Origin of the sequence: Taklimakanibacter albus, from assembly GCF_016595235.1 — a bacterium.
GTDB lineage: Bacteria > Pseudomonadota > Alphaproteobacteria > Rhizobiales > Aestuariivirgaceae > Taklimakanibacter > Taklimakanibacter albus.
Genome location: NZ_JAENHL010000004.1, coordinates 90,343 through 145,706 on the forward strand (window position 1 = coordinate 90,343; position 55,364 = coordinate 145,706).

Genomic DNA, 55,364 nt, shown 5'->3' on the forward strand with positions numbered 1-55,364 from the left:
CGGCTTCAGGCAATCCGCTCACGTTTCACGTCAGGTGGCGTGGCTTCTTCAACCAGCATCTTAACCACCTCTTCCAGCTTCAGCGATTGCTGGGCCTGCGAGCCGAGGCGGCGGACATTGAGCGTGCCCTCTTCCATCTCGCGCTTGCCGGCGACCAGGATGACCGGGATCTTGGCCACCGAGTGCTCGCGCACCTTGTAGTTGATCTTCTCGTTGCGCAGATCCGTCTCGACCCGGAGTCCCGCGCGGGCGAGCTCCTGGCGGACCTTCTCGGCATAGGCGTCGGCATCCGACACGATGGTGGTGACTACCGCCTGGATCGGCGCCAGCCAGAGCGGGAAATGCCCGGCGAAGTTCTCGATCAGGATGCCGGTGAAGCGCTCCATCGAGCCGCAGATGGCGCGATGGACCATGACCGGCATCTTCTTCTGTCCGTCGGCATCGACATAAAAGGCGCCGAAACGCTCCGGCAGGTTGAAGTCGACCTGGGTGGTGCCGCACTGCCATTCCCGCCCGATCGCGTCGCGCAGCGTATATTCGAACTTGGGACCATAGAAGGTGCCCTCGCCCGGATTGATGCCGGTCTTGATACGCCCACCCGAGTCCTTCGAGATCCGGTCGAGGAGCCGGCTCAGCACCGCCTCGGCATGGTCCCACATAGCATCGGTGCCGACCCGCTTCTCCGGCCGGGTGGCGAGCTTCACGACGAATTCGGTGAAGCCGAAATCGGCATAGACCGACAGGATCAGGTCGTTGATCTTGAGACATTCCTCGGCGAGCTGCTCCTCGGTGCAGAAGACATGCGCATCGTCCTGGGTGAAGCCCCGGACGCGCATCAGCCCGTGCAGGGCGCCGGACGGTTCGTAACGATGCACGGCGCCAAATTCCGCAAGCCTTATAGGGAGATCGCGGTAGGACTTGAGACCATGTTTGAAGATCTGGATGTGGCCGGGACAGTTCATCGGCTTGAGCGCGAAGACGCGTTGGTCCTCGGTCTCGTCTCCCGCCGTCTGCACCTTGAACATGTTCTCGCGGTACCAACCCCAATGGCCGGAGGTCTCCCACAGGACCTTGTCGAGGACCTGGGGCGCATTGACCTCCTGGTAGTCGGCGCGGAGCCTGCGGCGCATATAGGCGATGAGCGCCTGGAACAGAGTCCAGCCCTTGGGATGCCAGAACACCACGCCCGGGCCCTCTTCCTGGAAATGGAACAGGTCCATCTCGCGCCCGAGCCGGCGGTGATCGCGCTTTTCGGCCTCTTCCAGCGCCGTCAGATAGGTCTGGAGGTCCTTGTCATTGGCCCAGGCGGTTCCGTAGATGCGGGTGAGCATCGGGTTCTTGGAATCGCCCCGCCAATAGGCGCCCGCCACTTTCATCAGCTTGAAGGCGCCGCCGATCTTGCCGGTCGAGGTCATATGCGGGCCGCGGCAGAGGTCTATCCAGCCGCCCTGATCATAGAATTTGATGTCCTGGTCGGCCGGAATGGCGTCGACCAGTTCGACCTTGAACAACTCGCCTCTTGACTTGAAAAATTCTTTCGCCGCTTCACGTGAAACGATTCGTTTACTAAATGGCTTGTCGCGGGCGATGATTTCCCGCATTTTTTTCTCGATCGCGGGAAAGTCTTCCGGGGTAAACGGCTCGTTGCGGAAAAAATCATAAAAGAAGCCGTTTTCGATCACCGGCCCGATCGTCACCTGGGTTCCGGGATGCAGCTCCTGGACGGCTTCCGCCAGCACATGGGCGGTGTCATGCCGGATCAGCTCGAGCGCCTCGGCATCGTCCCGGGTAATGATTCGCACCTTGGCGTCCCCGGTGATCGGGTCGGCGAGGTCGACCAGGACGCCGTCCTTCATGAGGGCGACGGCTTTTTTCTCGAGGGATTTGGAAATGGAGGCGGCGAGCTCGGCGCCGGAAAGTCCCGCTTCGACCTGGCGCACCGCGCCATCGGGAAAAGTCAGATTTATCATGGTCTTCTCCTGCTCACTCCTGCACACGCAGCAGGTAAGCTTTAGTGTTGCAACCGGCCGCTTATGGCAGCGCTTGCTTTTCCGGTCAATGCGGCCGGCGCGCCGTATACGGATGATCAGCGGTCGGAACAAATCAACTCGATAACCAGACGTTAACCTTAACAAGACATGATCCCTGACTGAACTGCAGCGCAACTCAGTGGGGAAACTAACCATGACTAAATTTCTGCTTCGCCTCTCTCTCTGCACCGCCGCCTTGGCCGCGGTGACCACCACCGTCGCCCATGCCGCCGACTACGAGCCGCCGCCGCCCGAAATGCGCGGCTCCTGGACCGGCCCGTATGTCGGCGCCTTCGTAATGGGCGTCGGCGTCGAAAGCCGCTATGACGCGACTTGCGATGATCCGGCGGACTGCCTTATCGATCCTGAAATGAGCGGCTTCACCTGGGGTGGCGGCCTGCTCGCCGGCTTCAACTACGACATCGGCAATGGCTTCCTGGTCGGCGTCGAAGGCGATTATGGCTGGGCCGGCAAGGTCGACAATGACGATCCGGGCGAAGCCACCGAGATGAAGATGAAGGACATCGCGACGCTGCGCGCCCGCGCCGGCTACATCTTCAACGACGACACCCTCTTCTACGCGACCGGTGGTGCGGCTTGGATCAAGACGACCTTCGGCGGCGAAGTCGGCGCCATTCCCGATCGTGAGTTCATCGACGACACCCAGTGGGTCAGCGGCTGGACGGTCGGCGGCGGCATCGAGCATGCCTTCTCCGAAAGCGTGCATGCCCGCCTCGAATATCTCTATCTCGATATGCAGGACCAGGAATACGATCTCGATGTCGGCACGGTCGACCTCGAATTCGACGGCGGCGTCCATTTGATCCGCGCCGGCCTGACCTTCAATTTCGGCAACTACTTCTGATCACTGCCGTTTGAGTGCCTCTGGTTAGTTGCTTAAAGCTGCCTGCAGTCCGAAGGCGCTGGAGTCCCCCTCCGGCGCCTTCACTGCTTGTGGCTTCGCCATGCCACATGCCGCCAGGCGCGCCAGTCGCGCGGAAAATCCTCAGGCACCGGATCGAAGCCATCGCCGCCCCAGGGATGGCAACGCGAGACGCGTGACAGTCCCAGCCAGAAACCGGCCCAGGCGCCATGCCGCCGGATGGCGTCCATCGTATAATCCGAGCAGGTCGGCAGATAACGGCAGCGCCGTCCCAGCACCACGGACACGCTGAGCTGATAGGCACGGATCAGTCCAAGCAGCAAAAATCCCACGGGCGTGGTCGCCTGTCGCTTTTCCGCCGCATCGCGCCGTTCACACATTCTGTCGCTTTCACCAGCCGGTTAAAGTCGGCCCACCCGTCACGGAGATAGGCATGTCCGCCGAGAAGCCCAATATTCTTTTCATCATGGCCGATCAATTGGGCGCGCGCAGCCTGAAGGCTTACGGCCACCCGCTCGTCCGGACACCCCATCTCGACCGGCTGGCGCAAGAAGGCGTCGTCTTCGAGAACGCCTACACGCCGAGCCCTCTCTGCGCCCCTGCCCGCGCTTCGGTAATGAACGGGCTGCTTCCTTCGCGCAGCGGCGTCTATGACAATGCCGCCGAGTTCCCCTCCGCCATTCCGACCTTCGCGCATTATCTGAGGATCGCCGGCTATCGCACTTGCTTGTCGGGAAAAATGCACTTCGTCGGTCCCGACCAGTTGCACGGCCTGGAAGAACGGCTCACCACCGACATCTACCCGGCCGATTTCGGCTGGACACCGGACTGGCGCCTGCGTCAGGAGCGCATCGACTGGTGGTATCACAATATGACCTCGGTGTTGCAGCCGGGCATCGCCGAAATCACCAACCAGCTCGAATTCGACGACGAGACCGCCTTCCTCGCCATCCGCAAGATCTACGACTATGCGCGCTACGAGCCGGAGACGCCCTTCTGCCTGATGGCCTCCTTCACCCATCCGCATGATCCTTACGCGGCGCGCGCAGAATTCTGGAACCTCTATCGCGACGACGAGATCGACCTGCCGGCGATCCCGGCCACGCCCAAGGACGCGCTCGACCCGCATAGCCGGCGCCTCTACGAGATGTCGGCTATGGACGATTATGCGGTGACGGAGAAAGACATCCGCGCCGCGCGCCACGGCTATTACGCCAACATATCCTATGTCGACGATCTGGTCGGCCAGTTGATCGCGGCGCTGGAGACAACGGGCAAGCTTGACGACACCGTCATCGTCTTCACCTCCGACCATGGCGATTTCCTCGGCGAGCGCGGCCTATGGTACAAGATGTCGTTCCTCGAGCCCGCGGCGCATGTGCCTTTCATCGTCTGGTCGCCGAAACGTTTCGCGCCGCGCCGGGTGCGGGAACCGATGACGCTGTGCGATATCCTGCCGACCTTTGCCGATCTCGCCCAAAGCGGGAATGCAAAGCTCGCGCGCAAGGTCGACGGCAGAAGCCTCTATCCCCTGCTCACCGGCGCGCCGGAGGATCCGCAGGCGACCGCCTGGGGCGAATATCTCGCCGAAGGCGCCATCGCGCCGCTTTATATGCTGAGACGGGCAAACTGGAAATTCATCCACACACCCGCCGATCCCGATCAGCTTTTCGACCTCGAAAACGATCCCGATGAGCGGATCAACCTCGCCGGGGATCCGCGCCATCAGGCAAAGGCGGAGTCGTTCCATCGCGAGGTCGAGCAGACCTTTGACATTCCGCGTATCACAGCTGAGGTGCTGACCAGCCAGCAGTCCCGTCTGATGATGTTCGAGGCCCTGCGGCACGGCGCGCATTTCCCCTGGGATTTCCAGCCGCTGCGCCAGGCCTCCGAGCAATATACGCGCAACCACATGTCGGTGACCGACCGCGATCTCAAGAGCCGCTATCCGGCAGCTCCCGATATCGAAGACAAGCGACGCTGATTTATGCCGGCACGGCGGCTTTCGCCTGTGCCTTCGCCTCGATCTGATCGAGCGCATCGACCACCGCGTCGAAGGTGAGAAGCGTGGAGGCGTGCCGGGCCTTGAAGTCGCGCACCGGGACCAGCGCTTCGAGATCCTGCCACTTTCCGGCGGGCGGGTCGCCGCCCTCCTTCAACATTGCATACATTCTACCGCGTAAGGCCCGGAGCTCCTCCGGGGTGGAGCCCACGACATGACGCGCCATGATCGAGGACGAGGCCTGGCCCAGCGCGCAGGCTTTGACCTCATGGCCAAAATCGCTGACCTTGCCGTCTTCGAGCTTCAAATCGATGGTGACCTTGGACCCGCACAGGCGCGACACCGCGGTTGCCGTTGCGTCCGGCGCATCGAGGCGTTGCAGCCGGGGAATATCGGCAGCGAATTCAAGGATCTTGCGATTGTAGATTTCGTTGATCATGCACACATTCTATTGCGTCGGAAAAGCGCCGCAAGGCGTCCTTCGGCAGGTTTGCCCCTGGAACCCGCCCATGATATGGGATCGGCCAAAACGGATGTCAAAGTGAGCCCCAATATGGATGCTGTCGTCAAGAAAATCGCGCGAGAATCGGCGGTCAAGCGCCCCTCCCAGGAGGAGGCCGAGGAAGCCGTTCGCACGCTGATCGCCTGGGCCGGTGACGACCCGACCCGCCAGGGCCTGATCGACACCCCCAAGCGGGTGGTCAAGGCCTATAAGGAATTCTTCAAGGGCTACAGCGAGGATCCCCTCCAGGCGCTGTCGCGGACCTTCGACGAAGACGAAGGGTATGACGATATCGTCATGCTGCGCGACATCGAGTTCAACTCGCATTGCGAGCACCATATCGTCCCCTTCATCGGCCGCGCCCATGTCGCTTATCTCCCCTCGGATTCCGTCGTCGGCATTTCCAAGCTGGCGCGCGTCGTCGAGATCTATGCCCGCCGGCTGCAGACCCAGGAGACCATGACGGCGCAAATCGTCAAGGCGATCGATCAGGCGCTCAAGCCACGCGGCACCGCCCTTCTCATCGAGGCGGTGCATCAGTGCATGTCGCTGCGCGGCGTCAACAAGCGCAACGTCTCGACCATCACCACCCAGTTCACCGGCGAGTTCAAGTCCACCCCGGCACTCCAGGCCCGTTTCATGGAACTGGTGCGGGCACCGTCGGGCGGCTTCTCCCTCTGATGTCGAAGGGTGACGAAGAATCGACCGTCTTCGCGCCGCGTTATGACGACAAGGGGCTGATCCCGGCCATCGTGACCGATGCCAAGGACGGCGCCGTGGTGATGCTCGCTTATATGAACGCCGAGGCGCTGCGCCTGACCCTCGAAACCGGCGAGGCGCATTATTGGAGCCGTTCGCGCGGCGAGTTGTGGCGCAAAGGCGCCACGTCGGGCGACACGCAAAAGGTCGTCGATCTCAGGCTCGATTGCGACCAGGACACGGTCCTCGTCTCCGTCGCCATGGCCGGGCGCGGCGTCGCCTGCCATACTGGACGGCATTCCTGCTTCTACCGTCGGGTGAAGCCGTCGTCACAAGGTTACGAACTCGAAATAATCTGAGATTTCCTGATCTTCCGTGCACGGTGTAAGCTGGCACCATGAACGGAAATGTCAGGCACGCGATCGGGCTGGCGCTCGGTGCGGGCGCAGCACGTGGCTGGGCCCATATCGGCGTCATCGAAAGGCTGGAGGAGAACGGCATCCACGCCTCCTGCATTGCCGGCTCGTCGATCGGCGCGCTGGCCGGCGGCATGCATGCGGTGGGCCGGCTGCAGGGCCTCAAGGAATTCGCGCTCGGTCTGACGCGCCGGCGTGTCCTCTCTCTGCTCGACATTTCCTGGCGCGGCTCCGGCCTCATCGCCGGCGAGAAGCTCGGCGGCCTGCTCGACGAGGCGGTCGGCAGCACGACCTTCGCCGATGCGAGGATCCCCTTCATCTGCATCGCCACCGAGCTCGGCACCGGCCATGAGCTGTGGCTGCGCTCGGGCGCGCTGGCACCGGCGATCAGGGCCTCTTATGCGCTCCCCGGCGTCTTCCGCCCGGTGCGGGTCAATGGCCATTGGCTGATCGATGGCGGCGTGGTCAATCCGGTGCCGGTCGCCGCCTGCCGGGCGCTCGGCGCCCGCATGGTGATCGCGGTCAATCTGGGCCCCGAGACCGCCGCCGGCATCGCCATCCAGAATCCGCCCGACATCGCGGCGAGCGACAAGGGCAACACGGCGCCGAGCCTTACCTCGGTGCTGGTCGCCGCCTTCAACATCACGCAGGACCGGCTGTCGCGCTCGCGCCTCGCCGGCGATCCGCCCGACATCTCGCTCAATCTGCGTGCCAATGGCGTGGGCCTGTTCGAGTTCGACAAGGCCGAGAAGGCGATCGCCGCCGGGCGCGAGGCCGTCGACCGCGCCATGCCCGAGATCGAACGCGCAATCTCAGTATTGTAATTCTACCAAGTCTGTTCGACCGCCTTCGGCTGCGGCCAGGGCTTGAAGCTGTGCAATGCTCTCGTCCGGACCTCTAACGCATTGGCCAGGGTCTCAGCCATGTTGAGCGCGTTCAGAAGCTCGGTCTGAGTGAAATAAGTGAGATAATCCCCTGCGAGCTCGGTCTTGCCGGCGCTGATCAGAGCCTCGGCCGCTTGGCCGACACTGTCATTGAGGCAGCGCAGTTTCCGTTCGACGCCCTCCCACACCGCGGTGACTTCCGGCAGATAGGTGTCGGGCTCCTGTAGCATCACATATAGCAGCCGCTTGAACACTTGCGCCGCCGAACGCGTCGCTTCGATCTGCTGCGGCACCAATGAAACCTTATCCGGCTTGCGCAGATCGATGAAATTGGCGGATTCGCCATCGGTCAGATAGCGATGCATCCGATATTCCTCAGGCACATCCCTGACGCCCATATGGACCGGCACGAAAGGCGCGGCGAGTGCGCCGATCTGCGTGTGCCACAGCACGCGGAGCGCGTCATGGCGCGGATGCCGGAGCGGCACGATCTGGCCGTAACCCGCCGTGTCGCCGGTGAGCTTCGGGGTGCGGATTGCCCAGGCGATGTCCTCGAAGGAGATCTTCTGCGGCCGCTTCGCCCGCACCTTCATCTCGTCTTCGATCCAGCTCACGCCGGCCCAGCGATAGAGCCCGTCGCCATAGATCGCATTGGCGTTGAAGACATCACTCTTATCGGGATCGAACCAGCCCTGGGCCACCGCGAAGGAGATGAGGTTGGGCGAATAGAGGAAATCCGGATGCCGCTCCTTGAAGGGGATATCGCCGATATAACCGGGCCGCGACGCGCGGATGCTGTCGGGGCCCAGGCGCTCGGCCGCCCACAGGCCTTGGCCGCCCGAGAACTGGATCACGACCCAGCCCTCTTCCGCATCGGCGATCAGATGTGAATTGCCGCCATAGGTCGAATGTCCATATCGCGCGATGAGATCGCCGATCAGCTCGACGCCTTCGCGCGCACTCTTCGCTCGTTCCAGCACGAGCCGCGCCAGATCGCTGTAATTGGGCCCGCTCTGGGTCTTGGGCGTCATGGCGTTGAGATCAGCCTTCGATGCCGACCACACATCGCGCACCGCGACGCCATATTCATTGAGGCCGCCATTGGTGAGCGGCGCCGGCACGCCGCGGAAATGGCTGTAGCTCACCCTGATATGACGCGCCGTCTCGGGCACTTGCGGAATCTGCGACAGCGCGCCCGGAAAATCCGACTCCGCCGTGACGCCGACCGTCACCATGGCGTCCGCCGCATGCGCGCGGCGCGGCACGATCTCGAGCCAGTGGCTCGACGGCTCATCGCCATAACCAGCCAGATAAGGCACGCCGTCCGACGTATGGTTCTTTCCGATATAGAGGGCGTAGCTCATGACTTCTCCTGATCGATATGCCGCCAGAAATGACAGGCGACCTCGTGGCCGTGACCGGCGGTTTCAAGCGTTGGGGCCTCGCTGCGGCAGCGTTCGCTCGCATGGACGCAGCGTGTATGGAAGCGGCAGCCGGCCGGCGGATTGCGCGGGCTTGGAATTTCACCCGGCACGAGGAGTCGCCCACGCTTCCGCTCCGGCGCATCGATTTGCGACGTGAGCGACAGCAGGCTCGCGCTATAGGGATGCGCCGGCCGGTCGAAGACGGCTTCCGTCGGACCGATCTCGACGATCTGGCCCAGATACATCACCGCGATGCGATGCGCCATATAGGCGATGAGATTGATGTTGTGGGTGATGATGAGGAAGGTGAGGCCGAGCTCCTGCTGGAGATCGCGCATCAGATTGAGGATCGCCGAGGCGGCGGAAACATCAAGGCCGGCGGTCGGCTCATCCGCGACGATGAAATCGGGCTTGAGCGCCAGCGCCCGGGCGATGCCCACGCGACGCGCCTGCCCGCCCGACAGCTGATGCGGGAATTTTGCGGCGAGATCGGCCGAGAGACCGACCATCGCCAGCAAGGCGTCGACGCTCTGCTGCTCCTCCGCAGCGATGCCATGAATGCGGTACGGTTCGGTCAGCAGCGCGGCCACACGCTGGCGCGGCGACAGGCTCGCCTGCGGATCCTGGAAGATCATCTGCACCCGGCGGCGGAAATCCCTCTCGGGGATCTGGCGCAGGTCCTTGCCCGCAAAGGTAATCCCGCCGCTGGTCGCCGCCTGCAATCTGAGCATCACCTCGCCCAATGTCGTCTTGCCGGAACCTGATTCACCGACGAGCCCGACAACCTCTCCGCGCCTGATGGTGAGATTGATGCCATCGATCGCCCGCACCGGCGGCCGCGCGACCGAGAGCAGACGCCCGACAAATCCCGTCGCCTCACCAAAATGCTTGCGCAGATCACGCACCTCGATGAGCGCTTCGCGTTCGGGCTCCTTGACCGACACCTTGAACGGTGGCGCCGCGACCGACTCAGGCGCCTGATCGCCGATCCGCCAGGCCTCGGCCTTCGCCGGATCGAACATGTGGCAGCGTACGCCACCGCCGGCTTGCGGAACGAGGCCCGGCTCTTCTTCGCTACAAATGCCGCGCGCCATCGTGCAGCGCTCGGCGAATTTGCACCCGGGCGGCAGTGCCGACAGGCTCGGCACGCGGCCTGGAATGGTGGCGAGTGCCGCGCCGCGCCGAGTGCGCGAGGGAATACAGTCGATGAGCGCGCGCGTATAGGGATGGGACGGATTGTCGAACAGTGCTGCAGCATCGTTCTCCTCGACGACGCGGCCGGCATACATGACGATGACGCGGTCGCAGAGCTCGGCCACCGTGCCCAGATCATGCGACACATAGACGATGGCCGTGCCGTGGTCCTCACGCAATTGCTTGAGGAGCTCGAGGATTTGCGCCTCGAGCGTTACATCGAGCGCCGAAGTCGGCTCGTCGGCGACGAGGATCGAAGGCTGGAGCAGCAACGCCGTCGCGATCGAGATACGCTGGCGCATGCCGCCGGAAAATTCATGCGGATAGCTCGCCATCCGTTCCGCCGCGTCGGGAATGCCGACGCTCGTCAGGGCTTTGACGGCCTCACCGTGGAAGTCGGCGAATTTCGCTCCCCTCGCCTGATGCGAGCGCCAGGCTTCCGCCATTTGCGAGCCGATCCGGAAGGTCGGGTTGAGGCTCTGCATCGGATCCTGGAAGATCATCGCGATGTCGCGGCCGCGCAGCCGCCGCAGCTCCTCCTCGCCGAGCCTCAGCATGTCGCGGCCCTTGAGCCAGGCTTCCCCCCGGTCGATCTCGGCATTGCCGGGCAACAGCCGCAGGAGTGAAGCCGACAACGTCGACTTTCCGCAACCAGACTCGCCCACCACGCCGACGATCTCGCCTGGCGTGACGGTGAGCCCGATATCGCGCAAGGCGGCGTAGACATCACCATCGAGATGATAGGAGACGTCGAGCCCCTTGATGTCGAGAAGCGGCTTGTCGCTCATCTGGCGCGCCTCATCAGGAAACGGCCCGTCCGCCGGCCCAATCCGGCGAGACGCGGATCGGCGATATCGCGGAAGGTTTCGCCCAGAAGCGTGAAGCCGGTGGTGACGAAGATGATCGCCATCAGCGGGCCGACCAGCGGCCAGGCCGAGATCGCGACATTCACGAAGCCTTCATTGAGGAGCACGCCCCAGTCAGGCGCCGGCGGCGGCACGCCGAGACCTAAGAAAGCAAGCCCCGCCTCGATGACGATGGCGCTCGGTATGTCCATGGCGACGACCACCAGCAGAGGCGGCAGCATATTGGGCAAAAGATGCAGGAACATGATGCGGCCGCGCCCAGCCCCGAGCGAGCGTTCGGCCTTGATATAGGGCTGGTGCCTGGTCGACAGCGCCAGGCCACGCGCCAGGCGCAGATAGTATGGAAAGAGTGACAGCGCGATCACCAGCGTGGTGTTGAGGACCGACTGGCCCACCAGCGTCAGGAGGGCGAGGCCCAGGATCACCGAAGGAAAGGACAGGAAAGTATCGGCGATGACCGTCAATACGCGATCGATGAGGCCACCCACATAACCCGCCACCAGCCCCAGAAGCAGCCCGGCGGCGAAGGCCGAGAGCACGGCCGGAAAGGCGATGGTGAGAGCGAGCCTGGTGCCGTGGATCACGCGCGAGAGGTTGTCGCGGCCGAGATGATCCGTACCGAGCCAATGATCGAATGAAGGAGCGGCGAAACGCTTGGCCATCGCGATGGCGGCAGGATCATAGGGCGCGATGAGTGGCGCCGTGACGGCGACCAGCAAGGTCAGCGCGACGATGGCGAAGCCGATCGAGCCGGCCGGCCGGGCGAGCATCCGTATCACGGTTTGGCGCAGCTCAGACACCGGTCTCGAACTCCTCGCTGAGGCGCACACGCGGATCGAGCACGCGGTAGGAGAGATCGGCCAGGATATTGGCGCAGATGAAGAACAGCGCGTAGGTGAAGACGACGCCGCGAATGACTGGCCAGTTGCGCTGATCGATCGCCGACAGCGCCAACGTGCCGAGGCCGGAACGACCGAAGATCGTCTCGGCAAAAACGGTGCCGGTGAGGCTATATCCGACCATGAGGCCGAAAAGTGCTACGATCGGCAGCACCGCATTGCGCAGCGCATAACGGTAGAAGATCACATTCTCGCGGAAACCGAAGGCGCGGGCGCTGCGGATATATTGCGTGCCCAGCACGTCGAGCATGGTGGCGCGCAGGATGCGTGGCAGATAGCCCCACCAGAACAGCGCCAGCGCTGTCGCCGGCAGGATGAGACGCGAGATATAATTGATGGGATCGGAGAATTGCCCTGCCCCCATCGCCGGCAGATAACGCAGCTTCACCGCGAAGATCAGCAGCAGGATGAGCGAGGTCACATAGACCGGCGCGCTGACGAAGACCATCGACAATGCGTGGGTGAGCCGGTCGAGCACGCCGCCGGGCCGGCGCGCCACCGCGATGCCGAGCGGAATGCCGCCTGCCACAGCGAGGATCATGCTGGCGAGCGCCAGCGCCAGCGTATCGGCTAGCGCCTCACCGATGAGTGTCGTCACCGGCACGCCACCGACGAAATCAGTGCCGAGGTCGCCACGCAGGAGCCCTGAGAAGAAATCCCAGAGCTGCATGGCGACCGGCTTGTCGAGCCCCATCTTGATGCGGATCTGCGCGATTAGCTCCGGCGTCGCATGGGCGCCGAGGACCGCGCGCGCCGGATCGCCCGGCACGAGATGCACCGCTGCGGCAAGCAGCAGCGCCGTCAGGAACAGGACGACGACGGCGCCGCCGAGCCGCTTGAGGAGATAGCCCGCCACGCTGAAGACCCCGCCGGCTCACACCTTCTTGAAATATTGCAGATAGGGATTGCCGTTCGGATCGAAGGCGGCCTCGACATTGGCCGCCGTGACCGCGCAAGCGACCTGGTGATTGACCCAGATATAGCCGAGTGACGCGTCCATCAGCTTCTGCATCTGGATGGCAATCTCGGTGCGCTTGGCCTCGTCGCGCTCCGCCGCCAGCTCCTCATGCAATTTGTCGTAATCGGCATTGCAGGCGAAGGCCCAGTTCCACTGGCCAAACTGGTCACAGGTGAACCATTCGAACTGATAGAAGGGATCGGGCGCGCCGCCGTAATTGCTCCAGGAGAGCTGGCCCACCGCCTTGTCCTTGATGTAGGTGTCGGGCGGCGTCAGCAGCACGTTCACCTTGATGCCGCCTTCGGCGAGATTGGCCTGGATCACTTGCATGACGGTGGCAGCGGTCGCCTGGCCGCCGGCGGGCGTCGACAGATCGAGCTCGAGCGCAGATGCGCCGGCCTCGGCCAACAACGCCTTCGCCTTCTCGACATCGCGCTCATAGACCGGTGCCTTCGGCCAGTAGCCGACACCCATCTGCGGCGCGATCAGCGCGTTGAGCCTGGTCGCCACATCGAGATCCTGCGCCTGGATGAGCGCCGGCACGTCGACGAGATAGCGGATGGCTTCGCGGACTTTCGGATTGGCAAGCTTCGGATGCAACACGTTGAGCTGCAGGAAATTGTAGCTCATCGGCTGCTGCAGCACATAGGCCTTTACCGTCTCGTTGTTCTGCAACCGCAAGGCGTCGAGCGGTGAGATATTGTAGGTGAAGTCGAAATCGCCGCTTTCGACACCGGCGGTGAGGGCCGCCCCAGTCGGCGCGCTGCTCGAATTGACGAGCGAGACTTTAATCTCGTCCCACGGATAGGATTTCGCGTCCTGGCCGGCAGCGCCGCCATAAGCGGCGAAGCGCTTCATGACCAGCTCCTTGTTCGGCGTGTAGCTCACCACTTCATACGGACCGGTGCCGACCGGCGCTTTGAGCCAGCCTTCCTTGCCGAGCGCCTCCATCGCCTTCTTCGAGACGATGAGCCCGCTCGTCGCATAAGGCAGCGTGAGGCGCAGCATCGGCGCGAAGGGTTTCTCGAAGACGATCACGCCGGTATATTTGCCGGTGACCTGGACTTCCTTATAGCTGCCGAAGTCGCCGCCATAGTAGGAGACATCGCCCTCCGCGGCATCGGGATAGAGCTTCACCTTGCCGGTGGCGCGATCGAAGGAATATTTCACATCCTCGGCAGTGAGCTCGCCAAATCCGCGATGGAACTGAATGCCTTCCTTCAGCTTGAAGCTGATCGTCGTGCCGTCGGCCGCGAGCTCGAGCGTCTCGGCGAGCCGGTTGACCGGCTTCCATTCACTGCCCGGCATATAGCTGGTGAGGCCCTCATAGACCGTGCTGAAGGGCGGGAACGGATAGTCATAGACATTGGTGAGCGTATCGAGCGTGCCGGGATCGAGCTGCGGGCCGAAGCGCAAGGTTGTGCCCTCGGCCCAGGCGACGCCGGCGCCCAGCGGACGAAGGGCGGCGAGCGCCGCGGCGGACAACAGCAGGTTTCTGCGTGTGATCATTGAAATCTCCCTAGATGGCTTGGCTTCTGGTCGAGCCAATTCAAGCCGTGACGGTGGTCGTGCGTTTGGCGATGAGGAAGATGTGGCAAAACTGGCGGAACGGCCATTTCGCTGGTTGTTATAAACCCTTCGCATTGTGACGCTTCTGATGCGTCACCAAGAGAAGATCAGACATCCACCCAGGCCCCCAGGACCTTCTCGCCGCGCGCCATCTTATTGCTGATGCGCTGCTCGATGTCGGGCCGGATCTCCTTGTCGTGCTCGGGGAACTGCCCGCAGCAGCTGAGCGCCTTGCGCACATCGATGCTGGGCGAGATGAATTCGAGCAGCACGCGCGAAGTCGCCGGTGTACGCCGGTTGAGATTGGAGGTCGCCGTCTGGATGCCGATCAGCTGATGGATGCGGCTCGCATGGCTCGGATAGAGGATCGTCTGGGTGACCGAGTTCTTGAGGATGACCTCTTCCTCGAAGACGAACAGCCGGTCGAGGATGAAGGTGACGAGGCCCAGATATTTGAAGATCGCCTCGGTCTGCTCGCTGCGATCGCGCCGGCGGATGATCTCGATGTTCTTCCAGTAGCAGATGCGGTTCTTGCGATAGATGCGTACCAGCGATTTAGTGACGTAGCCCGGAAAGGCGAAGGAATAATAATAGCGGAAGTAATAGCCGAGATAGCGGTCGGGGATCGTCTCCGATTGCGCCTCGAGGCGGCGCAGCGTCTGCGTCGCGGGCGTCAGTACCGGCGCCGCATGGGCGTTGCGTGGCTTGAGCTTGACGATCTCGGCGAAATTCGCATGCGGCAGCAGGATCTCGGAATCGAGCACGCCGAAATGATCGCAGATGAGTCTCAGATTGCTGCGCGAGGGAAAGACCGAGCCGGCGAGATATTTGTTGAATTGCTGCCGGTTGAGGCCGAGACGACGGCAGACTTCGGCGATCGACTTCTCATAGCTGCACAACAACGCCAAGTTGCAGCAGAAATCCTCCGCGTCCATGAAAGCAACTGTCTCCTCGCCTTCTCCTCCCTTGGGCGGGAAGAGATTATCCCGAGGAAGCGATATAGCTCTTCATCTCCTCGGCTTCACGCTCGATCGCCTCGATGCGGTGTTTCACCACATCGCCGATCGAGATCATGCCGCCGAGCTTGCCGGCCTCGACGACCGGCAGATGGCGCACGCGATGTTCGGTCATCAAGGACATGAGCTCCGCCTCGGTGTCGCGTGGCGCGCAGGTCTTGACCGACGAGGTCATGAACTCCTTCACCGATTTCTCCAGCGCCTGGGCTCCGCCGGAAGCGACAGCGCGCACGATATCGCGCTCCGAGACGATCCCGCCAATACGGCCTTGCGCATCGACGATCACCACGGCACCGATTTTCTTGGCGGAAAGTACCTGGGCCACTGCGAGCACCGTGTCACCGGGCCCGGCCGTCACGACGGCGCGGCCTTTGGCGTTGAGAATTTGCGCAACAGTCATGCACACACCTCCAACTTCGCTGACGGGAAGCTTAACATGATCTCAGCCGTGGCGCACCCCTCTCCGGCTGACGACGAAGTAAGCAATGAGGCCGGCAATGAAGCCGCCGAGATGCGCCTCCCAGGCGATGCGGGCGCCGTCGGCGAAAGTCGGCAGCCACTGCACGCTCGACAAGAGAGTCATGACCAGAAAGATCACCATGAAGATCATCGCGCGGCGGTCGCGCAGAAACTCGCCGAAACTCAAGGGGCCGGCTCTGCCGCCAAACATGATCGGAATGGCGGCCGCGAGCAGGCCCGAGACGGCGGCCGAAGCACCGACTGCGACGATGAACACACCCCAGAATAGCACGAGCATGGCGATCGCCCCGCCGAGCGTCGAGACGAGGGCAATCAGGAGAAAGCGCAACGTCCCGAATTGGCGCGCGACCGGCGTGCCGAAGATAAGAAGCCAGATCGAGTTGAAGAGGACATGCAGCCAGCCATCATGCAGGAAGGCATAGGTGACGAGGCTCCAATATTGCGAGCCCTCGATCATGGTCGTGGCCTCGGGCCCCTGGAAGCGCGCCGGGATAAGAGCGAAGGCATAAAACGACCAGGTTTCCCAGTCCTTGCCGGCCCATTGGATGGCCGCCTGGATACCGATCAGGATGGCGATGAGGACAAGGACGGCTGGTGGGGCGTTAACTATGGGGCCGCTACCGCTGCGTAACGCCCTGTCAATCTGGGTCTGATCTGGGCCGCCGCCGGCCCCGCCGGTCATTTGTGGCACGGGAACTGCACTCTCTTCGCCAAACGTCCACTCCTGACCCATAGCGGCGCAAATATGCAGATCACTGATACCATCAAGGCCACGGCAACCCCAGAGGAAATCCTCCATCCGGGCAGCCGCGCTCTATTCCGCTATTGGGAGGCCGTGCGCGGTGAAATGTCGGCGCCGCCGCGTGATTGGCTGGATCTGCAGAAGATCCGCAGCCTCGTCCCCTTCCTGTTCATGATCGAGCGGACGCCTACCCGCGGCTTCGCCTGGCGCCTCGCCGGCACCAAGGTCTGCGAGCTCTGGGGCATGGAGCTGACCGGCATGCCGGCCATGGCCCAGGGCGAAAGATTCGAGCGCGAGACGGTGACCCGTCTGCTCGACGGCGTCATCGACGATCATCAGCCTTTCGTCCTGCGCTTTCGTCTGGGTTCCGCCATGGGCATGACGGTCGCGGCCGAATTCGTCGGTCTGCCACTCCGGGCCCGCAACAACGCCACGACCTATGTCTTCGGCGTGATCATGCCGTTCCGCGAAGCCAATTGGCCGCGTCACGATAAGGTAACTACGTTCGAGCTTTCCGCTGCCCGCACCATCTGGACCGAACCGGTGCCGGAGGCCGGGCCGCCCAAGACGCGGCGCGCAAATTTACCACAGGCCTTCCAGATCATTAACGGCGGCCGGGTCGAAGACTAGTTTATTTAGCTCTCCTTAACCGCACATTTTTAGCCCTTCGCTAATCTGGCGATGTTAGGTTACCTCAAACGACAAACGCCTTAAGGCAAAGTTTGAGAGGCAATTCCGGCCGTGACTGCAACAATCGCGACGGGCGCGAGATTTTCGTCTGCCGACGAGCCGGCTGGACCGGCCGTGCTGTTCGGCCGTTTCATGCTTCCGGACATGTCCGAATATTCCTGCCAAGTCAGTGAGTTGACGGTGGATGGCGCGGTCTTCACGACGGCCGCGGCGCCTGAGGCGGCGACCCAGATCGTCGCCTATATCGACGAGATCGGCCGGGTCGAGGGGATAAGCGGCGATGCCGTTCCCGGCGGTTTTCGTATCGTTTTCTCACATCAGGGCCAGCGCCGCGAGCGCTTCGCCAACCGCCTCGCCGGCCGCGCCGGCAAGAACACCACCGCCGGGACCGATCTGCGCCGTCATGCGCGTTATTCACCGGAGGACGGCCAGTCCTATATCGCCCTGCCCGACGGGCGGGTCTATCCTTGTGAAATTCTTGACATTTCGCTCTCCGGCGCGGCCGTCAAGGTCGACGTCATGCCGAGCCTCGGCACCTATCTCATGCTCGGCAAGATGCGCGGCCGCATCGTGCGGTATGTCGAGCAAGGCCTCGCCATTGAATTCCTGAAGCCCTTGAACACCAGCCAGCTTTCCAGCCAGATCCGCTGAGGCGGCGAAAGCCCCCAAATCCCCGACCAGTTCGATGGCCGCCCCCACAGGCGGCCATTAGCTTTTTCACGTCCACGAACCACCATGCTTAACGAAGCATGGGCCCCCCTTGGTTAATAGGACCGCTTCGTACCCTTTCCAATTTGTTATGAGTTTTCAGAGACTTGCACCGATAAACTGAACGCGATCTCAAAGCCTTCGCGATAGTGTTGCGTCCAACGATAAGGGGAATGGACGTCAACAAATGACTATCTTGGCAAGACTCGGGGGAGTTGCGCTCGGATTGGCCTGCATGATCGGGACGGCTTATGCCGTCGATGCGGACCAGGTCCGGGTCGATCCCAACAAAGGACAATTCCAGACCGTCTATGGCAATGCGCTGCCGCCGATCGGCTATGTCGAAATGTGCGCCCGCGAGCCGAAGGAATGCCGTGCCATCGGCGGCAAGCCGGTGCATCTGGCTCTGACGCCGGATCGCTGGAACCTCGTCTATCAGGTCAACACCTTCGTGAACGGCAAGATCGCGCCGATGAGCGATGAGGAGCTTTACGGCAAGCCCGAATATTGGACCTTCCCGACGGATGCGGGCGACTGCGAGGACTATCTGCTCCTCAAGAAGCGTTATCTCGAAGGCTTGGGTTTTCCGTCGGAAGCACTGCTCATCACCGTCGTTCTCGACGAGAAGAACCAGGGTCACGCGGTGCTCACCGTCACCACCGACAAGGGCGACTTCGTGCTCGACAACCGCCGCAACGACGTGCTGCGCTGGAACAACACCGGCTACACCTATCTGAAGCGCCAATCGGCGGAAGATCCGCGCCAGTGGGTGTCGCTCACCAAGAAGGCGCCGGCCAACAGCGGCACGGTCGCCGCGGGAGCCGCGAAAAAATAAGGACGGGATCAATTTTGGGAGCTAAGGCCCGGTCGGCGTCCCCCTCCCCATCCCCCACCAGACCGGGCTAAAGGGAGCCGGCTCTGTCCCACCCAGAGCCGGCTCCACCTATTTGCGGGTCAGCGGTTACGCGTTGTCGGTCACTCGCCGGGGATTTCACGCATGCCGGCGGCGAAGCGGCGCCAGTTCTTCACATAGTTCTTGGCCGACTCTTTCAGTTTCTCGGCCATCTCGGTCGACACCTCGCGCACCACCTTGCCGGGGGCACCCATCACCAGGGAATTGTCGGGGATCACTTTGCCCTCGGCAATGAGCGCATTGGCGCCGATCAGGCAGTTGCGGCCGATCTTGGCGTGATTGAGGATCGTCGCGCCCATGCCGATCAGCGTATTGTCGCCGATGGTGCAGCCATGCAGGATCGCCTTGTGCCCGATGGTGCAATGGCGCCCGACGGTCAACGGCGCGCCCATGTCGGTGTGGAGCACGCAGCCATCCTGGATGTTGCTGCCTTCGCCGATCAGGATGAGCTCATTGTCGCCGCGCAGCACCGCTCCGAACCAGATGCCGGCATTGCGCTCGAGCTTCACTTTCCCGACCAGCACCGCGGTGGGCGCGACCCAGAACTCGTTTTCGGGCGGCAGCTCCGGCGTGGCGTCGTCGAGCGAATAAAGCGTCATGCGCATGTCCTCTCATTCATGGGTATGGATCGGACTATACCGCGCTCCTTGCGCAGCACCAGCGCGTATCCCGGCGAAGTGGAATCACTTCGCCGAAAAGGATTCGCGCCAAATCTGGCGCAAATCCTTGTCGCCAAAGTCTGCAACTTTGGCGGGATTTGCTCTGGAATCAAGCGAGCCGGCGGACCGCTTCGACGGCGTCCTCGATCCGCGCCAGGAACAGGACATCGGGGGACTTCACCTCGTGCTTCACCAGTTCCTTGCGGACGTCGAAGGCAGCGCCCGTCAGGTAGACTCTCACACCCTGGCGCACGGCTTTCCTGACCACGCCGGCGATGACATTGGCGCCGGTCGAATCCAGGAACGGCACCGCCGAGAAGTCGAGCACCAGGCCCTTGTGCTGGTCGGCGATGCGTTCGAGCACGGCCCCCACCGCCGAGGCCGCACCGAAGAAGAAGGCGCCGCTGATGCGGTAGACGACGACCTCGGGATCGCTCGCCAGCGCCGCGTCATAGGGCTTGCGTTCGCCGTTACTATCATCGGCACGGTCGTCGGTCGCCAGCGGCCCATGCTCGACGCGGGTCATATGGGCCATGCGGTTGATGAAGATGAAAGCGCCGATCGCCGAGCCGACCACGATGCCTTCGGTCAGGTCGCGGAAGATGGTGAGCAGGAACGTCGAGAGCAGGATCGCGGCATCGCCCCAGGACGAGCGGATGAGCGTGCCGAAAGCATGTTTCTCCGCCATGTTCCAGGCGACCACCGCCAGCACGGCAGCGAGTGCCGCGAGCGGGATATAGCTCGCGAGCGGCGCCGCGATCAGCATGAAGACCAGGAGGAAGGCCGAATGCAGCATGCCGGAGATGGGGCCGCGCGCCCCTGCCCGGACATTGGTCGCGGTGCGCGCGATCGTGCCGGTCACGACGATGCCGCCGAATAGCCCAGAGCCGATATTGGCCACGCCTTGCGCCACCAGCTCACAATTGGAGCGGTGGCGGCGGCCCGTCATGCCGTCGGCGACGACGGCCGACAACAAGGATTCAATGGCGCCGAGCAGCGCGAAGGCCACCGCATCGGGCAGCACCGCCTGGATCTTCTCGAGCGAGAACGGCGGCAGCTGCGGCGCCGGCAAGGTCGACGGGATGCCGCCGAAGCGCGTGCCGATGGTTTCGACCGGCAGTCCCAGCGCAAAGACCACGAGCGAGGCGAGGACCACGGCGATGAGGATGTTGGGCCAGTGCGGGCGCAGCTTCTTCAAGCCGACCATCACCACGATGCCGAGCGCGGCAATCGACAGCGCCGACGGGTTGAGCGTGCCGAGCACACCCCACAGCGCCTCGACCTTGGGGATGAGTGCCCCCGGCTCATGGGCGAGCGTCAGCCCCAGGAGATCATGGATCTGGCTGGCGAAGATGATGACCGCAATGCCGGCCGTGAAGCCCACCGTCACCGGATAGGGAATGAATTTGATATAGGTCCCGAGCCGCAGATAACCGGCGGCGATGAGGAACAGTCCCGCCATGATGGTGGCGAGCAGCATGCCGTCGACGCCGTGCCGTTCGACGGTAGCGGCGACGAGCACGATGAAGGCGCCGGCCGGGCCGCCGATCTGGAAGCGGCTGCCGCCCAGAAGCGACACGAGGAAGCCGCCGACGATGGCCGTGTAGAGGCCTCGATCGGGCGTCACGCCCGAGCCGATGGCGATCGCCATCGACAAGGGCAGCGCCACGATGGCGACGGTGAGGCCGGCGAGAATATCGGCGCGCACATCGCCAAGCCCGTAGCGCTCGCGCAGCACGGTGACGATTTTCGGCGTAAAGAGATCACGAAAACTCGGCCCGGGAGCGGGCAGAGGTGATTTTCCCGACCAGTCAGTCATTCCCCGCCGTCCCGTTTCCTTCTCACTATTCTTCGAGGTCGAAATCCAGGATGGCCATGGAGAAATTGTAGGACAGCTCGCCATCCTCGTCGTCGCGGAAGATCACGCCGATGAATTCATCGCCGATATAGACCTCGCCCGAATCGCTCTTCTGCGGGCGCTTGCGGACTTCGATATTGGCGAGCTGGAATTTCGCTTTCAGAAAACGGGTAAGCTTCTTTATCTCATCGGGTTGCACGATGGCGTTCCTTGATTTGACGGGAGAGCTTCAAGGTCTACTCTGCCGGTCGAAGGCAAGACAAGCCTATTCTACCCCCTGCGACGGTTCCGCCTTGAGCTGGTGGTCCATCACCAAAGCCGGCTCGGCGCAGCCGGCGTAGCCGACGACCTTGGCCGGAACGCCGGCGACAGTGCGGTTGGGCGGCACGTCATGCAGCACGACCGAGCCCGCGGCCACCCGCGAGCAATGGCCGATCTCGATATTGCCGAGAATCTTGGCGCCCGAACCGATGAGCACGCCGTGGCGGATCTTCGGATGCCGGTCGCCCGTCGCCTTGCCGGTGCCGCCGAGCGTCACTTCCTGCATCAGCGAGACATTGTCCTCGACGACGGCGGTCTCGCCGATGACGATGGCATGGCCGTGATCGACGAAGATGCCCTTGCCAATACGTGCGGCGGGATGGATGTCGACGCCATAGACGACCGAGGAGCGGCTCTGCAGGTAATAGGCGAAGTCGCGGCGGTCCATCTTCCACAGCTGATGCGCCATACGATGCGTCTGGATGGCCTGGAAGCCTTTGAAATATAGCAACGGCTCGAGATAGCGGTTGCAGGCCGGGTCACGCTCATAGACCGCGACGACATCGGCGCGCGCCGCATCCCCGATGGCCGGATCGGCGTCGAGTGCATCCTGGAAGGCCTGCTGGATCAGCTCGGCGGAGAGCGCATTGGCCATGCGCAAAGCGAGCCGGTGCATCAGCGCGTCTTCGAAGCGCGGCTGATTGAGCACGGCGCCGAAGATGAAGCCGCCGAGGCTCGGATCCTTCTTGGCCGCCTCCTGGGCCTCCTCGCGGATGCGGTCCCAGACCGGATCGAGGCTGGCGACGCTTTGCGGGTGTGTCGACTGGCGGACCATCGGATACTCCATGAACTTGCCGAACCTTATCTTACGCCACTGTCCGGGAAATGGGGAGCTTTCCTGCAAAAGCAACAGCATTGCGTTAAAGTTAGAGCTCTGATAGCCCGGCTTCCATGACGAAAATCGCCTCCTCCACCCCTTATCTCGAAGCCTGGCGCGACGGTCCAATTGGCTTCCTGATGCTCCACCGGCCCGATCGCCGCAATGCGCTCAACCGGGAGATGTGGGCGGCTCTGCCGGGCCTGGTGGCGGCCCTGGATGGCGATCCCGAGACGCGCCTGCTCGTGCTACGGGGGGCCGGAACGGAGGCTTTCGCGGCCGGCGCCGATATCAGCGAGTTCGCCGAGAACCGCGCCAACCCGGAGCTCGCCCGCGATTACGAGGCGTTGAACGGCAAGGCCTTCGCCGCCTTGCGCGCCACGGCAAAGCCGGCGATCGCCATGATTTCAGGCTTCTGCATCGGCGGCGGTCTCGCTCTGGCGCTCGCCTGCGATCTCAGGATCGCCGGCGCCGACGCCCTCTTTGCCTTGCCGCCGGCCCGGCTCGGCCTTGCTTATCCGGTCGACGGGCTGCGTGACCTCCTTCACGCGGTGTCACCGGCCTTCGCCAAGGAAATGCTGTTCACCGCGCGGCGCTACAAGGCCGAGGAGGCACTGAAGGCCGGGCTCGTCCACCGGGTCACGCCCCAGGACCGACTCGAAGCCGAGACAAGGGCGCTTGCGGCCGAGATCGCCGAAAATGCCCCTTTGACCATCAAGGCCTCGAAACGCGCCATCGATGCGCTCGCCGGGCGACCCGTGGACGAGGATCTCAAGGCGCTGGCGGCCGCCTGCTTTGCCAGCGCGGACTATGCCGAGGGGCAGCGCGCCTTCCTCGAAAAGCGCAAGCCGCGCTTCACCGGCACTTGATTCCAGATTTAAGAATACCAGCCTAAGCTATTGAATTCAGGAAGTTAATGACTTCATCCTTATGCTGCCGGTCGCCCACTGCGTTCATGTGGTTACGCCTGGCCAGCGTCACGCCCCTGGCGCCGGGAATGGCGGCGACCAGCGGCTCCACCTTGCCGGCGATGTCGTCCATGTCACCCGCCACGACCAGCGCCGGCACCGCGATCCGGCCGAGCTCGGCCGCCGTGATCTTCTGGCGGCCCGACCGCATGCAGGCAGCCAGCGCCTTGAGATCGCCTTTGGTCTGCTCGGCGAAGACGCGGAATACCTTGGCGGAAGGATCCTCAATACTGTCGATGGAGGCGGCTTCCAGGGCTTGGGCAATGGGCTCGGCACCACCAACGCCGCGGATCATGTTGTCGGCCAGGCCGGAAAAGACCGCCGCGCTCACCCGCTCGGGATGATTGAGGGTGAGAAAGGCGGCGATGCGCGCGCCCATCGAATAACCCATGACCCGGACCTGGGAGAGGCCCAGATGGTCGAGGAGCCGGCGGGCGTCCTCCGCCATTTCGGGGGCGGGATAGGCTTCCGGATCATAGAGCTTGCCGCTCTCGCCATGGCCGCGATTGTCGAAGGTGATCGTCTGGTAGCCGGCCCCGGTCAGCGCCTTGACCCAGCCGGTATCGATCCAGTTGACCCGGGCATTTGAGGCGAAGCCATGGATGAGCAGGACCGGCGGCCCCTCGCCTGTCACTTCATAAGCGATATCGACGATGTCGGAACGGAAACTTGGCATCGGACCTCATGCTTTGCGGCTGACGCAACATATGCTATTCGCGCCCTAGAGCGCTTCCCGCCAAAGTTGTTCGACTTTGGCGATAGGGAAGCGCTCCACTTTAATATGTCGAGCCTTTTATCCACAAAGATCGAATCGGAACGATTAGATCTTTGTGGTAAGGCTCGATAACACAGCGACCATCAGGGATGCATCATGGCGTCGGGCTCAACACCGCATTTTCAGAACAGCGACGGCGTGCCGGCGATCGAGATCGGCACCAAGGAATTCATGTGCATCGGCGCCAAGCCGCCCCATGACCATCCGCATATCTTCATCGACATGGGCGCCGACAAGGAAACCGTCTGCCCCTATTGCTCGACGCTCTATAAGTACAATCCGAGCCTAGCCGCGACGGAATCGCGTCCGGCCAACGCCTCGTGGACCGACAAGGCTGCCTGAGCGGCACTATCTCCGAAGTTACTGAGACGCGGACGTCTTCGCGACCATATCCTGGTCGAGCTTGCCCTTGCCCGGCGCGCAGACCGCGCAGCCGGTCAGCAGCGTCAGAGCAAGAAGGACGATGAGGCGGCGCGACGTGAACATGCTGCCGCAAACTGACAGTGCGCCTTGCCATTGTCCAGCTTGATTCGAAACGGCGGAAACGGCACGGTCGCGCGCATGATCGAGATCAGGGAATATCGGGAAAGCGACCAGGAAAATCTGGTCGGCTTGATTCGCGAGCTGCAGGCGAGCGAGGTCATTCTCTATGACCGCATGAAGCCCGTGGCCCAGATGGGCGTCTGGTATGTCGATCTGCTCAAGAAGAAATGCGCCGAGGACGAAGGCGTCATCCTGATCGCCGAGGAGAATGGCGCGGCCTTGGGTTATGCGGTGATCCTCACCCGCTCGGCCGAGGATGGCACCGGCGATGAGGTCGCTTATGACTACGCCTATATCATCGATCTGGTGGTGGCGAAGGAGGCGCGCCGGCGCGGCATCGGCAAACTCCTGCTCGCCGATTGCGAAAGACGCGCCCGTGATGCCGGGCGCGATGATCTGCGCATCACCGTGCTCGCCGCCAACCAGGGCGCCCATGATCTCTACCGTGCTCTCGGCTTCGACGATCTCCTCATCAATATGCGCAAGGGCCTGACATGAAGAACGACGCGCTGTCCAACATCCAGGCGCGTCGCCTGGCCCTCGTCGCGCAAGGTTTCGGCAAGCCGAAGCGCGAAGGCACCGCCAACTGGACCCGCATCGAGCAGGCAGTGCAGCGCATGAACCTTTTGCAGATCGATAGTGTCAACGTGCTGGTGCGCTCGCATTATCTGCCCGTTTTCGCGCGCACCGGCCATTACAGCCACGACACGCTCGACCAACGCACCTTCGGCAAGCGCAAGCGCCGCTTCTTCGAATATTGGGCGCATGAGGCGAGCTTCCTGCCGCTCGAGCTTTATCCCCTATTCCGCTGGAAGATGGAGCGCGCCCTCAATCACAAGGGTGCTCACCGCTATCTGGAGAAATTCGCCCGCGACCAGAAAGCCTATGTCGATGAGGTGCGCGACTTCGTGAAAGTCAACGGCCCGACCGCGGTGAGCGACCTTCCCGATCCGGGCGGACGTTCCGGCAATTGGTGGGGCTGGGGCAAAGGCAAGATCGCGCTCGAATATCTCTTCCATACCGGCGAGGTGACGGCGGCGACGCGCCGTGTCTTCGAGCGCCTCTATGATCTGCCCGAACGCGTGCTGCCGGCCGAAACGCTGAACGCGCCGGGCGTGCCCGAGAACGAGGCGATGCGCCGGCTGATCGATCTTTCGGCGCAAGCGATGGGTGTCGCGAGCGAAGCGGATCTGCGCGACTATTTCCGCCTGCCGGTCGATGGCTTCAAGACGGCGATGCCGTCGCTCATCGAGGATGGCACGCTGGTGCCGGTGAAAGTCGACGGCTGGAGCATCAAGGCCTATCGCCATCGCGATACGGGGTCGCCGCGCAAGGCCGGCGCCAATACCCTGCTCTCGCCTTTCGATCCGCTCGTCTGGGAGCGCTCGCGGGCCGAGCGCCTGTTCGATTTTCATTACCGGATCGAGATCTATACTCCCGAGCCCAAACGCGTTTACGGTTATTACGTGCTGCCCTTCCTGGAAGGTGACCGTCTCACCGCCCGCTTCTGCCTGAAGGCCGACCGCCAGGCCGGCCTGTTACGGGTGAACTCCGCGCATGGCGAGGACGGCATCGATGCCGTGCAGACGGCCGAGGCCGCCGCCCCCGAATTGCGCCGCATGGCGACATGGCTGGGCCTCGTCGATGTCGAAGCGAGCCAGCGCGGCGCCCTCGCCAAACCTTTGCGCCAGGCTCTGAAGCGCTCATGATCGACGACGACATCCTGACCGACAGGCTCATCCTCAGGCTCATTCCCTATGCCGCCCTCATGGCCACCGAAGCGGGCGATATCGCCGAGGCGGCACGGTTGCTGCATCTGAAGCTTCCCAATGACTGGATCGAGGTCGCGCCTCTGGCGCGCCGTCGCCTGCCGCAGCTTCTCGATGAGCCGGACTATCGGCCCTGGGCGGTGCGCGCCATCGCCTTGCGGGCAACCGGCGAGGCTGTGGGCTATATCAATTTTCACGAAGCGCCGGCGCATCACGAGATGGCCGGTCGCGAGGCCTGCGCCGAATTCGGCTATACGATCTTCGAGACCTATCGCCGCCAGGGTTATGTCGAGGAAGCCGTGCGCGCCTTGATGGCCTGGGCAAAGGCGCAAGGCGCCCGGCATTTCATCTTTTCGATCGCCCCCGACAATGCCGCCTCGCAAGGCCTCGCCGCCAAGCTCGGCGCCCGTAAGATCGGCGTCCAGATCGACGAGGAGGACGGGCCGGAGGATGTGCTTCTGCTGAGTTGAGGTCAGAGCCCAAAGCGGATGCTCTGCTACCCTCGCCCCCAACGGGGGAGAGGGAGGGGCCCGATGCGAAGCATCGGGAGGGTAAGGGGGAACAGACAAAAATCGCCCTGGCATCGCATCAGGATCGTTCTGCCGGTTCCCCCTCACCCTAACCCTCTCCCCCGCAGGGGGAGAGGGGATCATTGCGAGCGCGCCGTCAGATCACCTTTTCGCGCACCAGCTCGTCCGTCACCTTTCGGATGGCGGCGCCCAGCGTGTCGGCGACGAAGTCGACCTCCTGCTTCGTCATGATGAGCGGCGGCGACAGCACGTCGAGATGGCCGATCGGGCGCACGAACAGGCCATGCGCCTCGCATTCGTTCGAGATGCGCTTGGAGATGTTCACCTCGTCGGGCAGCTTCGCCTTCGTCTTCTGATCGGCGACATATTCGACGCACATCATGAGGCGGCGGCCGCGCACATCACCGACGATCGGCAATGAGCCGAGGCCGGCCAGGCGCTGCTCGAGATAATCGCCGACACGCGCCGCATTGCCGAGCAGGTCCTCACGCTCGATGATTTCGATATTCTTGAGCCCCACCGCGCAGGCGATCGGATGCCCCGAATAGGTGTAGCCATGGGTGAACCAGGCATCGCCGTCGGGCGCGCTGATCACCTCATGCACCTTGTCCGAGAACAGCACCGCCGACAGCGGAATATAGCCGGAGGTGAGGCCTTTCGCCGTGACGATGATGTCGGGGACGATGCCGAATTCGGCTTCCGACGCAAACATGTGGCCGAGCCGTCCAAAGGCCGTCACGACCTCGTCGGCGATGAACAGGATGCCGTTGTCGCGGCAGAGCTTGCTCATGCGCGGCAGGTAATTGGGCGGCGGCATGGTGACGCCGCCCGAGGCCTGCGCCGGCTCGGCGATGAAGGCGGCGATGTTTTCCGCCCCCAGGCTTTCGATCTTCTGGCGGAACTCCTCGACCAGGAAATCGCTGAATTCCTCGATGCTCATGCCGTCCGGTCGGCGATAGGGATAGGGTGCCGAGAGATGATGGACGAGATCCGGCACATAGCGGAAATGCGGCGACTGATCGCCGTCGCGCAGGCCCACCGTCATGCCGAGATAGGTCGAGCCATGATAGGAGTTCTTGCGCGAGATGATGTATTTTCGTTCCGAAGCACCGCGGCGCGACTGGTAATAATGCGCGAGCCTTATCGCCGTATCGATGCCGCAGGAGCCGGACGTCGCGAAGGCGACATGGTTGAGGCCTTTGGGCGCGAGCGACGCGAGCTTGGCCGCGAGCTCGGCGGCGGGCGCATTGGTGACGTCGACGAAGGTCGTCGTGTAACAGAGCTGCAGCGCCTGCTCGGCCATCACCTGGGCGATCTCCTTGCGCCCGTAGCCGACATTGACGCACCACATGCCGCCGATGCCGTCAAAATAACGCCGCCCTTCGGCGTCTTTCACATAGCAGCCCTCACCTTCGACCAGGACGAGCGAGCCCTCTTCCTTGAAACTGTCGAAATGTGTGTAGGGATGCAGGAAATGATCGTGGTCCTTTTTCCAGAGATCCTCCGGATTGAAGCGGTTGCTAGCCTGATGAAGCATGATTTCCCTCTAATTTGACTGAACGTTCATTCAATATGAAAGCGCGACAAAGGGCGGTTCCCCTGTCTCGTGAAGTGTAGCCCAGGCCCCTCTGCGTCGCCAAGCCGGTGTCTGTGCAGTTGCGAGACAACGAGTTGACGCAATGGCATAGATATGCCGTTTCCACCATTTAATCTGTATACGGATTATCACGATCCGCGGAAGAGTCCGGTTTCGGGTGGATATGACGAGCTCCCTCGCCCAGATAGAACGCAGACAACAAGGAGTATTCGTCATGACCTTGAACGCAATCACATCAACACCGGCCGAGGTGACCTCCCTCGCCGCCGATGACACCATCTCCTACGCCTTCGGCCGTTCGACTCTCGGCCAGGTTCTGGTGGCAAGAAGCGCCAAAGGCATCTGCGCCGTGCTGATCGGCAGCGATCGCGACAGGCTCGCCAAGGACCTGCGCCGCGATTTTCCCGAGGCGCAGGAAGTCGAGATGGGAAGGCCTGAGGACATCGCAGCCGTCGTGGCGTTGATCGAAGCGCCGCACAAGCCGGTCGAGTTGACGCTCGACCTGAGAGGCAGCGATTTCGAAGTCGCGGTCTGGCAGGGCCTGCGCGCGCTCACCGCCGGCAAGACCATGAGCTATTCGGCACTAGCAGAAGCGATTGGCAAAAAGGGCATGGCGCGCGAGGTCGGCGAGGCCTGCGCCATGAACCGGATTGCAGTGGCGGTCCCCTGCCATCGCATCCTGCGCAAGGACGGCTCGATCTCCGGCTATCGCTGGGGCGTGCATCGCAAGCGCATGCTGCTCGAGCGGGAGGGTGCGATATGACCGACGCCCTCCCCGTCAGCAAGGCTCAGCGCGACTGGTCGGTCATCGCCAAGGAGCTCGATACGCATGGCGCAGCAGTCCTCTCGGGGCTGCTGCGTCCCGAGGATTGCGCCAAGCTCGCCGCCACCTATCCGGAGAGCGGCCCGTTCCGCAGCCACATCATCATGAGCCGGCACGGTTTCGGGCGCGGCGAATACAAATATTTCGCCTATCCCTTGCCGGATCTCGTCGCCTCTTTGCGCACCAGCCTCTATCCGACGCTGGCCGGCATCGCCAATCGCTGGAACGAGGCGCTCGGCGAAGCGATCCGTTTTCCGGAAGAACACGCGGCTTTCATCGCGCGCTGCCACAAGGCCGGACAGAAACGCCCTACCCCGCTTCTGCTGCAATATGGCGAAGGCGATTACAACTGCCTGCACCAGGATATTTATGGCGCGCATGTGTTTCCGCTGCAGGTCGCCATTCTCCTGTCGGAGCCCGGCCGCGATTTCACCGGCGGCGAGTTCGTGCTGACCGAGCAGCGCCCGCGCATGCAGTCGCGCGCCGAGGTGGTGCCGCTGCGCCAGGGCGACGGCGTGGTCTTCCCGGTGCATCACCGCCCGGTGCACGGCACGCGCGGCGTGTACCGGGTCAATCTGCGTCACGGCGTCAGCCGGCTGCGCTCAGGACGCCGGCATACGCTCGGCATCATCTTTCATGACGCGGAGTGATCAGGAAGCGGCCAGCCGCCCCCGCACCGCGTCCGCGACGCGGCGCTGATCTGTCTCCGGCAGCGCCGGAAATTCCGGACTGTAAAAACGCTCGAAGCCGTCCGGCATCTTCTCGGAGACGATCTCGCCGCGGATCATCTGGCTGTTGAGAGCATCACCGTCCTTGTGCGGCGCCAGATGGACATGCAGATGCGGTACGCCGTCGCCGAAAATATAGACATAGACGATGCCCGCCTCCGTCGCTTCCTTGAGCGCCTGAGATGCCTTGGCCATCACCGCGCCGAAGCTCGCCGCTTCCGGTCCATCGAGATCGGCAATGGTGGGGATATGGCGCAAAGGCTCGAGATAGGCGAAGCCCGGCACCTCCGCATCGAGCGAAACGGTGAGGCGCCAGAGATCGTCGCGCCAGACCTCGAGGCGATGAAGATGCCCATCCCCCGCCTCTTTCCGGCAGATGATGCAGCCCTCGCTCATCGGGGCGTCAGCAGATGCCGGCGCTTGGTGACGACCTTGTCGAGCGCCGCCAGGAAGCCGTCGCAATGTTCATCGCTCACCACCAGCGACAATGCCATGTAGCCGCGTCCGGCGATGTAATAGCCCTCCTCCAGGAGATCGAGATACAGCAGCTGGCGCAGCCGCGGGTCGGCCTTGGCTGTCGCCTCGGGCGCGTTGATCTCACCGGCGAGCGGATGGATGTTGATGAGCGAGCCGATGCCCTTCGCCTGCACCGCCACCTGATAGCGCATGAAGAGATCATTGATCCGTTCGCGCAAGCGGTCGCCGCGCCGGTTGAGGTCGAGACAGGCGGCGGGCGTGAAGATCTCGTCGAGCGCGGCAAAGCCGACCGTCATGGTGAGCGTGTTGTTGTTGAAGGTCCCGGCATGGGGCAGGAAATTCGCCCGCGTCGGATCGAACTGCTCCATGATGTCGCGCCTACCGCCAAAGGCGCCGAAGGACATGCCGCCGCCAATATATTTGCCGAGTGTCTTGAGATCGGGCGTGATGCCGAGCGCGTGGCTCAAGCCCTTGGGCGCGAGCCTGGACGTCATCACCTCGTCGAAGATGAGGATGATTCCGTGTTTGCGCGTCTCCTCGCGCAGCATCTCGAGATAAGCGCGATCCGCCGGCAGGCAGCCGCCGCTGCCGAGCATCGGCTCGATGATCAGGGCGGCGAGCGCCGGTCCATGCTCGGTGATGAGCTTGCGCGTCGCCGTGATATCGTTGAACGGCGCCAGCACGACGTCGAAAGGTGCGTTCACCGCCGCCCCGCCGGCGCCGAAATAAAGCGTGCCGCCGTGATAGCCGGCCTTGATGCCCATGATCTTCTGGCGTCCGGTGAAGGCGCGCGCCGCGGCCAGCGCCATCATATTGGCCTCGGTGCCGGAATTGGTGAAGCGCACGAGATCGAGATCGAAGCGCCGCGTCACCGCTTCGGCGAGCCGCACTTCGCCGGCGTGATGGGCACCGAGATTGAGGCCCATCGCCAAGGCATCGCCGACCGCCCGCCCTATACGCGGATGCGAATGCCCATAGAGCCCGGCCGAATATTCACCGAGAAGGTCGACATAAGTGAAGCCGTCGACATCTGTGACATGCGCGCCTTCCGCCTTGGCGACCCGAATTGGCACAGGTGGCGTGAACAGCACGGTGCGGGTATTGCCCCCCGGCATGACCGCCTTGGCCGCCTCATGCAGCGCGACGGTCTTCGGCCGCGCCGCCAGGAAACGCGCCGAAGCGTCGGCAAGCGCGGCAGTGATATCATCGACAAGAGGCGCATTCATGCGGGCTTTCCTCACGAGATCAGGCGACGGCGAAGCATGCCCGAGCCCGTTCGCTTCTGCAATGCTTGGAAAGCGCAACGCCGGGATGGCTAAGCCCCGCGGAAATGGATAGGTTGGCCCGGCAATGTCGACCGTCCACTCAGATCCGATCAGCCTTCAAGATGCTTCGCCCGGCGAAATGGGCAGCGCACCGGTTTCGTGGAAAGACAGTTACGTCGCGACACTGCAACTGGCCTGGCCGCTGGTTCTCACCAACTTTGCCCAGGCCGCGATGATCGTCACCGATGTGATCTTCATCGGCAGGCTCGGCGCCCAGGCTTTGGCGGCGAGCTCGCTGGCGGTCAATATCTATCATTCTTTTGCGTTCTTCGCCTTCGGGCTGGTCAGCGCCGTCGCCCCCATGGTGGCGCGCGAAAAAGGCAACCGCGCGCATGACATGCGCGAGACGCGCCGGATCGTCCGTCAGGGCCTGTGGACGGCAGTGCTCATTTCCATCCCGGCGATGTTCCTCCTCTGGCATGGCCAGGGCTTTCTTGCCGCCATCGGCCAGGAGCCTGCGCTGGTCGAGGAAGCCGGCAAATATCTGCGCGCTTTGCTCTGGGCCATGCCGCCTTTCCTCGGCTTCGTCGTGCTGCGCTCCTTCATCTCGGCGCTCGAACGTCCGGGCTGGGCGCTGGTGATGTCGATCGCCGCCATCCTCCTCAATGCGCTCGGCAACTGGCTGCTGATCTTCGGCAATTGGGGCTTCCCGACGCTCGGCATCATGGGGTCGGGCATCGCCAGCGCCTTCGCCATGCTGTGCATGTTCTTGAGCCTCGCCGCCGTCATCGTGATCGACCGGCGTTTCCGCCGTTATCACGTCTTCGGCCGTCTCTGGAAAGCCGACTGGTCGAAACTGAAAGCCATCTGGCTCCTCGGCCTGCCGATCGGCGCCATCGTCGCCTTCGAGACGACCATCTTCAACGCCGCCGCCTTCCTGATGGGCTGGCTCGGCGAGGCGGAGCTTGCCGCCCATGCGGTGGCGATCCAGGTCGTCACCCTGGCTTTCATGACGCCGCTCGGCATCGCCCAGGCGGCGACCGTGCGTGTCGGCCTCGCTTATGGCGCCGGCGACGCGCTGGGCGTCACGCGGGCCGGCTGGAGCGCTTTCATTCTCGGCACCAGCTTCATGGTGCTGACCGCCACGGCGATGATCACCATCCCGACACCGCTGATCGGCATCTTCCTCGACATCCACGAGCCGAGCCACCTGCCGGTGCTCAAGCTCGCGACCGTCTTCCTTATCGTCGCCGCGATATTCCAGCTCGTCGATGCCGCCCAGGTATTGGCCGGCGGCATGCTGCGCGGCCTTCACGATACGCGGGTGCCGATGTGGTACGCCGCGATCGGCTATTGGGGCATCGGCCTGCCTTTGAGCTACTTCCTGTCGCAATACACCTCTCTCGGCGGCATCGGCGTCTGGGTGGGCCTCGCCTCCGGCCTCGCCGCCGTCTCGGTGCTGATGGTGCATCGCTGGCTCAACCGCGAGCGGCTGGGTTTGGTCCGCCCTCTCCTGTAACGGCCGAAAAGCCCTTCCCAGCTTCCGGCCTGATGCTTTACAAGGGCGGCGGCAGCGCAAGCCCCCTTGGCGGAATTGGTAGACGCACAGGACTTAAAATCCTGAGCCCACAAGGCGTCCCGGTTCGACCCCGGGAGGGGGCACCATTCTCGAGATCTCGCGCCAGTTCGCTTCGCTCACAGGCTCCGATGGGGCGGCCGCTTCGGCCGGCGGGCGGTCGCCCTTGCGAACCCTGCGGGTTCGATTTCATTCTCGTGATCTCGCGCCAGTTCGCTTCGCTCACAGGCTCCGATGGGGCGGCCGCTTCGGCCGGCGGGCGGTCGCCCTTACGAACCCTGCGGGTTCGTGATCTCACGCGAGTTCGCTGCGCTCGCTCCGCCAAAGAAAAAGGGCCGCGCGAATGCGGCCCTTCTCGAGTTTTACAGTGCTGCTGTATCAGATGCCGAAGTGCCAGCTGAGGCCGACGCGTACGGCGTGGAAGTCGTTGTCGGCCTTGGCCTTGCCGAGCGCATTCTCGAGCTCGATGTCTTCGAGATCGGTATAGCGGTATTCGATCTTGGCGCTGACGTCGTCGGTGAGCGCATATTCGAGACCGCCGCCGATCGTCCAGCCCCAGGCAGTGTCCTTTTCCGATTCATTGGCGTTCGGCGCCTCCGATTCGAGCTTGACGCCGCCGACCGCGAGACCGCCCGTCGCGTAGACGAGGGCGCGGTCGAAGGCCACGCCGGTGCGCAGGCGCAGCGAGCCGAGCCAGTCGATATCCTTGGTCGCTTCGCCGATGACCGGGCTGTCCTCTTCCTGACGGATGTCGGCATCGCCGCTGATGTCGGAGAATTCGATGTCACCCTCGACGCCGAGAACCAGCATGTCAGCCTGGTAGTTGTAGCCGAGATGCACGCCGCCGATGAAGCCGTCGGTTTCGATATTGCCTTCACGGGCATCGACTATGATCTCGTTGTCGCCGCCGCCCGGGCCTTCCGGGCCGCTGCCGTCGGCGGCATCGATATTCACATCCGAATCGCCCCAGCCATAACCGCCCTGGATACCGATATAGGCACCGGTCCAGTCATAGGCGGCAGGCGCGTCGACGTCGGCGGCTTGCGCGGCGGCAATCATCAGCGTCGAAGCGGCGCCGGCGAGAAGTACTTTCTTGAACATATGTCCCCCAAAGGAATGGCTGCGTTGTCCTTCTGAAACCCCGCGCCTTCCGGGTCAATACACTTGCCGGAACTCACTCCAGATTATTATTGGGGTGTTGCGCCAACGACACATCCGGCAGGCATTTTTCATCCTGTGATTGCCGTCCGGTCCAATCTCAGGTTATCGAGCCGGCCATGGCGGCGGACATAACTTTGCGTAATTAATATCCAGGAAACCCTGTACGAACAGCCACGCTGGCGAATCTGCCGGCGCAAAAACGAAGGGCCGTCTCACGACGGCCCCGTGGCTCGAAAATGCAACGTGCAGTTTTACAGGCTGTTGAAATGCCAGCTCAGGCCGGCGCGCACGGCGTGGAACGTGTGCTCGAAATCGACATCACCCGAAAAACCGAGATCGTCGATCGAAACATCCGTATTGCCGAGATCGGTGTAGCGATATTCGATCCGGGCGCTCAGATCGTCGGTGAAGGCATATTCGAGGCCGCCGCCGACCGTCCAGCCCCAGGCCGTTTCGCTCTCGCTTTCGTTGCCGACTCCGTCGAGCGAGACTTTGACGTCGACACCGCCGACAGCCAGACCGCCGGTCCCGTAGATGAGGGCGCGGTCCATCGCAAAACCAAGCCGCAACCGGAGCGATCCGAGCCAGTCGATATTCTGCTCCGCCTCGCCGATCGGCTCCTCGTCATCAGAATCGAAGAAGACGTCGGTGTCGCCTGAGAGATCGGCATATTCGATGTCGCCTTCGAGGCCGAAGACAAGGCTGTCAGCTTGAAAATTGTAGCCCGCATGCGCGCCGCCGACGAAGCCGTCGATGTCGATATCGCCGTCCTCGGGCGGGCTGAGGATGACCGCGTCCAGCGCCTGCGGCTCGGTCGTTATCTCTTCAATATCGGGACTTACGTCGTTATTTCCCCAGGCATAGCCGGCCTGGAGACCGATATAGGGCCCGGTCCAGTCATAAGCGGCGGGTTCGATGATATCGGCGGCCTGGGCCGTTCCGATCATCAGCACTGAGGCAGTGCCGGCGAAGAGTATATTCTTAAGCATGCAAATCCCCTCCAGTACAATCTGAGAGAGATTAAACGTCTGCTTGCGGGTGACTTCAACAATTACCCAGAGGGAGGGCACATTTTTGCCACCGACTGTCGCATAAAAGCTACATAATTCTGACTTTACGTAATCTCCTTGACGGCCGTTACCGCCTGAAAACAGGCGAAAGGCCGCACGATGGCGGCCCTTCCCTTCGGGATGGAGGAGCTTCCCCGATTACAGGCTGTTGAAGTGCCAGCTCAGGCCGACCCGGACGGCATGGAAGGTGTTGTCGAATTCGAAGTCGCCCGGAAGGTCGAGATCGTCGGTGGACACTTCCGTCTTGCCGAGATTCGTATAGCGGTATTCGATGCGGGCGCTCAGATCGTCGGTAAAGGCATATTCGAGGCCGCCGCCGATCGTCCAGCCCCAAGCCGTTTCGCTCTCGCTTTCGCTGCCGGTCTCATCGATCTTGACCTTCATGTCCACGCCCCCGACGGCCAGACCACCGGTCCCATAGATGAGCGCGCGATCCATCGCGTAGCCGAGTCGCAGCCTGAGCGATCCGAGCCAGTCGATATTCTGCTCGGCCTCCCCGATCGGCTCTTCGTCGTCGGATGAGAAGAAGATATCGGTATCGCCGGAAAGATCGGCATATTCGATGTCGCCTTCGAGACCGAAGACGAGGCTGTCGGCTTGAAAATTATAACCCAGATGGGCGCCGCCGACGAAACCGTCGATGTCGATATCGCCGTCATCGGGCGGATCCAGGGTGATGGCGTCGAGCGCGCCGATGGCGGGCTGCAGCGGCTCCACATCGGGACTCACATCGTTATTGCCCCAGGCATAGCCGGCCTGAAGACCGACATAGGCGCCGGTCCAGTCATAGGCGGCGGGTTCGATGATATCCGCGGCCTGGGCGGTTCCGATCATCAGCACTGAGGCAGTGCCGGCGAAGAGCAGGTTCTTAAGCATGCAAGTCCCCTCCAATGCCGTCCGGGGATGATTAGACGTCTGCTTGCAGCCGAGATCAATCAGTTACCTAAAGGCAGGACACATCTTTGTCCGTGCCTGTAGCACAAAAGCCACACACTTTGCTCACAAATTGCGTGCAATTCCGCGCGATATGTCCCGTTACAGGATTTTACGCTGAGGAATGCTCAGGCTCGATGACCCCGCGCCGAATCGGCGGGCACAAAGAAAAAGGGCCGCTTCGCAGCGGCCCCTGTCTCTGATCTGCGAATGCAGGCTTACTGGTTGAAGTGCCAGCTCAGGCCGGCGCGCACCGCATGGAAGTCGTTGTCGGTCTCGCCATCGACCCCGAAGCCATCCTCGGTTTCGACACGCACGTCGGACTTTCCGAGATCGGTGTAGCGATATTCGATGCGAGCGCTCAGCGCGTCGGTCACGGCATATTCGACGCCGGCGCCGAGGGTCCAGCCCCACTTGGTCTTGTCATAGTCGTCGTTGGTCAGGCCCGCATCGAGCGCATCTTCGCTCAGATCGGTCTCGAGGCTCACGCCACCGACGGCCAGACCGCCCGTTGCGTAGAACAGCGCCCGATCCGCGGCGATACCAGCGCGCAGACGCAGCGAGCCCAGCCAGTCGATGTCCTTCTCGCCCGTACCACCGTCGCCGCCGCCGTCGAACACGATATCGACTTCGTCATTCAGGTCGGCATATTCGATGTCAGCTTCGACACCGTAGACGAAGCTGTCGGACTGCAGCAGGTAGCCGACATGGGCGCCGCCGAGGAAGCCATTGGCCTTGAAGTCGTCGACATCGAGCGAGTCGATCGCGGTGAATTCCGGGTCGATGTCGGTTTCGGCATCGGTCTTGCCCCAGGCATAGCCGCCCTGGATACCGATATAGCCACCCGTCCAGTCATAAACAGCCGGCGGCGCTTCGACGTCGGCGGCTTGAGCCGCGCCCATCATGAGAACCGAAGCAGCGCTGGCAAGGAGTAGTTTCTTAAGCATGGAAGCCCCTCAATTTTTCGATGACCGCATTAGAGAGGCACTCACTTGGCGGAGCAATAGCTAGTTTGCTTGCCAACACATTTTGCTCTTTCCCTGTGACATAACTGCCACAAGAATGCAGTTAAAGTTCCGTAAATTCAGAATTTTACGCAGGGTAGATTTATACTTTGGCGCCGTCACGAATCGGCGGCGTGAAAGCGAGCCCCATGTCCCAGGGCAGATAGATCCAGGTGTCCTGGCTCACTTCCGTCACGAAAGTATCGACCAGCGGCCGGCCTTCCGGCTTGGCATAGACGGTGGCGAAATGGGCGTGGGGCAGCATCGCCCGGACCGCCCGCGCCGTGGCGCCGGTATCGACCAGGTCGTCGACGATGAGGACATGTTTGCCGCCATCGGAACCGGCGACGGCCTCCCCCACCCCCTTGAGGACCTGGAGCTCGCCCTGCTTCTCATAATCATAGGAAGCGACGCAGACCGTTTCGATGATCCGGATGCCAAGCTCGCGCGCCACCACGGCCGCCGGCACCAGCCCGCCCCTGGTGATCGCAACCACGGCTGAAAACGGCCCTTCCCCATGCAGCCGCCAGGCCAGGGCCCGGGCATCCCTATGGAACTGGTCCCAGGAGACCGGAAAACTCTTCTGCCACTTCTCGTCCATGACGAACTCCCCATTTTGCTTGTCTTATGCCGCGCCGCCCGGGCCGGCGCAATCGGGGATGGCTGTCATGATACCTTCACGGGAGTCAGGCCTAAGGGCGCCATAAACCGGGCAGTTTGGCCAATGAACGCACTGACGAGACCCACGACCCGCTACCGCGCCATTTTCATCTCCGATGTCCATATGGGGACAAAACGGGCGCAGACCCGCTATCTGCTCGACTTCCTTAGGGTCACCGAGTCGGACTGGCTCTATATCGTCGGCGACCTGGTCGACAACTGGGCCCTGGAAAAGGCCTGGTTCTGGGACCAGCTCCATAACGACCTGATCCAGAAGATCCTGCGCAAGGCGCGAAAAGGCACCAAGGTCATCTATATCCCCGGCAATCACGACGACAAGTTCCGCGACTTCAAGAATCTGCGCATGGGCCGGGTGGCGGTGCTCGAGGACGCCATCCACCATGCCGCCAACGGCAAGCGCTATCTGGTGCTGCATGGCGACAAATATGACGGCGTGGTGCGCTACGCCCCCTGGCTCGCCCGGCTCGGCGACCGCGCCTATGAGCTGTCGATGATGATCAACGGCGCGGTCAATCGCGGCCGCCGCCTGTTCCGCCTGCCTTATTGGTCGCTCTCCGCCTATCTCAAGAACAAGGTCAAGAAGGCGGTCGAATTCATCTCGCATTTCGAGGATGCGGTGGTGCGCGAGGCCCGCCAGCGCGGCGCCCAAGGCGTCATCTGCGGCCATATCCACACGCCCGACAACCGCATGATCGACGACATCCATTATCTCAATGACGGCGACTGGGTCGAAAGCTGCACCGCCCTCATCGAGCATTATGACGGCCGGTTCGAGATCATCGAATGGGCGAAGCTGCGTGACACCCTGCTTCTGGAGAACGCCCATGCGGATAGTCATCGTAACGGACGCCTGGTCCCCGCAAGTTAACGGCGTCGTGCGCACGCTGCGCGCGGTCACCGCCGAGCTGCAGAAACGCGGGCATCAGGTCCATGTCCTGTCGCCGGAAGGCCGGCGCACCGTGCCGATGCCCTACTATCCCGAAATCCGGCTGGCGCTCACGCCGTCCCGCGTGCTTGGCCGCGAGATCAGATCGCTTTCTCCCGATGCGATCTATATCGCCACCGAAGGCCCGCTCGGCTGGGCGGCGCGGCGGTTCTGCCGGCGCGCGAACATCCCCTTCACGTCCGGCTTCCATACCCGCTTCGCCGACTATCTCGCTTTGCGCGTGCCGATACCCGGTCTCGTCTCCGCCTCGTGGTCGATGCTGCGCGATTTTCACAAGCCCAGCCAATGCGTGCTGGTGCCGACCCGCAGCGTCGCCGAGGATCTCGAGCGCCGCGCCTTCACCAATCTCAAAGTCTGGACGCGGGGCGTCGACCACACGCTGTTCACGCCGGGCAAGCGCGCGGCGCTCGACTACCCGCGCCCGATCATGCTGCATGCCGGCCGGATTGCACCGGAGAAGAACATCGAGGCGTTTCTGAGCCTCGATCTGCCCGGCACCAAGCTGCTCGTCGGTGATGGCCCGCAGCGGGCCGATCTCGAGAAGCGTTTTCCCGATGCGGTCTTTCTGGGCTTCCGCTTCGATCAGGATCTCGCCCGCCTGATGGCGTCGGCCGATGTCTTCGTCTTTCCGAGCCTCACCGACACATTCGGCCTCGTGATGCTCGAGGCCATGGCATCGGGCACGCCGGTCGCCGCCTTCGACGTGCCGAGCCCGATCGACGTGGTCGCCGACGGCGTGACCGGGGTGGTGGACAAACATCTGAAGCTCGCGATCCTGCGCGCCCTCGCGCTCGACCGCGGCAAGGTCCATGACGGCGCCCAGGCTTTCACCTGGGAGCGCACCGCTCAGATCTTCGAAGAAAGCCTGAAGCCGATCCCCGGGTCATCCGGGCGCGCGGCCAATGGCATCACGACCAGCCTCGCACCTTCCCGTTCCGGGTGAGCTCGACCGCCATCTGACGCACTTCGTTCATCGCGGTGGCGAGAGCCGACTGATCGCGCGAGCGCAAAACGAGATTGGTGGCGAAGCCTTGCGGGCTTTCGAACGGGTATGAGCCGATGATGACTTCGGGCGAGCGCTCCTGGATGTCCTTGAGTGGCTTCGCCACATCGCCCTCGCCGCCCTGGATGGTGATGGTCTGCGACAGGACCGGCGCGCCGCGCTCGAGCCTGGGCGCCACTTCCTCCATCATCGCGTTCATCACCTTGGGGATGCCGGCCATCACGAAGACATTGCCGATCTGGAAGCCTGGCGCCTTCGATACCGGATTGGCGATGAGGCTGGCGCCTTTCGGCGTTCGCGCCATGCGCATCCGCGCCTCGTTCGGCTCGCGCCCGATTTCCTTGAAATGGCCGAGCAGGATCTCGACCGCTTCCGGATGATGATCGATCGGCACACCGAAGGCCTTCGCCACCGCATCGGCGGTGATGTCGTCATGGGTCGGTCCGATGCCGCCGGTGGTAAAGACATAGGTGTAACGCACCCGCAGCGCATTCAGCGCCGCGACGATCTCGTCCTCGATATCGGCGACGACGCGCGCCTCCTTGAGATCGATGCCGAGCACGGTCAGGTAATCGGCGATGAAGCCGAGATTCTTGTCCTTGGTGCGGCCGGAGAGGATTTCATCCCCGATCAGGAGGACGGCGGCGGTGGGAGCATGCTGTGCCATGACGGCGTAGCTGTGCCATCGCCGGATGTCTCTGTCAAAGGGCCTCGAAGCGGATATGCGGGTTGAGGATTCCGGCGGGATCGAGGGCACGGCGCAGCCGGTTCATGACGTCAATCTCGGCCGCATCGCGCGATCGCCAGAGGTGATGCATTTTTTCACGCCCGATCCCATGTTCGGCTGAAATCGAGGACGGTTGGACATCGGCAAGCGGACCATAGACGCAGTGCTCGATGGCTTCATCTCCCTGCCCGCCGGACGGCTCGTAGCCGATCATGAAGTGGACATTCCCATCGCACAGATGGCCGAAGCTGTAGAGCGTCGAGGGATTCGGAAGCCGCGCCAATGCTACCTCGACCTTGACGAGATACTGCGCGAAGTCGCCAGGCCGCAAGCTGACATCGAAGGACAATACGCGCGGATGAGAGTGCTCGATGATCTCGGAGGCATCGCGGATGGCCCAGAGTGCCGCTTCCTGTGCGGCCGTCTGGGCGACCGCGCCATCCGCCACCCCATCGAGAGCTTCAAGGGCGGCCAGAAGCAGATCGTTTGTTTCCTCGCCGGCCTCGATCTGTACCAGAAGATAGATCGGATGCTCATCGGACACCGGCAAGGGCGCGTCTTTCAGGAGCGCCCGCGCCGTGCGGGCATAATAGCTCCGCCACATGATCTCGACGGCGGAGAGTACTTGGGCATAACGCGATCGCAAGGTGTCGGCAGCCTTCATCGCGGCATCGAAGCTTGCAAACGCCAAAAGCGCGCTGGCGCTGGCACCCGGTGAAGGCGCCAGCTGCAGGAGCGCCTGCGTGACCACACCGAGCGTTCCTTCCGATCCGACGAATATCTGCTTGAGATCGTAGCCGGCATTGTTCTTCGGCAGTCCGCGCAGATCACTAAGGACCGTGCCGTCGGCCAGAACCACTTCGAGGCCGGCGATATTCTGCCGCATCATCCCGTAACGCAGCACCCGGCTGCCGCCGGCATTGGTCGCCACATTACCGCCAATGGTGCAGGAGCCACGCGCGCCGAGATCGACGCCGAAACGCAAGCCCTTCCGGCCGGCCCAGTCCTGCACGGCCTCGAGCTTGGCGCCGGCCCCGCACAACACTTGCCGTCGCTCGACATCGACGGGATGAAGACCGGTAAGGCGCTCGGTCGACAATGTTACCTGTCCGTCCTCGGCGCGCGTCGCATCGACTAGCCCGGTCCGCCCACCCACAGTCACTACCGGCATCTTCTCATGGCTCAACAGCGCCAGACAGCGCGCGACCTCCTCTGTCGAGCCGGGCCGCACCGTGAGATCGAAAACATGCGTCGCCCCGACGATGTCCGCCAGCGCTGATTCAATCTTCACGGCCGCGGCCCGGCAAACAGAGGACCGTCGGTGTCGATCTGGATCAGAGTGGGTTGCGCGCGCCCGAAAGACTGACGTACTTCCTCTGCCACTTCCTCGAGCGATTGCGCCTTGAGCGCCCGGCAGCCGAAGCCTTGAGCGATGGTGGTGAAGTCCGGCGTGTAGAGATCGACGCCCACCGTCGGGATGCTCGCGGCGACCATCGCGTCGCGGATTTCGCCATAAGCGCGGTTGTTCCACAGGATGATCGGCAGGCCCAGCCGGTTCTCGACGGCGGTCGTCAGTTCCTCGATCGAGTAGAGGAAGCTGCCATCGCCGACGATCGCCACGACTTGCCTGTCGGGGCATCCGATCTTGGCACCAATGGCGGCCGGCATGGCGGAACCGAGCGTGCCATAGCCATTGGGAAACAACCACCCGCCCGGCCGGCGGGACGGAAAGAAGTGATTGCCGGTGTAAGCGAGCTGGGTCGAGTCGGCGCAGATCAGCGCATCGGTATCGAGCACCTGCGCCAGCATGGTGAGCACCTGCTTGTGGTGCGCTGATTCCGCCGACCAGCCTTCCGTCAATTGGGCCTTCAATCCGCCGACAATGGCGTGACGTTCTTTCTTAAGTGATGCGGCAGCAGGCGCGATCTCCTCGGCCAGCAGAGCGCGCAGCGCCGCACCGGCATCGGAAAGCAGCGCCAGCGCCGGCAGGAAATTCATCGTGAGCTGGCGCGGATCAATGTCGATGCGGATCAGCTTGCCCGCGATCCGGTAGGCCTTGCCGGTATAAAGCAGGTCGGTCTCGCCGAGCTCGGTGCCCACAGCCAGGACGACATCGGCTTTGGCGATGGCCTCCTGCACGGGCGTGAAAGGCAGGCTCGAGCCCAAGGACAAGGGATGGCTTTCGGCGAGGATGCCCTTGCCGGTATTGGTGGTCACAACCGGAATAGCGAGGCGCTCGGCCAGCGCCAACACTTGAGGCGCGGCACTACGCGCGCCGCCGCCGGCGATGATCAAGGGCGACTTTGCTTTGGCAAGCAGCGCTGCGGCCTTGCGGATGCCTTCGGGATCGGGCGCCGGACGATGGATATCGGGGACGTCGGGACCCGGCCTGTCGGTCGTCGCCGAGAGGAGATCGCGAGGGACTTCAAGGATCACCGGTCGTGGCCGCCCCACATGCATCATCGACATGGCGCGGTGGAACACCTCGGTCACATTGGCTGTGTCGAGCAGCGTGTGGGTGAAAGCGGCGATCTGCTCCTGGACCGCCGCTTGCGACTTCGTCTCGTGCAGCGCGCCTCGGCCGACACCGAGCTCAGCCCTGAGATTGTTCGCGGCGATGACGAACATCGGCATGGAATCGGAATAGGCCTCGGCGATGCCGGTCGCCGCATTGAGAAGGCCAGGCCCGGTGATCAGCATGCAGCAGGCCGGGCGCCCGGTGGCGAAGGCATAGCCATAGGCCATGAAGGCGGCACCCTGCTCATGGCGCGGCGTGACATGGCGGATCCGGCGCTCGGGCAGCGAGCGATAGAAGTCAACCGTATGCACGCCGGGGATCGAGAAGATGGTGTCGATCCCATAGCTCTCCATGAGCCGCAGGATGGCGTCGGCAGTGGTGGTGGGCTGAGTGCCGGTCATGCTTTCACCTGCGCTTGGGTTATCACGGCCACCGCCCGGGCGATGGCGCGTGTCGCCGCGATGATGTCGCTTGTGCCGATATGCTCCTCGGGCGTATGCGCCCAGATCTCGTTGCCGGGCCCGATGCCGATGGTCGGAATGCGGGCCTCGGTCATGAAAGTGCCGTTGACGCCGAAACGCCAGGCGGCAATGCGTGGCGTGCGGCCAGTCACATCTTGAACCGCCTGCACGGCAGCTTGAGCGATCGGGCTCGTCTCGGGTGTGAACATGAGCGGGTAGTGGTTGCTGAGCTCGATCGTCCAGCTCTTGCCCTCGCTCTCGCCATAACATTTGACGAGGAGGCCGCGGATCTCGGCGAGGCATACATCCGGCCCCTCGCCCCGCACGTACCGCCGGTCGACCCGCATGCGCACCAGATCGGGGATGACCGCCGTGCCGTTGTCCGGCGACGAATGCAGCCCGGTGATCGCCACGGTGGCGGCGCCGAGCAGCGGATCGTTGCCCAGTGACTGTTCATAGGTCCTGATCGCCGTGATGAACGGCATTGCTTCATAGATTGCGCTGATGCCGTTGGAGGGCTCGGAGGCATGCGCCGTGCGGCCGAATATCCTCACATCGAACTCGACCTTGCCGCGATGTCCCAGATAGACATCGCCGCATGTCGCCTCGACAGATATACCGTAATCGGCGCGAAGGCCCCGTTGCACGACCGATTTGACGCCCTTGGGAGAATCCGTTTCCTCCTCGACATCGGCGACGATGATGACGTCACCGCCCGGAGCGAAGCCCGCCTGCTTGAGCGCCGCGACGGCAAAGATGCCGGCGACAACATTGCATTTCATGTCACAGGAGCCGCGGCCATAGATCGCCTGCCCCCCTTCGCCCCAGCGCGCGGCATCGACCAGCACCGCTGAAAAAGGATCGACCATGGCGCCCACCGGCACATGATCGAGATGGCCGTTCAGCATGACGGATGGCGCCTCGCCCGTGCCTTGCATGATGCCGATGACATTGCCATTGGCGTCGATCTCGACCTTGTCGAATTCCAGCGCCGTCATAAGATCGGCCACATATCGCGCGACCTTCGCCTCGCCGCCCGTCAGGCTTTCGATGCGCACCACATCCCGGCATGCGGCGATAAGGCGTTCCTGATCGATCACCGCATCGATGGTCTGGCCCTTGGCAACTGCACCCACGTGCTTACTCCTCTGAAAATGTATTGTGATCCGCGTGCAAGGCGGAAAAGCTCAAGCGCTCGGAACGAAGGTCTCGAGCGAGGTCATGATATGCGTCGACAGAGCCTGCGCCGCCTTGTCGGGGTCACCGCTGACGATCGCCGCCAGCAGCGGCTCATGTTCCCGGGCCACATCCATAAGATCGGAGTAACCGGCATTGTCGACCGTCAACGCCAATCGCATGTGATCGAAGAGAAGTCCTGCGACGCGGTCGACATAGGGATTTGCCGCCATCTTCCACAGCGCCTCGTGGAAAGCGAGCTCGGCTTCGACAAGCCCCGGCACGTCTTTGGCCTTGGCCCGCGCCATCATCTCCTTGATCAGCCCTTTCAGGAGCTCGATGTCCTCCGGCCGGTGGCGGCGGACGACCTCGCGGATGGCCAGGGTCTCCACCGCGACGCGGACGGCGTAAAGCTGGCGCACCTTCTCGGGCGTCATCTGCAGGACAGTGGTGCTGAAATGCGTCCGGCTCTCGAGCAGGCCGGCTTCCGTCAGCCGGTTGACCGCCTCGCGCACCGGCGCGCGGCTGATGCCGAGCGACTTCGCCAGCGCCGCTTCGACGATGCGCTCGCCTTGCTGGATTTCACCGGAAAGGATCCGGCCGCGCAGATCGGCATAGACCTGATCGGCCACCGTATTACGCTGGATGGTGGAGCTGTCTTTCTTGGCGGCGCCGGTCATGGATGGTGATTCCCTGGCCTCACTATATACGGTTGCGTGCTCAGCTTTGACCGTTTCTGACTGCGGCGGCGGCACGCTCCAGCGCCCCGGCGATCTCCCCGATCTGGGCTTCGGACAGGATCAACGGCGGAAACAGCTTGAGGCTCGGCGGGTCGATCTCGGCGACGCTGTGGCAGAACACGCCTTCCGCGAAGATCTGGCGATAGAGTGCGCGTGCATGCCGGCTGTTCTGAAGTTCGACGGCGATCGCCATGCCGAAACCCGACACACCTTTCAGCACATCGGCATTCCGGGCACAGACCTCCGTGAGGCGCCCGCGCAGATTCTCGCTGGCCGTCTTCACGCCAGCGAGGAATTCCGGCCGGCTGGCGACGTCGAGCACCTTGGCGGCCACCACGCAGCTGATCTCGTTACCGCCGAGGCTCGATATGTAGGAGAAGCGGTGCCCGTTCATGCAGGTCTCGTAGATCTCGGGCCGCATCATGAGCGCGCTCGCCGGGTAGAGACCGCCCGACAGGCCTTTGCCCGTGACCATCATGTCGGGTTCGATATCATAGTGCTCGCTGGCCCATAAGGTGCCGGTCCGCCCGAGCCCCGCCCGCGTCTCGTCCATGATGAAGAGGATGCCGCGCTCGCGGCACAGCCGCGTGGCGGCGCCGAGAAACTCCTGCGACGCCGGGGCAAAGGTCTCGTAGTCCATCGGTTCGACGATGAAGGCCGCGACATCGCGGGTGAGCAGCCGGTCGAGCTCGGCCACGTCGCCGTACTTTTCCAGGAAACCGCAATGCTCATCCGGCAGGTTATAGTGATCGATGATGCCTTCCTCGGGCGAGCCCGTCACGATCGCGGCAAAACCGGTATGCCCGTGATAGCCGTGGCGATAGGCCAGCATCTTGCGCCGCCCGGTGACGCGGAAGGCGAACATGGTCGCGAGATCGACCGATAGCGTCGAACACAAAGTGATGACGCTGCGCGCCAGATGCGGCTTGGGCGCGAGTTTCGCCAAGCGGTCCTGCAGGGTCAGATATTCCGCATTGGGAACCGACCAGAGTCCGGTATCGCGGCCGTCCTCCAAAGCTTTGGTCAGTACGGCGAGCACTTCTGGATGGCGGTGGCCGAGCGAATGGACGCCACCGCCCGTTCCGCAGTCGATCACCCGCCGGCTTCCTTCGATATCCCAAAGATAGGCGCCGTCGCGCTTGCCGATGACGAACTCCGCTCCCTTAGCTTTCTGCCGCTCGGCATTAGAGCGCCAGGACCGTTGGATGAAGTCGTTGAAGACCGAGGCGCTGGTCATCGGCGGGTTTTGGAGATGCATAGTCATTCGTGAATTCCCAATTTTCTTGTACGTCGCGCTTTTCAGGCGACGAGCGTGAAATGCCAGACCTTGGCGACGATCAGCCACTTGCCTTCGCTGAAGACCAGCGTGAGCTCGTCGGTGAAATGTTTCGGCAGGAACAGCTCGCGGACGCGCACATGCGCGGTGGTCGCCGTCGGCACCTCGATAGCGACGATCTCGTCCTCGCGGCGGTCGCCACGCGATTTCGGCGACACGCGCTTGCGCACGATGTCGAGATAGGCGGGAACATCCAGAATGATGGGTGTCGCGTCCGTCACCGAATAGAGGCGCGCCTCAGGATGGAAGATTTCAGCGAACAGATCGGCGTCGCCATCATAAAGCGCGTCAAAATATTTCTGGATGAGCTTGCGGATATCGTCGACCGGCGCCATGTGCGCGTCTCCTTGATCAGGCTTGTGATTTTTTGCGCCCGCGCACGACGGCAGCAAGGCAGGTCAATTCGAACATCAGATTGGCGGCATTGATGCAGGTGATGCCGGAAGGATCGAGCGACGGCACCACCTCGCAGATGTCACCGCCGATCACCTCGCGGCCGGTGAGCGCGCGAAGGATCATCTGCGCGTCGCGCATCATAATACCGCCCGGCTCCGGCACGCCGGTGCCCGGCGCGTCCTTGGGATCGAGCCCGTCGATGTCGATCGAGATATAGACCGGCAGATCGCCGACCACCTTGCCGATCTCCTCGATCACCTTGGCGCGGCCCAGAGTCTCGAACTCGTCCATGGTGATCATGCGGATGCCGGCCTTATCGCCATAGACGATATCGTCATCGCCGTAACGCGTACCGCGCAAGCCGATCTGGATGATGCGCTTGGGATCGAGAAGCCCCTCCTCGACCGCCCGGCGGACAAAGGTCGCATGGTTGTATCGGGTGCCCATGAATTCGTCGAACGTGTCGGAATGGGAATCGATCTGGATCAGACCGACGGGCCGCTCGGCGGCGATGGCGCGCAGCACCGGCAGCGGCACCGTGTGATCGCCGCCGATCGATATGGGTGCCGCGCCGACGGCATGGATGCGCCGGTAGAAGGCCTCGACGAGCTCGACACTCTTCTCGACGCTCAGCGGATGGGTCGGCGCGTCGCCGACATCGGCGATGTTGCACAGGCGGTAAGGCGCCACACCGGTGGTCGGATTGATCTGCCGGATGAGCCGCGACGCCTCGCGTACGCCGGCCGGCCCCTGTCTGGCGCCGGAGCGATAGGTGGCGCCGAGATCGAGCGGGACGCCGACCAGCGCGATATCGAGCGGTGCGGCGATCTCGCCGCGCGCCGCGCGCATGAAGGTGGCGATCTCGGCATAACGCGGCGTGACCGCGGAATCGGTTGGGTCGAAATTCCCTGGTGTCGGCACGATCTCAATTCCTCGTTCTGATGTTCGCTATGTCCTCAATGCCTGAGCAAGCTCAGCATCTGGCGACGATACTCGGTGAATTCCCGGCTCGCCACCACATCGGCCACGCGCGGTCGCGGCAGGTCGATGCGGAAATCCTCGACGATGCGCCCCGGGCCGGTGCTCATCACCAGAACCCGGTCGGCGAGATAGATCGCCTCCTCGATGTCATGGGTGACGAACAGGACGGTGGTGCGCTTGCGCGCCCAGATGTCGAGCAGAAGCTCCTGCATGCGCGAGCGCGTCTGCGCATCGAGCGCGCCGAAGGGCTCGTCCATCAGCAGCACCTTGGGCTCGAGCGCCAGCGCCCGGGCGATCGCCACCCGCTGGCGCATGCCGCCCGAAAGGACTTTCGGATATTGATCGGCATAGTCGGTGAGCCCGACGAGATCGATGAGCTCGCCGGCGACGGTGCGGACGCGCTGGGCCGGCCAGTTGTTGAGGCGCAGCCCGAATTCGACATTGCCGCGCACCGTCAGCCACGGATAGAGCGAATAATTCTGGAAGACCATGCCGCGGTCAGGACCGGGATTGGTGATCACCTGCCCGCCGACCGTGACGGTTCCGGTGCTGGCGACCGTCAGCCCGCCGATCACATTCAGCAAGGTGGACTTGCCGCAGCCGGACGGCCCGAGCAGACAGACGAAGTCGCCCTCATCGATGGCAAGATCGGTTTCGGCGAGTGCCGTACGCGGCTCGCTTTTGTGACGGGAGAATTTGACGCTGATATTTTCCGCAACGACCTGTGACATGTGCGCGCTCAATACATATAGGGGAACAGCTTGCGGTGGGCGAAGCGGAAAGCGAAATCCGTCAGCACGCCCAGAATGCCCACGCAGACGATGCCGGCGATCACCTGGTCGGTGAGCAGGAAACGCTGTGCCTGCAGGATGGCGATGCCCATGCCGCGATCGGCGCCGACGAGCTCGGCCACGATCACATAGGTCCAGGCGATGCCGACAGTGACGCGCAACGCATCGACGATGGCGGGGATGCAGGCGGGAATGAGGACGCGGAAGAACAGCTGCCGCGAGCTGGCGCCCAGCGTATAGGCGCTGTTGAGCATGTCCTTCGATACCGAGGCCGAAATATCGGCGATCAGCAAGGCGAGCGGAAAGAACGTGCCGATGAAGATGACGGAGATCTTCTGCTCTTCATTGATACCGAGCCAGATGATCATCAGCGGCACGAAGGCGCTGGCCGGCAGATAACGCGCCGTGCTGAGCAAGGGCTCGATCAAGGCGCGGAAGGCGGCGAAATTACCGACCAGCACGCCGACCGGTATCGCCAGCGCGGCGGCAAGAAAGAACCCGCTCATGACGCGGAAGGTGCTGGCCCAGATATCGACGAGGAAGCCTTCCTGCGTGATCATCGCCACCAGCCGCGAGAGAACGGCGATCGGGCTGGGCAGGAAGAAGGGCTGGATCAGCCCTCCTTCCGTCGCGATCAGCCAGGCGCCGAAAAACAGCCCGACACCCAGGAGCGACAGCGTCCACCGCGAGGCGGCCGTGAGCTCGGCGCGGGGCCTGAAGCAGTCGCCGAGCCCCCGGGCCCAGGATGGCGACCGCTTGTCCGCCCCATCCAGGGCGCCACGTGCCGGCGCCTTGGCGGAAGATTGCGGTAGATGAGGAACAAGCCCGGACATCGACATGGTCCTATTCGTCCGCGAGCTCGGCGCCGGCATTGACGACTGTATCGGCGTCGGGCGCTTTCTTGAGGACGCCGATGCGTGTGTAGAACTCGCCGGCATTCTTCACCAATTGCTTGGCCGCACTGTCGCCGCCGGTGCCGAAGAAGGCGGCATTGTCGGTGCGGTCGAAGAAGCGGACGTCTTTCCAGGTCGCCTCCAGCGCATCGGGCGTCATCTTCAGATTACGCGCGATGATTTCCTTGCCCGCAGCAGGATCGGCTTTGAGGAAGTCGATGCCCTTGTAATAGGCTTTGACGAAGGCCTGGACCTCTTTCTTGTGGTCCTTGAGATAGTCCGGATGGACCGCGATGGCGTCGACGACCACACCCGGCATCGTGCTCGTGTCGATGAGGATGCGGCCGAAATCGGTTGCGGCCGCTTTGGAGAGCCAGGGCTGCCAGGTCACCGCGGCATCGACGCGTCCGGCCACGAAAGCGGCACCCGCATCGCCCGACTTCATGTCGATGGCGTTGACATCGGCGAGCTGAAGCCCGGCCTTGTCGAGCGCCTGGGACAGGATGAACTGCGACACCGACCCCTTTTGCACCGCGACGGTGCGGCCTTTGAGATCGGAAAGCTCGGCGATCTCCTTCTTGGCGACGATGCCGTCGCCGCCATGTGACTCATCGAGAGACATGATCACGCTGAGCTTCGCGCCATTGCCGGAAAACAGCGCGAAATTATCGACCGAGGACGCGGAAGCCTCGATCTGCCCGCCTTGCATGGCGGCGATCGCATCCGATGACGCCTCGATGATCTTGAGCTCGACGTCGACCCCGGCCTCGTCGAAATAGCCCTTCTCTTTGGCGATATAGAGCGCCCCGTAACCGATCCAGGTGGAATGGGCCACGGTGAGCTTGTCCGCCGCCCCGCCGGGAACGCTTTGCCCCATGAAACTTGCTGAAACCAGGCCGGCCACCGCCAGCGTGCGCAGAAACCCTTGCATGTGTTCGCTTCTCCCTGTTCTTTTTTGACGACTGTCGCCTGTCGACAGTCGTCATAAATCACGGAATCGGCCGGTCGTCAACGCCCCGGAGCGCGGCGCTGTTGAAAACCTCTCTAGATTTGAAGGCTGGGGATGTGGCAGCGCGAAAAGTGAGGACCGGCGCGATCAAGCGCCTCCCCTGACCGGACCCCGGACTCTCACATTCTTGATTACGTCACGCCCTGGAGCGGATCACACGTCGAACGACGTCGCCGCCCGGCGCACCCCGGTGAGATGCGTGCTCAGCAAGGACTGGGCGAGATCGGCGTCGCGGTCATGCAACGCGATGGCGATCTGGCGATGCTCGCCCCAGTAGATAGCCCATTTCTCGGGCGTGAAGGATTTCTGCTTGAGCTTCGTCCATGCCCGCTCAGCCCGCACCAACGAAACACGCTGGCCGAGATCGATAAAGAACCGGTTGCAGGTGGCGGTGTAGAGGCATTCATGAAAGGCCCGATCCGCCGCTTCCGCGTCCTGCGGCGTGGATACGTCCCGGCTCCCCGCCACGATATCGCCGAGGCGCGCCAACTGCTCCTCGCTGGCTTTCACGACGATCAGCGGCGCGAGGCTCGGCTCGATCGCGGCGCGGAACTCCATGAGCTCTCCGGGCGACAGCGGCACGTCGCGTGAAGCGGACGGCTCGGTCGGCATCATCGCCGTGTCGACGACGAAGGTGCCTTTGCCGACATGCCGCGCCAGGCGCCCCTCGCGGTCGAGATCGCGCAGCACCTCGCGCACCGTCGATCGTGACAGGCCGCTGACGATGGCGATCTGGCGCTCGTTCGGCAATCGGTGGCCGGCGCGCAGGACGCCGTCGGTCAGGGCCGATTTCATGAGACGCAGGAGATCGGTACGGCCCTTCGCCCCCGCAAGGAAGCTGACATCGGGCTCCGCGTCGCTGGCATTGTCGGAATTTTGAGCTGAATCTTCCATACCAATCAATCCATTAATTCCCCACCTCTCTAGCATCATTACAAAACCTTCGTAAATGGGGCTTTACAGGTCTCGCAAAAACTATACCATTCAGACCAGACTTGCCACCTAGAACACAAAACCACAGGGAGGATATGATGAAACAAGCACGCAATGGTCGACTGGCGCTGAGCCGCAGAAGCGTCCTTCTCGGCGGCGCAGCCCTTGGCGGCGCCCTCGCCATGCCCTCGATTGTCAGGGCTGCCAATGAAGAAATCGTCTTCGCGACATGGGGCGGATCCTGGGAAGAAGCCATGCGCACGGCATGGTTCGACCCCTTCACCGCCAAGACCGGCATCAAGGTGAAGACCATCAGCGGCAATACCTACGGCAAGATCGAAGCCATGGTGAAAGCCGGCCGCACCGAATGGGACGTCGTCGAGACCCTGCCCGACTTCCAATGGGTCGGCGCCGAAAAAGGCCTGCTGGAACCGATCGACTTCTCGGTGGTCGACAAGAGCCTGGTCATGCCTGGCGAGGACATGGTGACCACCTATTCGATCCCACAGGTACTGTTCGCGGAGGTGATGACCTACAACACCAAGCTCGACCCGCCGCCGCAGGGCTGGGCCGATCTCTATGACACCAAGACCTTCCCCGGCAATCGCGTGTTCGACGGCGACGACGTCCAGGCGACGATGGAATCGGCCCTCCTCGCCGACGGTGTGGCACCGGCTTCGCTCTATCCGCTCGATGTCGACCGCGCCCTCAAGAAGCTCACCACAATCCGCGACCAGGCGATGTTCTTCGAGACCAACGCGCAAGGCGAGCAGTTCATGTCGGATGGCCAGGCCGTCATGGGGATGCTGCCCGACGGTCGCGCCATCAATATCCGCAACAATGGCGCGCCGGTGCAGATTCAGTACAACGCCACCATCATGACCTGGTCGACGATGGTGATCATCAAGGGAGCGCCCAACCTCACGGCGGCCCAGAAGTTCCTGGCCTACACGCTCACCCCCGAGGCACAGGCGGCGATCGCCATGGCCTATACCTATGGCCCGGTCGTTCCCAAGGCGCTCGACCTCATCCCGCCGGAGCGCGCCAAGATCCTCACCGGCGGCCCCGAGATGAAAGGCAAGGCCATCCTGCGCGGTGAGAAATGGTGGAGCCAGAATCTCGCGGCGGCGACGGAGAAATTCAACGCCTGGAAGCTCGGATGATGTCTTCGCCTGCGGGGTTGCGGCGCACGACACGTTCCGCAACCACCTTCTTTCTGTTGCTTCCGGGCCTGGTGGTGCTGGCCGGCATGTTTATTCTGCCGGTCGCACAACTTGTCATCGACAGCTTCTCCGATCCTGCCGGCGCCTTGGTGCATTACCAGCGCATCGCCGTCGTTCCCGTCTACCTGCTCGTCCTGGCCCGGACGTTTTTGATCAGCGCGATAACGGCGGCGCTCTGCCTGCTCCTCGGCTTCCCGATCGCCTACCGGCTCGCCCACTCCGGTCCCCGCGTCAAGGCGATCATTCTGCTCTGCATTTTTCTCTCCTTCTGGACCAATCTTCTCGTGCGCGCCTTCAGCTGGATGGTCCTGCTCAATCCCAACGGTATTTTCAGCCAGGCGCTCGCCTTCATCGGGCTCGGCGACCAGATCAAGCTTGTCTACAACACGACGGGCGTTCTCATCGGTCAGACGCAGATCCTGCTTCCCTATATGATCCTGCCGCTGGCCGCCGTGATGAGCCGCGTCGATCCGACCCTGATGAACGCGGCCAGAAGCCTCGGCGCGTCACCGACCAGAGCTTTCCTCGCGGTCTATATTCCGCTGGTGAAATCGGGCGCGCTCGCCGGATCGGTGCTGGTCTTCGCCCTGAGCCTCGGATCCTTCGTCATCCCGGCGCTGCTCGGCGGCCCGCGCGACATGTTTCTGGCCCAATTGATCGAGTTCAACATCAACAATACGCTCAATCTGCCCTTCGCCTCGGCGCTGGCGACGGTGCTGCTCGCGGCGACGATCGTTCTCTATTGGATCGGCGACCGCTGGTTCGGCCTCGGTCAAGTGTGGGGCGGACGATGACCGGCAGCCGCCTTGCCTCCTTTGCGACATCGGCGACGACGGCCCTTGTCTGCGTTCTCCTGCTGCTGCCGACCATCGCGGTGATGCCTTTGTCGATCACCGAAACCAATTTCGTGACCTTCCCGCCGCGTGGCTTCTCGCTCAGATGGTATGAAACGCTGTTCACATCCGACGCCTGGCGCGGCGCCATGGTGACGAGCTTCATCACCGCGGCCTTGACCACGGCGGTCGCGACCCCGATCGGCACGATGATGGCGCTCGGCCTCGCCCGCCTCAAGGGCCGCTGGGTCGGCATCGGAAACGTGTTCATCCTGCTGCCGATCATCGTGCCGACCATCGTCACCGGCGTCGCTCTTTATGGCCTGCTGGCGCGGCTAGGGCTCATCGGGACGATACCGGGTCTCGTGCTCGGCCATTCGGTGCTCGCTTTGCCCTTCGTCGTCATCAATGTCGCCGCGGTGCTGCAGAAGTTCGACCGGCGGATCGAACAAGCGGCCCGCAGCCTGGGCGCCTCGCCTTTGACCGCCTTCCGGCTGGTGACCTTGCCCAATCTGTTGCCCGGTGTCGCCGCGGGTGCGCTGTTCGCCTTCCTGACCAGCTTCGATGATTTCGTCATCGCCCTCTTCCTCGCCGGCATCGGCGCGGTAACGCTCCCGGTCCAGATGTGGAGCGGCATTCGTTTCGAGATCAGCCCGGCCGTTGCCGCCGCATCGACGGTGCTTTTGTTCATGTCCTGCCTTCTGCTGGCCCTGCAATGGTGGGTGAAAAGGAGATAAAATCATGTCGATCACCCCGCCCGCCATTCCCGCCCAGGAATTCGCCGACCGCCGCGCCCGCGCCGTCAAGGCGGCGCAAGCCGCCGGTCTCGATGCCCTGCTCGTCTGCTCACGCGGCGGCGGCACCGTCGACCGTTTCGCCGACGTGATGTATCTGACGAATTTCTACACGTCCTTCCCCTATACGCCCGACCACCAGGACGCCTGGTCGGGACGAGCCCATTCCTTCCT

The 55,364-nt window shown here is 63.0% G+C and carries 59 protein-coding genes and 1 tRNA gene (1 of these 60 running past the window's edge); 23 read left to right on the forward strand and 37 right to left on the reverse strand.

Translation table 11 applies throughout. The features are described from left to right. Positions 1-5: 5 nt before the first annotated feature. Positions 6-1,970 (reverse strand): threonine--tRNA ligase, encoded by a 1,965-nt coding sequence (gene thrS, locus JHL16_RS01750; RefSeq protein WP_200183189.1) that lies wholly within the window; start codon positions 1,968-1,970, stop codon positions 6-8. 214 nt (positions 1,971-2,184) lie between these two features. Between thrS and JHL16_RS01755 the strand changes: the two genes are divergently transcribed. Then, positions 2,185-2,895 carry an outer membrane protein gene (locus JHL16_RS01755; protein WP_200183190.1) on the forward strand — a complete coding sequence of 237 codons (711 nt, stop codon included), beginning with the start codon at positions 2,185-2,187 and terminating at the stop codon, positions 2,893-2,895. 80 nt (positions 2,896-2,975) lie between these two features. Here the strand turns inward: JHL16_RS01755 and yidD are convergent, their stop codons facing one another. Then, positions 2,976-3,293, reverse strand: a complete 318-nt coding sequence (gene yidD / locus JHL16_RS01760) for a membrane protein insertion efficiency factor YidD (RefSeq protein ID WP_200183191.1) — start codon at positions 3,291-3,293, stop codon at positions 2,976-2,978. A gap of 53 nt (positions 3,294-3,346) precedes the next feature. Between yidD and betC the strand changes: the two genes are divergently transcribed. After that, entirely contained in the window at positions 3,347-4,897 is a 1,551-nt protein-coding gene (betC, locus tag JHL16_RS01765) for a choline-sulfatase (protein WP_200183192.1), read from the forward strand. A gap of 1 nt (position 4,898) precedes the next feature. On the opposite strand, the gene JHL16_RS01770 is transcribed toward betC, so the two are convergent. Beyond that, on the reverse strand, positions 4,899-5,354 hold the full coding sequence (locus JHL16_RS01770; protein ID WP_200183193.1) for an iron-sulfur cluster assembly scaffold protein: 456 nt from the start codon (positions 5,352-5,354) through the stop codon (positions 4,899-4,901). Between the two features lie 114 nt (positions 5,355-5,468). On the opposite strand from JHL16_RS01770, the gene folE reads away from it, so the two are divergent. From folE to JHL16_RS01785, 3 genes are read left to right on the forward strand one after another with little or no spacing between them, the layout of a single operon-like run. After that, on the forward strand, positions 5,469-6,098 hold the full coding sequence (gene folE / locus JHL16_RS01775) for a GTP cyclohydrolase I FolE (RefSeq protein ID WP_200183194.1): 630 nt from the start codon (positions 5,469-5,471) through the stop codon (positions 6,096-6,098). Then, positions 6,098-6,475, forward strand: a complete 378-nt coding sequence (gene hisI, locus JHL16_RS01780) for a phosphoribosyl-AMP cyclohydrolase (RefSeq protein WP_137856813.1) — start codon at positions 6,098-6,100, stop codon at positions 6,473-6,475. The genes folE and hisI overlap by 1 nt, the downstream gene beginning before the upstream one ends. Before the next feature lie 38 nt (positions 6,476-6,513). Further along, positions 6,514-7,356: a patatin-like phospholipase family protein gene (locus tag JHL16_RS01785; RefSeq protein ID WP_200183195.1), complete on the forward strand. Its 843-nt coding sequence runs from the start codon at positions 6,514-6,516 to the stop codon at positions 7,354-7,356. Between the two features lie 2 nt (positions 7,357-7,358). On the opposite strand, the gene JHL16_RS01790 is transcribed toward JHL16_RS01785, so the two are convergent. The 8 genes from JHL16_RS01790 to JHL16_RS01825 form a co-directional block, all read right to left on the reverse strand. Next, the gene (locus JHL16_RS01790; RefSeq protein ID WP_200183196.1) at positions 7,359-8,780 is read right to left on the reverse strand and encodes a C69 family dipeptidase; all 1,422 of its coding nucleotides are present in this window, start codon (positions 8,778-8,780) and stop codon (positions 7,359-7,361) included. Further along, complete coding sequence (locus tag JHL16_RS01795) at positions 8,777-10,822, reverse strand: dipeptide ABC transporter ATP-binding protein (protein WP_200183197.1); 2,046 nt, start codon at positions 10,820-10,822, stop codon at positions 8,777-8,779. Before JHL16_RS01795 ends, JHL16_RS01790 begins: the two co-directional genes overlap by 4 nt. After that, a complete protein-coding gene (locus JHL16_RS01800; RefSeq protein WP_200183198.1) occupies positions 10,819-11,700 on the reverse strand; it encodes an ABC transporter permease subunit in 882 nt (293 codons plus the stop codon). The genes JHL16_RS01795 and JHL16_RS01800 overlap by 4 nt, the downstream gene beginning before the upstream one ends. Next, positions 11,693-12,655: an ABC transporter permease subunit gene (locus JHL16_RS01805; protein WP_200183199.1), complete on the reverse strand. Its 963-nt coding sequence runs from the start codon at positions 12,653-12,655 to the stop codon at positions 11,693-11,695. The genes JHL16_RS01800 and JHL16_RS01805 overlap by 8 nt, the downstream gene beginning before the upstream one ends. 18 nt (positions 12,656-12,673) lie before the next feature. Next, on the reverse strand, positions 12,674-14,266 hold the full coding sequence (locus JHL16_RS01810; RefSeq protein ID WP_200183200.1) for an ABC transporter substrate-binding protein: 1,593 nt from the start codon (positions 14,264-14,266) through the stop codon (positions 12,674-12,676). 167 nt (positions 14,267-14,433) lie between these two features. Beyond that, complete coding sequence (locus tag JHL16_RS01815) at positions 14,434-15,261, reverse strand: helix-turn-helix domain-containing protein (RefSeq protein WP_200183201.1); 828 nt, start codon at positions 15,259-15,261, stop codon at positions 14,434-14,436. Between the two features lie 46 nt (positions 15,262-15,307). Beyond that, entirely contained in the window at positions 15,308-15,742 is a 435-nt protein-coding gene (locus JHL16_RS01820; RefSeq protein ID WP_200183202.1) for a CBS domain-containing protein, read from the reverse strand. 42 nt (positions 15,743-15,784) lie between these two features. Next, positions 15,785-16,504 (reverse strand): rhomboid family intramembrane serine protease, encoded by a 720-nt coding sequence (locus JHL16_RS01825; RefSeq protein WP_246770767.1) that lies wholly within the window; start codon positions 16,502-16,504, stop codon positions 15,785-15,787. 63 nt (positions 16,505-16,567) lie between these two features. Between JHL16_RS01825 and JHL16_RS01830 the strand changes: the two genes are divergently transcribed. The 3 genes from JHL16_RS01830 (at position 16,568) to JHL16_RS01840 (ending at position 18,797) form a co-directional block, all read left to right on the forward strand. Continuing rightward, on the forward strand, positions 16,568-17,194 hold the full coding sequence (locus JHL16_RS01830; RefSeq protein ID WP_200183204.1) for a PAS domain-containing protein: 627 nt from the start codon (positions 16,568-16,570) through the stop codon (positions 17,192-17,194). A gap of 111 nt (positions 17,195-17,305) precedes the next feature. After that, positions 17,306-17,905: a PilZ domain-containing protein gene (locus tag JHL16_RS01835; protein WP_200183205.1), complete on the forward strand. Its 600-nt coding sequence runs from the start codon at positions 17,306-17,308 to the stop codon at positions 17,903-17,905. A 292-nt stretch (positions 17,906-18,197) separates the two neighbouring features. After that, complete coding sequence (locus tag JHL16_RS01840; RefSeq protein WP_246770736.1) at positions 18,198-18,797, forward strand: transglutaminase-like cysteine peptidase; 600 nt, start codon at positions 18,198-18,200, stop codon at positions 18,795-18,797. 140 nt (positions 18,798-18,937) lie between these two features. On the opposite strand, the gene JHL16_RS01845 is transcribed toward JHL16_RS01840, so the two are convergent. The 4 genes from JHL16_RS01845 to cysE all read right to left on the reverse strand — a co-directional run bounded on the left by JHL16_RS01845 (position 18,938) and on the right by cysE (position 22,488). After that, entirely contained in the window at positions 18,938-19,474 is a 537-nt protein-coding gene (locus JHL16_RS01845; protein WP_137856826.1) for a gamma carbonic anhydrase family protein, read from the reverse strand. Positions 19,475-19,643: 169 nt separating this feature from the next. Then, on the reverse strand, positions 19,644-21,353 hold the full coding sequence (locus JHL16_RS01850) for a SulP family inorganic anion transporter (RefSeq protein WP_200183207.1): 1,710 nt from the start codon (positions 21,351-21,353) through the stop codon (positions 19,644-19,646). A gap of 25 nt (positions 21,354-21,378) precedes the next feature. After that, positions 21,379-21,591 (reverse strand): DUF3126 family protein, encoded by a 213-nt coding sequence (locus JHL16_RS01855; RefSeq protein ID WP_137856828.1) that lies wholly within the window; start codon positions 21,589-21,591, stop codon positions 21,379-21,381. Between the two features lie 66 nt (positions 21,592-21,657). Then, on the reverse strand, positions 21,658-22,488 hold the full coding sequence (gene cysE / locus JHL16_RS01860) for a serine O-acetyltransferase (RefSeq protein ID WP_200183208.1): 831 nt from the start codon (positions 22,486-22,488) through the stop codon (positions 21,658-21,660). A 116-nt stretch (positions 22,489-22,604) separates the two neighbouring features. Here cysE and JHL16_RS01865 point away from each other — a divergent pair, with 116 nt between their 5' ends. Next, positions 22,605-23,399 (forward strand): enoyl-CoA hydratase, encoded by a 795-nt coding sequence (locus JHL16_RS01865; RefSeq protein ID WP_200183209.1) that lies wholly within the window; start codon positions 22,605-22,607, stop codon positions 23,397-23,399. 22 nt (positions 23,400-23,421) lie between these two features. Here the strand turns inward: JHL16_RS01865 and JHL16_RS01870 are convergent, their stop codons facing one another. Next, the gene (locus tag JHL16_RS01870; protein WP_200183210.1) at positions 23,422-24,174 is read right to left on the reverse strand and encodes an alpha/beta fold hydrolase; all 753 of its coding nucleotides are present in this window, start codon (positions 24,172-24,174) and stop codon (positions 23,422-23,424) included. A 195-nt stretch (positions 24,175-24,369) separates the two neighbouring features. On the opposite strand from JHL16_RS01870, the gene JHL16_RS01875 reads away from it, so the two are divergent. Then, complete coding sequence (locus tag JHL16_RS01875) at positions 24,370-24,615, forward strand: zinc-finger domain-containing protein (RefSeq protein ID WP_200183211.1); 246 nt, start codon at positions 24,370-24,372, stop codon at positions 24,613-24,615. Between the two features lie 18 nt (positions 24,616-24,633). Here the strand turns inward: JHL16_RS01875 and JHL16_RS35195 are convergent, their stop codons facing one another. Beyond that, positions 24,634-24,759, reverse strand: a complete 126-nt coding sequence (locus JHL16_RS35195) for a hypothetical protein (RefSeq protein WP_281435971.1) — start codon at positions 24,757-24,759, stop codon at positions 24,634-24,636. A 75-nt stretch (positions 24,760-24,834) separates the two neighbouring features. Here JHL16_RS35195 and JHL16_RS01880 point away from each other — a divergent pair, with 75 nt between their 5' ends. The 3 genes from JHL16_RS01880 to JHL16_RS01890 are packed head-to-tail and all read left to right on the forward strand — an operon-like array spanning position 24,835 to position 27,055. Continuing rightward, positions 24,835-25,314, forward strand: a complete 480-nt coding sequence (locus JHL16_RS01880) for a GNAT family N-acetyltransferase (RefSeq protein ID WP_200183212.1) — start codon at positions 24,835-24,837, stop codon at positions 25,312-25,314. Then, on the forward strand, positions 25,311-26,525 hold the full coding sequence (locus tag JHL16_RS01885; protein ID WP_200183213.1) for a winged helix-turn-helix domain-containing protein: 1,215 nt from the start codon (positions 25,311-25,313) through the stop codon (positions 26,523-26,525). The genes JHL16_RS01880 and JHL16_RS01885 overlap by 4 nt, the downstream gene beginning before the upstream one ends. After that, positions 26,522-27,055 carry a GNAT family N-acetyltransferase gene (locus JHL16_RS01890; RefSeq protein ID WP_200183214.1) on the forward strand — a complete coding sequence of 178 codons (534 nt, stop codon included), beginning with the start codon at positions 26,522-26,524 and terminating at the stop codon, positions 27,053-27,055. Before JHL16_RS01885 ends, JHL16_RS01890 begins: the two co-directional genes overlap by 4 nt. A 196-nt stretch (positions 27,056-27,251) precedes the next feature. Here JHL16_RS01890 and JHL16_RS01895 read toward each other — a convergent pair whose 3' ends face one another. Next, positions 27,252-28,652, reverse strand: coding sequence for an aminotransferase (locus JHL16_RS01895; protein WP_200183215.1), 1,401 nt, complete (start codon positions 28,650-28,652; stop codon positions 27,252-27,254). 274 nt (positions 28,653-28,926) lie between these two features. On the opposite strand from JHL16_RS01895, the gene JHL16_RS01900 reads away from it, so the two are divergent. Together JHL16_RS01900 and JHL16_RS01905 are read left to right on the forward strand one after the other, a co-directional pair. Next, positions 28,927-29,475, forward strand: a complete 549-nt coding sequence (locus JHL16_RS01900) for a methylated-DNA--[protein]-cysteine S-methyltransferase (protein WP_200183216.1) — start codon at positions 28,927-28,929, stop codon at positions 29,473-29,475. Further along, entirely contained in the window at positions 29,472-30,185 is a 714-nt protein-coding gene (locus JHL16_RS01905) for a 2OG-Fe(II) oxygenase (RefSeq protein ID WP_200183217.1), read from the forward strand. Before JHL16_RS01900 ends, JHL16_RS01905 begins: the two co-directional genes overlap by 4 nt. Here JHL16_RS01905 and JHL16_RS01910 read toward each other — a convergent pair whose 3' ends face one another. Both JHL16_RS01910 and JHL16_RS01915 read right to left on the reverse strand, forming a co-directional pair. Further along, positions 30,186-30,659, reverse strand: coding sequence for an HIT family protein (locus tag JHL16_RS01910; protein ID WP_200183218.1), 474 nt, complete (start codon positions 30,657-30,659; stop codon positions 30,186-30,188). It lies immediately after the preceding gene. Beyond that, positions 30,656-31,966: an aspartate aminotransferase family protein gene (locus JHL16_RS01915; RefSeq protein ID WP_200183219.1), complete on the reverse strand. Its 1,311-nt coding sequence runs from the start codon at positions 31,964-31,966 to the stop codon at positions 30,656-30,658. The genes JHL16_RS01910 and JHL16_RS01915 overlap by 4 nt, the downstream gene beginning before the upstream one ends. Before the next feature lie 178 nt (positions 31,967-32,144). On the opposite strand from JHL16_RS01915, the gene JHL16_RS01920 reads away from it, so the two are divergent. Next, the gene (locus tag JHL16_RS01920) at positions 32,145-33,524 is read left to right on the forward strand and encodes an MATE family efflux transporter (protein ID WP_420884514.1); all 1,380 of its coding nucleotides are present in this window, start codon (positions 32,145-32,147) and stop codon (positions 33,522-33,524) included. Positions 33,525-33,584: 60 nt separating this feature from the next. Then, positions 33,585-33,670 (forward strand) — tRNA-Leu (locus JHL16_RS01925). Between the two features lie 289 nt (positions 33,671-33,959). Here JHL16_RS01925 and JHL16_RS01930 read toward each other — a convergent pair. The 5 genes from JHL16_RS01930 to gpt form a co-directional block, all read right to left on the reverse strand. Continuing rightward, on the reverse strand, positions 33,960-34,682 hold the full coding sequence (locus JHL16_RS01930; protein ID WP_200183221.1) for an outer membrane protein: 723 nt from the start codon (positions 34,680-34,682) through the stop codon (positions 33,960-33,962). Between the two features lie 311 nt (positions 34,683-34,993). Then, positions 34,994-35,731: an outer membrane protein gene (locus JHL16_RS01935; RefSeq protein ID WP_200183222.1), complete on the reverse strand. Its 738-nt coding sequence runs from the start codon at positions 35,729-35,731 to the stop codon at positions 34,994-34,996. A 219-nt stretch (positions 35,732-35,950) separates the two neighbouring features. Next, positions 35,951-36,688, reverse strand: a complete 738-nt coding sequence (locus JHL16_RS01940; RefSeq protein WP_200183223.1) for an outer membrane protein — start codon at positions 36,686-36,688, stop codon at positions 35,951-35,953. A gap of 275 nt (positions 36,689-36,963) precedes the next feature. After that, positions 36,964-37,692: an outer membrane protein gene (locus tag JHL16_RS01945; RefSeq protein WP_200183224.1), complete on the reverse strand. Its 729-nt coding sequence runs from the start codon at positions 37,690-37,692 to the stop codon at positions 36,964-36,966. Between the two features lie 160 nt (positions 37,693-37,852). Beyond that, positions 37,853-38,350: a xanthine phosphoribosyltransferase gene (gene gpt, locus JHL16_RS01950; protein WP_200183225.1), complete on the reverse strand. Its 498-nt coding sequence runs from the start codon at positions 38,348-38,350 to the stop codon at positions 37,853-37,855. A 123-nt stretch (positions 38,351-38,473) separates the two neighbouring features. On the opposite strand from gpt, the gene JHL16_RS01955 reads away from it, so the two are divergent. Continuing rightward, positions 38,474-39,298: a UDP-2,3-diacylglucosamine diphosphatase gene (locus tag JHL16_RS01955; RefSeq protein ID WP_200183226.1), complete on the forward strand. Its 825-nt coding sequence runs from the start codon at positions 38,474-38,476 to the stop codon at positions 39,296-39,298. Then, complete coding sequence (locus tag JHL16_RS01960; RefSeq protein ID WP_200183227.1) at positions 39,255-40,319, forward strand: glycosyltransferase family 4 protein; 1,065 nt, start codon at positions 39,255-39,257, stop codon at positions 40,317-40,319. Before JHL16_RS01955 ends, JHL16_RS01960 begins: the two co-directional genes overlap by 44 nt. Here the strand turns inward: JHL16_RS01960 and JHL16_RS01965 are convergent. The 12 genes from JHL16_RS01965 to JHL16_RS02020 form a co-directional block, all read right to left on the reverse strand. Continuing rightward, complete coding sequence (locus tag JHL16_RS01965; protein ID WP_200183228.1) at positions 40,285-41,046, reverse strand: competence/damage-inducible protein A; 762 nt, start codon at positions 41,044-41,046, stop codon at positions 40,285-40,287. The genes JHL16_RS01960 and JHL16_RS01965 overlap by 35 nt on opposite strands. Positions 41,047-41,080: 34 nt before the next feature. After that, complete coding sequence (locus JHL16_RS01970; protein WP_200183229.1) at positions 41,081-42,397, reverse strand: FAD-linked oxidase C-terminal domain-containing protein; 1,317 nt, start codon at positions 42,395-42,397, stop codon at positions 41,081-41,083. After that, positions 42,394-44,025, reverse strand: coding sequence for a 5-guanidino-2-oxopentanoate decarboxylase (locus JHL16_RS01975; RefSeq protein ID WP_200183230.1), 1,632 nt, complete (start codon positions 44,023-44,025; stop codon positions 42,394-42,396). The genes JHL16_RS01970 and JHL16_RS01975 overlap by 4 nt, the downstream gene beginning before the upstream one ends. Continuing rightward, a complete protein-coding gene (locus JHL16_RS01980; RefSeq protein ID WP_200183231.1) occupies positions 44,022-45,221 on the reverse strand; it encodes a M20/M25/M40 family metallo-hydrolase in 1,200 nt (399 codons plus the stop codon). Before JHL16_RS01980 ends, JHL16_RS01975 begins: the two co-directional genes overlap by 4 nt. 51 nt (positions 45,222-45,272) lie before the next feature. Further along, positions 45,273-45,941 (reverse strand): GntR family transcriptional regulator, encoded by a 669-nt coding sequence (locus tag JHL16_RS01985; RefSeq protein ID WP_200183232.1) that lies wholly within the window; start codon positions 45,939-45,941, stop codon positions 45,273-45,275. A gap of 40 nt (positions 45,942-45,981) precedes the next feature. Then, on the reverse strand, positions 45,982-47,265 hold the full coding sequence (locus JHL16_RS01990; protein WP_200183233.1) for a class-III pyridoxal-phosphate-dependent aminotransferase: 1,284 nt from the start codon (positions 47,263-47,265) through the stop codon (positions 45,982-45,984). 35 nt (positions 47,266-47,300) lie between these two features. After that, positions 47,301-47,672: a nuclear transport factor 2 family protein gene (locus tag JHL16_RS01995; RefSeq protein WP_200183234.1), complete on the reverse strand. Its 372-nt coding sequence runs from the start codon at positions 47,670-47,672 to the stop codon at positions 47,301-47,303. Between the two features lie 16 nt (positions 47,673-47,688). Then, positions 47,689-48,654 carry an agmatinase gene (gene speB / locus JHL16_RS02000; RefSeq protein ID WP_348647154.1) on the reverse strand — a complete coding sequence of 322 codons (966 nt, stop codon included), beginning with the start codon at positions 48,652-48,654 and terminating at the stop codon, positions 47,689-47,691. A 35-nt stretch (positions 48,655-48,689) separates the two neighbouring features. Beyond that, on the reverse strand, positions 48,690-49,445 hold the full coding sequence (locus JHL16_RS02005; protein ID WP_200183235.1) for an ABC transporter ATP-binding protein: 756 nt from the start codon (positions 49,443-49,445) through the stop codon (positions 48,690-48,692). 8 nt (positions 49,446-49,453) lie between these two features. Next, complete coding sequence (locus JHL16_RS02010) at positions 49,454-50,338, reverse strand: ABC transporter permease (protein ID WP_200183236.1); 885 nt, start codon at positions 50,336-50,338, stop codon at positions 49,454-49,456. A gap of 10 nt (positions 50,339-50,348) precedes the next feature. Next, positions 50,349-51,329, reverse strand: coding sequence for an ABC transporter substrate-binding protein (locus JHL16_RS02015; RefSeq protein WP_200183237.1), 981 nt, complete (start codon positions 51,327-51,329; stop codon positions 50,349-50,351). A gap of 231 nt (positions 51,330-51,560) precedes the next feature. Further along, positions 51,561-52,301 carry a FadR/GntR family transcriptional regulator gene (locus tag JHL16_RS02020; RefSeq protein ID WP_200183238.1) on the reverse strand — a complete coding sequence of 247 codons (741 nt, stop codon included), beginning with the start codon at positions 52,299-52,301 and terminating at the stop codon, positions 51,561-51,563. 134 nt (positions 52,302-52,435) lie between these two features. On the opposite strand from JHL16_RS02020, the gene JHL16_RS02025 reads away from it, so the two are divergent. The 4 genes in view from JHL16_RS02025 to JHL16_RS02040 are tightly spaced (at most 4 nt apart) and all read left to right on the forward strand, a layout consistent with a single transcriptional unit that may run on beyond the window. Beyond that, positions 52,436-53,503: an ABC transporter substrate-binding protein gene (locus tag JHL16_RS02025; protein ID WP_200183239.1), complete on the forward strand. Its 1,068-nt coding sequence runs from the start codon at positions 52,436-52,438 to the stop codon at positions 53,501-53,503. Then, positions 53,500-54,357, forward strand: coding sequence for an ABC transporter permease (locus JHL16_RS02030; protein WP_200183240.1), 858 nt, complete (start codon positions 53,500-53,502; stop codon positions 54,355-54,357). The genes JHL16_RS02025 and JHL16_RS02030 overlap by 4 nt, the downstream gene beginning before the upstream one ends. Further along, on the forward strand, positions 54,354-55,133 hold the full coding sequence (locus JHL16_RS02035; RefSeq protein WP_200183241.1) for an ABC transporter permease: 780 nt from the start codon (positions 54,354-54,356) through the stop codon (positions 55,131-55,133). The genes JHL16_RS02030 and JHL16_RS02035 overlap by 4 nt, the downstream gene beginning before the upstream one ends. A gap of 4 nt (positions 55,134-55,137) precedes the next feature. Then, positions 55,138-55,364 carry the beginning of a M24 family metallopeptidase gene (locus JHL16_RS02040; protein ID WP_200183242.1) on the forward strand. The gene runs 958 nt beyond the window's last position, so 227 of the gene's 1,185 nt are visible here — the first part of the coding sequence; the start codon lies at positions 55,138-55,140; the stop codon falls past the right edge of the window.

Coding starts and splice junctions, on each gene's coding strand:
- thrS (WP_200183189.1), bottom strand. CDS start 1,970: ATGATAAATCTGACTTTTCCCGATGGCGCGGTGCGCCAGGTCGAAGCG.
- JHL16_RS01755 (WP_200183190.1), top strand. CDS start 2,185: ATGACTAAATTTCTGCTTCGCCTCTCTCTCTGCACCGCCGCCTTGGCC.
- yidD (WP_200183191.1), bottom strand. CDS start 3,293: ATGTGTGAACGGCGCGATGCGGCGGAAAAGCGACAGGCGACCACGCCC.
- betC (WP_200183192.1), top strand. CDS start 3,347: ATGTCCGCCGAGAAGCCCAATATTCTTTTCATCATGGCCGATCAATTG.
- JHL16_RS01770 (WP_200183193.1), bottom strand. CDS start 5,354: ATGATCAACGAAATCTACAATCGCAAGATCCTTGAATTCGCTGCCGAT.
- folE (WP_200183194.1), top strand. CDS start 5,469: ATGGATGCTGTCGTCAAGAAAATCGCGCGAGAATCGGCGGTCAAGCGC.
- hisI (WP_137856813.1), top strand. CDS start 6,098: ATGTCGAAGGGTGACGAAGAATCGACCGTCTTCGCGCCGCGTTATGAC.
- JHL16_RS01785 (WP_200183195.1), top strand. CDS start 6,514: ATGAACGGAAATGTCAGGCACGCGATCGGGCTGGCGCTCGGTGCGGGC.
- JHL16_RS01790 (WP_200183196.1), bottom strand. CDS start 8,780: ATGAGCTACGCCCTCTATATCGGAAAGAACCATACGTCGGACGGCGTG.
- JHL16_RS01795 (WP_200183197.1), bottom strand. CDS start 10,822: ATGAGCGACAAGCCGCTTCTCGACATCAAGGGGCTCGACGTCTCCTAT.
- JHL16_RS01810 (WP_200183200.1), bottom strand. CDS start 14,266: ATGATCACACGCAGAAACCTGCTGTTGTCCGCCGCGGCGCTCGCCGCC.
- JHL16_RS01815 (WP_200183201.1), bottom strand. CDS start 15,261: ATGGACGCGGAGGATTTCTGCTGCAACTTGGCGTTGTTGTGCAGCTAT.
- JHL16_RS01820 (WP_200183202.1), bottom strand. CDS start 15,742: ATGACTGTTGCGCAAATTCTCAACGCCAAAGGCCGCGCCGTCGTGACG.
- JHL16_RS01825 (WP_246770767.1), bottom strand. CDS start 16,504: ATGACCGGCGGGGCCGGCGGCGGCCCAGATCAGACCCAGATTGACAGG.
- JHL16_RS01830 (WP_200183204.1), top strand. CDS start 16,568: ATGCAGATCACTGATACCATCAAGGCCACGGCAACCCCAGAGGAAATC.
- JHL16_RS01840 (WP_246770736.1), top strand. CDS start 18,198: ATGATCGGGACGGCTTATGCCGTCGATGCGGACCAGGTCCGGGTCGAT.
- JHL16_RS01845 (WP_137856826.1), bottom strand. CDS start 19,474: ATGACGCTTTATTCGCTCGACGACGCCACGCCGGAGCTGCCGCCCGAA.
- JHL16_RS01850 (WP_200183207.1), bottom strand. CDS start 21,353: ATGACTGACTGGTCGGGAAAATCACCTCTGCCCGCTCCCGGGCCGAGT.
- cysE (WP_200183208.1), bottom strand. CDS start 22,488: ATGGTCCGCCAGTCGACACACCCGCAAAGCGTCGCCAGCCTCGATCCG.
- JHL16_RS01865 (WP_200183209.1), top strand. CDS start 22,605: ATGACGAAAATCGCCTCCTCCACCCCTTATCTCGAAGCCTGGCGCGAC.
- JHL16_RS01870 (WP_200183210.1), bottom strand. CDS start 24,174: ATGCCAAGTTTCCGTTCCGACATCGTCGATATCGCTTATGAAGTGACA.
- JHL16_RS01875 (WP_200183211.1), top strand. CDS start 24,370: ATGGCGTCGGGCTCAACACCGCATTTTCAGAACAGCGACGGCGTGCCG.
- JHL16_RS35195 (WP_281435971.1), bottom strand. CDS start 24,759: ATGTTCACGTCGCGCCGCCTCATCGTCCTTCTTGCTCTGACGCTGCTG.
- JHL16_RS01880 (WP_200183212.1), top strand. CDS start 24,835: ATGATCGAGATCAGGGAATATCGGGAAAGCGACCAGGAAAATCTGGTC.
- JHL16_RS01885 (WP_200183213.1), top strand. CDS start 25,311: ATGAAGAACGACGCGCTGTCCAACATCCAGGCGCGTCGCCTGGCCCTC.
- JHL16_RS01890 (WP_200183214.1), top strand. CDS start 26,522: ATGATCGACGACGACATCCTGACCGACAGGCTCATCCTCAGGCTCATT.
- JHL16_RS01895 (WP_200183215.1), bottom strand. CDS start 28,652: ATGCTTCATCAGGCTAGCAACCGCTTCAATCCGGAGGATCTCTGGAAA.
- JHL16_RS01900 (WP_200183216.1), top strand. CDS start 28,927: ATGACCTTGAACGCAATCACATCAACACCGGCCGAGGTGACCTCCCTC.
- JHL16_RS01905 (WP_200183217.1), top strand. CDS start 29,472: ATGACCGACGCCCTCCCCGTCAGCAAGGCTCAGCGCGACTGGTCGGTC.
- JHL16_RS01910 (WP_200183218.1), bottom strand. CDS start 30,659: ATGAGCGAGGGCTGCATCATCTGCCGGAAAGAGGCGGGGGATGGGCAT.
- JHL16_RS01915 (WP_200183219.1), bottom strand. CDS start 31,966: ATGAATGCGCCTCTTGTCGATGATATCACTGCCGCGCTTGCCGACGCT.
- JHL16_RS01920 (WP_420884514.1), top strand. CDS start 32,145: ATGGGCAGCGCACCGGTTTCGTGGAAAGACAGTTACGTCGCGACACTG.
- JHL16_RS01930 (WP_200183221.1), bottom strand. CDS start 34,682: ATGTTCAAGAAAGTACTTCTCGCCGGCGCCGCTTCGACGCTGATGATT.
- JHL16_RS01935 (WP_200183222.1), bottom strand. CDS start 35,731: ATGCTTAAGAATATACTCTTCGCCGGCACTGCCTCAGTGCTGATGATC.
- JHL16_RS01940 (WP_200183223.1), bottom strand. CDS start 36,688: ATGCTTAAGAACCTGCTCTTCGCCGGCACTGCCTCAGTGCTGATGATC.
- JHL16_RS01945 (WP_200183224.1), bottom strand. CDS start 37,692: ATGCTTAAGAAACTACTCCTTGCCAGCGCTGCTTCGGTTCTCATGATG.
- gpt (WP_200183225.1), bottom strand. CDS start 38,350: ATGGACGAGAAGTGGCAGAAGAGTTTTCCGGTCTCCTGGGACCAGTTC.
- JHL16_RS01955 (WP_200183226.1), top strand. CDS start 38,474: ATGAACGCACTGACGAGACCCACGACCCGCTACCGCGCCATTTTCATC.
- JHL16_RS01960 (WP_200183227.1), top strand. CDS start 39,255: ATGCGGATAGTCATCGTAACGGACGCCTGGTCCCCGCAAGTTAACGGC.
- JHL16_RS01965 (WP_200183228.1), bottom strand. CDS start 41,046: ATGGCACAGCATGCTCCCACCGCCGCCGTCCTCCTGATCGGGGATGAA.
- JHL16_RS01975 (WP_200183230.1), bottom strand. CDS start 44,025: ATGACCGGCACTCAGCCCACCACCACTGCCGACGCCATCCTGCGGCTC.
- JHL16_RS01985 (WP_200183232.1), bottom strand. CDS start 45,941: ATGACCGGCGCCGCCAAGAAAGACAGCTCCACCATCCAGCGTAATACG.
- JHL16_RS01990 (WP_200183233.1), bottom strand. CDS start 47,265: ATGACTATGCATCTCCAAAACCCGCCGATGACCAGCGCCTCGGTCTTC.
- JHL16_RS01995 (WP_200183234.1), bottom strand. CDS start 47,672: ATGGCGCCGGTCGACGATATCCGCAAGCTCATCCAGAAATATTTTGAC.
- JHL16_RS02005 (WP_200183235.1), bottom strand. CDS start 49,445: ATGTCACAGGTCGTTGCGGAAAATATCAGCGTCAAATTCTCCCGTCAC.
- JHL16_RS02010 (WP_200183236.1), bottom strand. CDS start 50,338: ATGTCCGGGCTTGTTCCTCATCTACCGCAATCTTCCGCCAAGGCGCCG.
- JHL16_RS02015 (WP_200183237.1), bottom strand. CDS start 51,329: ATGCAAGGGTTTCTGCGCACGCTGGCGGTGGCCGGCCTGGTTTCAGCA.
- JHL16_RS02020 (WP_200183238.1), bottom strand. CDS start 52,301: ATGGAAGATTCAGCTCAAAATTCCGACAATGCCAGCGACGCGGAGCCC.
- JHL16_RS02025 (WP_200183239.1), top strand. CDS start 52,436: ATGATGAAACAAGCACGCAATGGTCGACTGGCGCTGAGCCGCAGAAGC.
- JHL16_RS02030 (WP_200183240.1), top strand. CDS start 53,500: ATGATGTCTTCGCCTGCGGGGTTGCGGCGCACGACACGTTCCGCAACC.
- JHL16_RS02035 (WP_200183241.1), top strand. CDS start 54,354: ATGACCGGCAGCCGCCTTGCCTCCTTTGCGACATCGGCGACGACGGCC.